The 56420-nt window shown below is 69.5% G+C and carries 56 protein-coding genes and 3 pseudogenes (1 of these 59 running past the window's edge); 28 read left to right on the forward strand and 31 right to left on the reverse strand.

What is annotated here, in order from left to right; translation table 11 throughout:
* Positions 1–1108 precede the first annotated feature (1108 nt).
* The 17 genes from B9S61_RS26545 (at position 1109) to B9S61_RS26625 (ending at position 16685) form a co-directional block, all read left to right on the forward strand.
* A complete protein-coding gene (locus B9S61_RS26545) occupies positions 1109–1423 on the forward strand; it encodes an SH3 domain-containing protein (protein ID WP_258039860.1) in 315 nt (104 codons plus the stop codon).
* A 251-nt stretch (positions 1424–1674) separates the two neighbouring features.
* Entirely contained in the window at positions 1675–2031 is a 357-nt protein-coding gene (locus tag B9S61_RS26550) for an SH3 domain-containing protein (RefSeq protein WP_103544507.1), read from the forward strand.
* 200 nt (positions 2032–2231) lie between these two features.
* On the forward strand, positions 2232–3512 hold the full coding sequence (locus tag B9S61_RS26555; RefSeq protein ID WP_103544508.1) for an MFS transporter: 1281 nt from the start codon (positions 2232–2234) through the stop codon (positions 3510–3512).
* Positions 3513–3633: 121 nt separating this feature from the next.
* Positions 3634–4803, forward strand: a complete 1170-nt coding sequence (locus tag B9S61_RS26560) for an MFS transporter (protein ID WP_103544549.1) — start codon at positions 3634–3636, stop codon at positions 4801–4803.
* Positions 4800–5492, forward strand: a complete 693-nt coding sequence (locus B9S61_RS26565; RefSeq protein WP_103544509.1) for an HAD family phosphatase — start codon at positions 4800–4802, stop codon at positions 5490–5492. Before B9S61_RS26560 ends, B9S61_RS26565 begins: the two co-directional genes overlap by 4 nt.
* A gap of 70 nt (positions 5493–5562) precedes the next feature.
* On the forward strand, positions 5563–6870 hold the full coding sequence (locus B9S61_RS26570; protein WP_103544510.1) for an ATP-grasp domain-containing protein: 1308 nt from the start codon (positions 5563–5565) through the stop codon (positions 6868–6870).
* A 36-nt stretch (positions 6871–6906) separates the two neighbouring features.
* Positions 6907–8133, forward strand: a complete 1227-nt coding sequence (locus tag B9S61_RS26575) for a glutathione synthetase (RefSeq protein ID WP_103544511.1) — start codon at positions 6907–6909, stop codon at positions 8131–8133.
* On the forward strand, positions 8130–8540 hold the full coding sequence (locus B9S61_RS41070) for a hypothetical protein (RefSeq protein WP_181007534.1): 411 nt from the start codon (positions 8130–8132) through the stop codon (positions 8538–8540). Before B9S61_RS26575 ends, B9S61_RS41070 begins: the two co-directional genes overlap by 4 nt.
* Positions 8537–9739, forward strand: a complete 1203-nt coding sequence (locus tag B9S61_RS26585; protein ID WP_103544513.1) for a histidine decarboxylase — start codon at positions 8537–8539, stop codon at positions 9737–9739. Before B9S61_RS41070 ends, B9S61_RS26585 begins: the two co-directional genes overlap by 4 nt.
* Positions 9740–9776: 37 nt before the next feature.
* Complete coding sequence (locus tag B9S61_RS26590; protein WP_103544514.1) at positions 9777–10412, forward strand: DUF6875 domain-containing protein; 636 nt, start codon at positions 9777–9779, stop codon at positions 10410–10412.
* A 74-nt stretch (positions 10413–10486) separates the two neighbouring features.
* Entirely contained in the window at positions 10487–10870 is a 384-nt protein-coding gene (locus B9S61_RS26595) for a hypothetical protein (protein WP_103544515.1), read from the forward strand.
* Between the two features lie 150 nt (positions 10871–11020).
* Positions 11021–12190: an MFS transporter gene (locus B9S61_RS26600; protein WP_258039861.1), complete on the forward strand. Its 1170-nt coding sequence runs from the start codon at positions 11021–11023 to the stop codon at positions 12188–12190.
* A gap of 47 nt (positions 12191–12237) precedes the next feature.
* Complete coding sequence (egtD, locus tag B9S61_RS26605) at positions 12238–13230, forward strand: L-histidine N(alpha)-methyltransferase (protein ID WP_103544517.1); 993 nt, start codon at positions 12238–12240, stop codon at positions 13228–13230.
* 263 nt (positions 13231–13493) lie between these two features.
* Positions 13494–14765, forward strand: a complete 1272-nt coding sequence (locus B9S61_RS26610; protein WP_103544518.1) for an MFS transporter — start codon at positions 13494–13496, stop codon at positions 14763–14765.
* A complete protein-coding gene (trpA, locus tag B9S61_RS26615) occupies positions 14762–15601 on the forward strand; it encodes a tryptophan synthase subunit alpha (RefSeq protein WP_103544519.1) in 840 nt (279 codons plus the stop codon). Before B9S61_RS26610 ends, trpA begins: the two co-directional genes overlap by 4 nt.
* A gap of 31 nt (positions 15602–15632) precedes the next feature.
* Positions 15633–16247, forward strand: a complete 615-nt coding sequence (locus tag B9S61_RS26620) for a hypothetical protein (protein WP_103544520.1) — start codon at positions 15633–15635, stop codon at positions 16245–16247.
* 135 nt (positions 16248–16382) lie between these two features.
* Positions 16383–16685, forward strand: a complete 303-nt coding sequence (locus B9S61_RS26625) for a hypothetical protein (protein ID WP_181007535.1) — start codon at positions 16383–16385, stop codon at positions 16683–16685.
* A 74-nt stretch (positions 16686–16759) separates the two neighbouring features.
* On the opposite strand, the gene B9S61_RS26630 is transcribed toward B9S61_RS26625, so the two are convergent.
* Positions 16760–17509 carry a transposase family protein gene (locus tag B9S61_RS26630; protein ID WP_103544521.1) on the reverse strand — a complete coding sequence of 250 codons (750 nt, stop codon included), beginning with the start codon at positions 17507–17509 and terminating at the stop codon, positions 16760–16762.
* 159 nt (positions 17510–17668) lie between these two features.
* Positions 17669–17871: pseudogene (locus B9S61_RS26640) on the reverse strand (transposase family protein); the annotation flags it as partial.
* Here B9S61_RS26640 and B9S61_RS26645 point away from each other — a divergent pair.
* A pseudogene (locus tag B9S61_RS26645) lies at positions 17824–18048 on the forward strand (VOC family protein); the annotation flags it as partial. The pseudogenes B9S61_RS26640 and B9S61_RS26645 overlap by 48 nt on opposite strands.
* Before the next feature lie 132 nt (positions 18049–18180).
* Complete coding sequence (locus B9S61_RS41075) at positions 18181–18450, forward strand: hypothetical protein (RefSeq protein ID WP_181007546.1); 270 nt, start codon at positions 18181–18183, stop codon at positions 18448–18450.
* Between the two features lie 218 nt (positions 18451–18668).
* On the opposite strand, the gene B9S61_RS26650 is transcribed toward B9S61_RS41075, so the two are convergent.
* The 6 genes from B9S61_RS26650 to amcB form a co-directional block, all read right to left on the reverse strand.
* Entirely contained in the window at positions 18669–19481 is an 813-nt protein-coding gene (locus B9S61_RS26650) for a phosphotransferase family protein (protein WP_103544522.1), read from the reverse strand.
* Positions 19482–20371: 890 nt separating this feature from the next.
* Positions 20372–20881 (reverse strand): hypothetical protein, encoded by a 510-nt coding sequence (locus B9S61_RS26655; RefSeq protein WP_103544523.1) that lies wholly within the window; start codon positions 20879–20881, stop codon positions 20372–20374.
* Positions 20882–20925: 44 nt separating this feature from the next.
* The gene (locus tag B9S61_RS26660; RefSeq protein ID WP_103544524.1) at positions 20926–21651 is read right to left on the reverse strand and encodes a hypothetical protein; all 726 of its coding nucleotides are present in this window, start codon (positions 21649–21651) and stop codon (positions 20926–20928) included.
* 29 nt (positions 21652–21680) lie between these two features.
* Positions 21681–22367 (reverse strand): pentapeptide repeat-containing protein, encoded by a 687-nt coding sequence (locus B9S61_RS26665; protein WP_103544525.1) that lies wholly within the window; start codon positions 22365–22367, stop codon positions 21681–21683.
* Between the two features lie 74 nt (positions 22368–22441).
* Entirely contained in the window at positions 22442–22633 is a 192-nt protein-coding gene (gene amcA / locus B9S61_RS26670; protein ID WP_030213706.1) for a multiple cyclophane-containing RiPP AmcA, read from the reverse strand.
* Positions 22630–23781: a cyclophane-forming radical SAM peptide maturase AmcB gene (gene amcB / locus B9S61_RS26675; protein WP_103544526.1), complete on the reverse strand. Its 1152-nt coding sequence runs from the start codon at positions 23779–23781 to the stop codon at positions 22630–22632. Before amcB ends, amcA begins: the two co-directional genes overlap by 4 nt.
* Before the next feature lie 214 nt (positions 23782–23995).
* Here amcB and B9S61_RS26680 point away from each other — a divergent pair, with 214 nt between their 5' ends.
* Entirely contained in the window at positions 23996–24517 is a 522-nt protein-coding gene (locus tag B9S61_RS26680) for an NUDIX hydrolase (RefSeq protein ID WP_181007538.1), read from the forward strand.
* 8 nt (positions 24518–24525) lie between these two features.
* On the opposite strand, the gene B9S61_RS26685 is transcribed toward B9S61_RS26680, so the two are convergent.
* Positions 24526–25980: a hypothetical protein gene (locus B9S61_RS26685; RefSeq protein WP_103544528.1), complete on the reverse strand. Its 1455-nt coding sequence runs from the start codon at positions 25978–25980 to the stop codon at positions 24526–24528.
* 194 nt (positions 25981–26174) lie between these two features.
* Here B9S61_RS26685 and B9S61_RS40425 point away from each other — a divergent pair, with 194 nt between their 5' ends.
* Entirely contained in the window at positions 26175–26414 is a 240-nt protein-coding gene (locus tag B9S61_RS40425; protein ID WP_146064949.1) for a hypothetical protein, read from the forward strand.
* Positions 26415–26546: 132 nt separating this feature from the next.
* Here B9S61_RS40425 and B9S61_RS42660 read toward each other — a convergent pair whose 3' ends face one another.
* Both B9S61_RS42660 and B9S61_RS26695 read right to left on the reverse strand, forming a co-directional pair.
* A complete protein-coding gene (locus B9S61_RS42660; RefSeq protein ID WP_258039862.1) occupies positions 26547–26726 on the reverse strand; it encodes a hypothetical protein in 180 nt (59 codons plus the stop codon).
* A 225-nt stretch (positions 26727–26951) separates the two neighbouring features.
* The gene (locus B9S61_RS26695) at positions 26952–28262 is read right to left on the reverse strand and encodes a HEPN domain-containing protein (protein WP_146064950.1); all 1311 of its coding nucleotides are present in this window, start codon (positions 28260–28262) and stop codon (positions 26952–26954) included.
* A 723-nt stretch (positions 28263–28985) separates the two neighbouring features.
* Here B9S61_RS26695 and B9S61_RS42665 point away from each other — a divergent pair.
* Entirely contained in the window at positions 28986–29135 is a 150-nt protein-coding gene (locus B9S61_RS42665; protein WP_258039866.1) for a DUF6245 family protein, read from the forward strand.
* 572 nt (positions 29136–29707) lie between these two features.
* Here B9S61_RS42665 and B9S61_RS26705 read toward each other — a convergent pair.
* From B9S61_RS26705 to B9S61_RS26750, 9 genes are all read right to left on the reverse strand, one after another.
* Complete coding sequence (locus B9S61_RS26705) at positions 29708–30238, reverse strand: CHAT domain-containing protein (protein ID WP_103544530.1); 531 nt, start codon at positions 30236–30238, stop codon at positions 29708–29710.
* Positions 30239–30471: 233 nt separating this feature from the next.
* Entirely contained in the window at positions 30472–31554 is a 1083-nt protein-coding gene (locus B9S61_RS26715) for a hypothetical protein (protein WP_146064951.1), read from the reverse strand.
* A 683-nt stretch (positions 31555–32237) separates the two neighbouring features.
* Entirely contained in the window at positions 32238–33050 is an 813-nt protein-coding gene (locus B9S61_RS26720; protein WP_258039864.1) for a shikimate dehydrogenase, read from the reverse strand.
* A complete protein-coding gene (locus B9S61_RS26725) occupies positions 33047–33787 on the reverse strand; it encodes a coenzyme F420-0:L-glutamate ligase (protein ID WP_103544532.1) in 741 nt (246 codons plus the stop codon). The genes B9S61_RS26720 and B9S61_RS26725 overlap by 4 nt, the downstream gene beginning before the upstream one ends.
* A complete protein-coding gene (locus B9S61_RS26730) occupies positions 33784–34839 on the reverse strand; it encodes a hypothetical protein (protein ID WP_103544533.1) in 1056 nt (351 codons plus the stop codon). The genes B9S61_RS26725 and B9S61_RS26730 overlap by 4 nt, the downstream gene beginning before the upstream one ends.
* Complete coding sequence (locus B9S61_RS26735) at positions 34836–35723, reverse strand: hypothetical protein (protein ID WP_103544534.1); 888 nt, start codon at positions 35721–35723, stop codon at positions 34836–34838. Before B9S61_RS26735 ends, B9S61_RS26730 begins: the two co-directional genes overlap by 4 nt.
* Entirely contained in the window at positions 35720–36943 is a 1224-nt protein-coding gene (locus B9S61_RS26740) for a methionine adenosyltransferase (RefSeq protein ID WP_103544535.1), read from the reverse strand. The genes B9S61_RS26735 and B9S61_RS26740 overlap by 4 nt, the downstream gene beginning before the upstream one ends.
* Positions 36894–37829 carry a Gfo/Idh/MocA family protein gene (locus B9S61_RS26745; protein WP_103544536.1) on the reverse strand — a complete coding sequence of 312 codons (936 nt, stop codon included), beginning with the start codon at positions 37827–37829 and terminating at the stop codon, positions 36894–36896. Before B9S61_RS26745 ends, B9S61_RS26740 begins: the two co-directional genes overlap by 50 nt.
* Positions 37826–38662 (reverse strand): sugar phosphate isomerase/epimerase, encoded by an 837-nt coding sequence (locus B9S61_RS26750; protein ID WP_103544537.1) that lies wholly within the window; start codon positions 38660–38662, stop codon positions 37826–37828. Before B9S61_RS26750 ends, B9S61_RS26745 begins: the two co-directional genes overlap by 4 nt.
* 411 nt (positions 38663–39073) lie before the next feature.
* Here B9S61_RS26750 and B9S61_RS26760 point away from each other — a divergent pair, with 411 nt between their 5' ends.
* The gene (locus B9S61_RS26760) at positions 39074–40492 is read left to right on the forward strand and encodes a helix-turn-helix domain-containing protein (protein WP_181007541.1); all 1419 of its coding nucleotides are present in this window, start codon (positions 39074–39076) and stop codon (positions 40490–40492) included.
* Between the two features lie 118 nt (positions 40493–40610).
* Here the strand turns inward: B9S61_RS26760 and B9S61_RS26765 are convergent, their stop codons facing one another.
* From B9S61_RS26765 to B9S61_RS26775, 3 genes are all read right to left on the reverse strand, one after another.
* On the reverse strand, positions 40611–41276 hold the full coding sequence (locus tag B9S61_RS26765) for a GNAT family N-acetyltransferase (protein ID WP_103544540.1): 666 nt from the start codon (positions 41274–41276) through the stop codon (positions 40611–40613).
* 138 nt (positions 41277–41414) lie between these two features.
* Positions 41415–41891, reverse strand: a complete 477-nt coding sequence (locus B9S61_RS26770) for an NUDIX domain-containing protein (protein ID WP_103544541.1) — start codon at positions 41889–41891, stop codon at positions 41415–41417.
* Positions 41892–41899: 8 nt separating this feature from the next.
* A complete protein-coding gene (locus tag B9S61_RS26775) occupies positions 41900–42511 on the reverse strand; it encodes a nucleotidyltransferase domain-containing protein (protein WP_103544552.1) in 612 nt (203 codons plus the stop codon).
* 137 nt (positions 42512–42648) lie between these two features.
* Between B9S61_RS26775 and B9S61_RS26780 the strand changes: the two genes are divergently transcribed.
* Positions 42649–43479, forward strand: coding sequence for a bifunctional 2-polyprenyl-6-hydroxyphenol methylase/3-demethylubiquinol 3-O-methyltransferase UbiG (locus tag B9S61_RS26780; RefSeq protein ID WP_103544553.1), 831 nt, complete (start codon positions 42649–42651; stop codon positions 43477–43479).
* On the opposite strand, the gene B9S61_RS26785 is transcribed toward B9S61_RS26780, so the two are convergent.
* The 3 genes from B9S61_RS26785 to B9S61_RS26795 form a co-directional block, all read right to left on the reverse strand.
* The gene (locus B9S61_RS26785) at positions 43457–43780 is read right to left on the reverse strand and encodes a hypothetical protein (protein WP_374936245.1); all 324 of its coding nucleotides are present in this window, start codon (positions 43778–43780) and stop codon (positions 43457–43459) included. The two genes, B9S61_RS26780 and B9S61_RS26785, sit on opposite strands and share 23 nt — an antisense overlap.
* A gap of 329 nt (positions 43781–44109) precedes the next feature.
* Positions 44110–44868, reverse strand: a complete 759-nt coding sequence (locus B9S61_RS26790) for a hypothetical protein (RefSeq protein ID WP_103544542.1) — start codon at positions 44866–44868, stop codon at positions 44110–44112.
* 68 nt (positions 44869–44936) lie between these two features.
* Positions 44937–45491: a hypothetical protein gene (locus B9S61_RS26795; RefSeq protein WP_103544543.1), complete on the reverse strand. Its 555-nt coding sequence runs from the start codon at positions 45489–45491 to the stop codon at positions 44937–44939.
* Positions 45492–46067: 576 nt separating this feature from the next.
* Here B9S61_RS26795 and B9S61_RS26805 point away from each other — a divergent pair.
* Positions 46068–46876 (forward strand): IS5 family transposase gene (locus B9S61_RS26805; protein ID WP_374936246.1). Its coding sequence is split into 2 segments (ribosomal slippage): positions 46068–46410 and positions 46410–46876, totalling 810 coding nucleotides; the frame shifts between segments, so codons are not numbered across the junction.
* 13 nt (positions 46877–46889) lie between these two features.
* Here B9S61_RS26805 and B9S61_RS26810 read toward each other — a convergent pair.
* From B9S61_RS26810 to B9S61_RS26825, 4 genes are all read right to left on the reverse strand, one after another.
* Positions 46890–49967: a type I restriction endonuclease subunit R gene (locus tag B9S61_RS26810; protein ID WP_103544546.1), complete on the reverse strand. Its 3078-nt coding sequence runs from the start codon at positions 49965–49967 to the stop codon at positions 46890–46892.
* A 3-nt stretch (positions 49968–49970) separates the two neighbouring features.
* Positions 49971–51167, reverse strand: coding sequence for a restriction endonuclease subunit S (locus B9S61_RS40430; RefSeq protein WP_146064953.1), 1197 nt, complete (start codon positions 51165–51167; stop codon positions 49971–49973).
* Positions 51167–52729 carry a type I restriction-modification system subunit M gene (locus B9S61_RS26820; protein ID WP_258039865.1) on the reverse strand — a complete coding sequence of 521 codons (1563 nt, stop codon included), beginning with the start codon at positions 52727–52729 and terminating at the stop codon, positions 51167–51169. Before B9S61_RS26820 ends, B9S61_RS40430 begins: the two co-directional genes overlap by 1 nt.
* A gap of 68 nt (positions 52730–52797) precedes the next feature.
* Positions 52798–54441: a serine hydrolase domain-containing protein gene (locus B9S61_RS26825; RefSeq protein ID WP_103544547.1), complete on the reverse strand. Its 1644-nt coding sequence runs from the start codon at positions 54439–54441 to the stop codon at positions 52798–52800.
* Positions 54442–54510: 69 nt separating this feature from the next.
* Between B9S61_RS26825 and B9S61_RS43550 the strand changes: the two are divergent.
* Both B9S61_RS43550 and B9S61_RS43555 read left to right on the forward strand, forming a co-directional pair.
* Positions 54511–54993 (forward strand): annotated as a pseudogene (locus B9S61_RS43550) (acetyl-CoA carboxylase biotin carboxylase subunit family protein); the annotation flags it as partial.
* A 98-nt stretch (positions 54994–55091) separates the two neighbouring features.
* On the forward strand, positions 55092–55454 hold the full coding sequence (locus B9S61_RS43555; RefSeq protein ID WP_181007543.1) for a hypothetical protein: 363 nt from the start codon (positions 55092–55094) through the stop codon (positions 55452–55454).
* Here the strand turns inward: B9S61_RS43555 and B9S61_RS41085 are convergent.
* Positions 55415–55714: a hypothetical protein gene (locus B9S61_RS41085; RefSeq protein ID WP_181007544.1), complete on the reverse strand. Its 300-nt coding sequence runs from the start codon at positions 55712–55714 to the stop codon at positions 55415–55417. The genes B9S61_RS43555 and B9S61_RS41085 overlap by 40 nt on opposite strands.
* Before the next feature lie 78 nt (positions 55715–55792).
* On the opposite strand from B9S61_RS41085, the gene B9S61_RS26835 reads away from it, so the two are divergent.
* Positions 55793–56420: part of an IS982 family transposase coding region (locus B9S61_RS26835; protein WP_103543553.1), annotated on the forward strand (this coding region is incomplete at its 3' end). Its footprint extends 121 nt past the window's final position; the window shows 628 of its 749 annotated nt.

The raw sequence follows: 56420 nt of genomic DNA on the forward strand, positions 1-56420 counted from the left end.
GCCCCCTCGGACTCCCGCTGTCCTCCGGACGACTTCACCATCGGCTTATATGTCCGGTCTCGTGCCTGATGCCAGGCGTGGTCAGAGCGGGTCTCTCCTGTTCCGGCCCAGACTGTGCACACGTGCCGCCCTCCCTACCCCGGAAGAACCCTGAAGGCTGACCCCGGAACAGGGCCTTCAGGACATGGCCTTCGCCCTGACATGAGGGGCTCGGCTTCTTCGCTGTAGATCTGACGAGGCTGCAAGGTTCGCTTCACGCTACGGCCCGCGCGCTTGCTCCCCCCAAAGGGGCTCTTGACATCCCGCTCAGCCCGCCGGATCTCTCCGACGGACCGGGACCTGCTACCGGGCACTCCGGTGTCTACCCGGACGGGACTTCCACCCGCGAGCCTGGACCAGCTTTCAGGACGCAACATGCACCGATCATAGGCACGCTCGGCGCGGTCCCCAGGTGGGTTGTCACATTACTCCCGGGCGTCGCCGCATAGACCCGTAACCGGTCCCGAGAGAGGTGTTATCCGCGCCCCCTCGGGCCGAGGGCAGGCGCCAGAAGAGGCGCACCTGGCGAAGAAGTTCAGGTCGGTCTTGTCGTCGCAGCCAGTACTGCAGATGTCCCGCGCAGTGGCGCTCATCGAGTCGCAGTCGATCGCCTATTGAATGGCATTCCAAGTCGTGTTTCAATAGAGCGCAATAGGCACTCGGTCCACTCTATACAAGGCGGGCAACATGTTCGGGCGCGACTCTTCCGCTGATTGCGGTGTGGTTGCGACCGTGCGTGCCTCCTCGGCGAGTCGAGTGCGAGTCTCCACTGCCGCGTCTCGCGCAGTCTCGCTTCGCCCGATTCCCATGGAGGCCATTCAGGTCGGAGCCACTGCCGCTGCATCCATTGCCTTGCGGCGCGATGCCATGACGACAACTCAGGCCTCGGTCGCACGCCGGAGGAAGGCCGCATAGAACCGCCGGCGCCTCGAACAGCCATGCCCACCGTCCATGCACTGACAGCGGCCCGTGCGGCCGGTGGGGCGTCTCGCCCCATCACCCATGTCACCCCATGAATTGAAGGGATCCCATGCGACTTCGTGCTCCCGCTCGAATTGCCGCCACGGCCATGCTTGCCCTGTCGGTGACCGCCGGCCTGGCCGCGACCACCGCCCCGGCCGCCACTGCGGCCGAGATGCCGTGCAAGCCGCGCGTCTACTACGAGATCAACACCAACGCGGTGAACTTCAGGACGGGGCCGTCGACCGCCTTCAAGTCCAAGGGCCTGCTCTACAAGGGCGACTGGGGCAAGAAGGTCGCCACCAAGGGCTCCTGGATCAAGCTCAAGCTCGGCCAGAAGTCCAGGACCGGGCTGGCCAAGAACACCACCGGCTGGGTCGCCAAGAAGTACGCCTACGACTGCGTCCCCATGCAGCTCGACTGAGCCGGCCGCGGCTCGCCGATCCACGCCGGGCAACTCAAGGCGTCATCAGGCAGACATACGCCCCGCATCACTCACCAACGCACCACTCCGCACCCCCACACAGCGCCCAGCACCGGACGCGCCTCTTCCCATGCCCGACAGGGCGGCCTCACGCCGCACTTCTGACGCAGGGGCCCCGACCAGTGGCTACGCCCTGGCCGGGGACGGGGCGACGCCGTGCCCCCTCCTCCCTTTCGGAAGGTTGTTTCCCGATGATCCGCAATCTCGCCCTCCGCTCGGTTGCGCCCGCCGCCCTCGCACTCGCGGCCGCTGCCACCCTGACCGTGGCCTCCGCTCCCGCCGCGCACGCCGTCGGTGAGAACAGCAAGTGCACCGTCAACTGGCCGAACTACGGCGCCACCGTGGCCAAGGCCGGCTGGAACTACCGCACAGGCCCATCCACCGCTTACGCCAGCCGCGGCCTCCTGTACCGGGGCGACAAGTTGACCGTGCTGTGCAGCCGCGGCAACTGGGACTACAGCCAGCTCACCCAGCGCTCCAAGTCCGGCATCCCCAAGGGGACCCGAGGCTGGGTGCGCGACGACGGCCTCTACCGGCTGGCCGGCTGACCGGCCCGGCCCGTCGCTTCCATCCCCTGGGGCGACATCCCCGCGTCCTTCCGGCGCGGGCGCTGGCCCGGCTGCTCAGTGGGGGCGTCGTCCGCCCACGGCGACGCCCCCACGCGCCGCCCTTCCCGTCCGGCGCCCGAACCAGCTGACGCCGGCCGCCCCACCAGGAACGTCTCGCCCCTGCTTTCCCCGGAGCGTCCGTGTCAGCCACCACCATGCCCGTCTCCACCGCCAAGGACGCCGAACCGTCCCGACCGCGGCCCTGGCCGCCAACGATCTGGGCACTGCTCGTCATCACCCTGGTGGCGCGCGGCTTCGGCTTCGCCTATCCCTTCCTCAGCTATCACCTCAAGGACCTGGGCTACACCACCGCCGCTGTCGGCCAGGCCCTCGCGGTCTTCGGCATCGGATGGCTCGTCGGCCAGCTGCTCACCGGCTGGGCCGCCGACCGGCTCGGCCGGCGCCGCACCCTCGTGGCCGCCATGCTCACAGCCGCCGTCTGCCTGCCCGTGATGTCCCAGGCACACGCGTTCGCCGCCGTGTGCACCGGAGCCCTGATCGCGGGCATCGTATACGACGCGCCGAGGCCGGTTGTCTCCGCGGCCATCGCCGACCTCATCGCCGACGACGGACAGCGCGCAGCCGTCAACGGCTGGCGCCACGGGGCCGTGAACATCGGCGCGGCGATCACCGGCGCGGTAGGCGGCCTGCTGGCCGGACAGCTTGGCTTCCCGGTGCTGTTCTGGTTCAACGCCGCCGCCTGCGCGGCCTGTGCCCTGTTCGCCCACCGCTACCTCGACGACGACACCCCGGCCGCCTCCGCCCGCCCCAGTGAGCCCGCCGCGCGCACCCCGCTGCGCTCGGCCGTGCGCGACGCCCGTCTGTGGCTGCTGTGGATGACCAGTGTGGCCGCCCTGACCTGCGCTGCCGGCATGTTCACCGTGCTGCCGCTGCTGATGGAGGACGACGGGCTCGCCGCCGACGCCTACGGATGGACACAGGTCGCCAACGCCGGCGCCGTCGTCGTGCTCACCCCGCTGCTCAACCCGTGGCTGCGGCGCCGCTGCGACGGGTCCCAGCCAGTCACCGGCCTGCTCGCCGTCGGATCGCTCCTGCTGGGCGCGGGCATGGGCAGCGCAGGCCTCGCCGACACCACGGCGGGCTACAGCCTCGCCGTGGCGGCGGCCGTCCCCGGGGAGATCGTCTTCTTCATCGCCGCCAACGACATCGTCACCAAGATCTCGCCCGTACACGCCCGTGGTCTGTACGCCGGGATCTGGGGTTCAACCCTCGCCGTCGCCGTGATCATCGCCCCGGTTCTCGCGGCCGTGTCCCTGACCTCGGGCGGTGGGGTTCTCGCCGCGCTTACCACCCTTGCCGCCGGTGCCATGGGCGCAGCCCTGTGCCTGCCGCTCGCGGGCCTCACCCAGCGCCGCACCGCCTCCCGTGTGACCGCCGTCCCTGTCCCCGCCGCTACCTGACCGCCGAACCGGAGAACCGGACCATGAGACACAGCACCACATGCCCGAACTCGTGGGCAGCACCGCACAGATGGCCTCCTGTTTCGACAGCCCGGCCCACGCCCGCGCCGGGGGCCGGCCGATGACTGCGATCGCTCCGGCCGAGCAGTCCGCACCGCCGACGGGCGACCGACGGCTGCTGCTCGGTGTCTTCGCCGTGATGGGCCTCGTCATGGCGGTCTGGGGCACGAGGATGCCCTCAGTGCAGAGGGTGGCCAACCTTGGGACGGGCCATCTGTCACTCGTTCTTCTCGGCGCCGCAGCCGGCATGGTCGCCGGGCTCCAGCTCGGCGGGCGCCTGGCCGACCGACACGGTCCCTCCCGACTGCTGGTCGTCCCCGCCGTCGTCTTCGGCCTCGCCCTGGCTCTCCTCGGCCAGTGCCGCACGCTGCCGACCCTGATCACGGCTGCCGTCGTCTTCGGCTTCGCACACGGGCTGCTTGACGTCGGCTGCAACGTATCTGCCGTTCACTGCGAGATCGCCTCCCAGCGGTCGATCATGTCCGGGCTGCACGCCGCCTACTCGATCGGTGCTCTGTGCGGGGCCGCGCTCGCAGCCGTGACCACCTGGATGTCCCACGAGGTGCTGTTCGCGATGGTCGGTGCCTTCACGGTGCTCGCCGCTGCCACCGCCGTTCCGGCCGTAGGAACGGCCACCTCCCTCGACCACGCACCCGAGCGTCCCGAAGCGGTTCCGGACGAGGCAAAGCCGGCGCAGACCTCCCACACCAAGGTGTGGCTGCTCGGTGCCCTGGCCGCTGCGTGCCTGCTAGCCGAGGGCGCCGCCGCCGACTGGTCGGCAGTGCACCTGCACTCCCTCAACAGCTCCGAGGCAACAGCGGCGGCCGCCTACGCCCTCTACAGCGCCGCCATGGCCGTAGGCCGGCTCGCGGGCGACCGGCTGACCGGCCGCTACGGAGCACCCGCCCTGGTACGCGCCGGCGCCACCCTCGCCGCCGCCGGACTCGGCGCTGCACTGATCGCCGGCAGCGCCCCGGCCGCCCTGCTCGGCTGGATGGCCCTCGGAGCCGGCCTGTCCACGGCCATGCCGGCCCTCATCACAGCCGCCGGACGGGGAGGACCACGCGCCGTGGGCACCGTCGCCACCATCGGCTACCTCGGCCTGCTCGCCGGACCGGCCGCCATCGGGGCGATCGCCTCGCTCACCAGCCTGACCACCGCGCTGGCCCTGCTCGTCGTTCTGACCGCGACCGTCGCTGTCGTCTCCCACCGAGCCCTGGAGTCCCGTTGACCTCTTCCCAGCCCACCACCCCCAGCGGCGCCGGCCTCGAGGCCGTGATCCTCGACTACAACGGGGTCATCGGCCGCCAGCCCGGCCCGCCCCAGTGGGCCCGGCTCGCCGAACTCGCGGGCTGGCACCCCCAGGAGACCCACGCCTTCCAACAGGCCTTCTGGCAGCGGCGGGAGCCCTACGACCAGGGCACCGCCACCACCCACACGTTCTGGAGCGGACTGCTGCGCAACGGGTGCACCGCGCCTGCGGGCAGCACCCTCCTGGCCGCCCTCGCAAGCGCCGACCTCGACATGTGGACCGCCACGGACCCCGCCGTGCTGGACCTCCTGCACACAGCCCACGCCACCGGGCTGCGCCTCGTACTCCTGTCCAACGCGCCCAAACCGCTGGCAAACGCCCTCGACGACGCCGAATGGTGCGCCACCTTGTTCAGCCGGACCGTCTACTCCGCCCGCATCGGAGTGAACAAGCCCCACAAACGGGCCTACGAGGCCGCGCTCGAGGCCGCCGGAATGCCCCACCCCGCAAAGACCCTGTTCGTCGACGACCGGCTGGACAACGTCGAAGCCGCCGAGCAGCTCGGCCTGCAGGGCCTGCACTACACCGGCGACCCGGCCGCACTCGCCCGCCGGCTTCCCCGGCCGCCCGCCGTCACACGCCCGGGCGTCCTCGCTACGAGCGCATGACCGCCCTCGCGACGCCGTCCCACCGGACCGGCACCCGCCGCATCCCGATCACCGAACCGGAGATCCGACCATGAGTCTGACCGCCCTGCGCCCCAACTCCCGTGCCGTGACAAGCACATGGCACTCCTCGGGATCACCGCTGCTCGTCCTCATCGGCGCTGGAAGCCGCATCTGGCGCGGATACGGACTGCAGCACATCGCCGCCCGCCACCGCGTCGCCCTCCTCGACGAGCAACCTCCCGCCTGGGCCAACGACCACGCGGCTGTCTCCATGGCCGTCGACCTGGCGGACACCGAGGCCGTCGCCCAGGCCGTTGCCGCGCTGGCCGCTGACCAGGGCGTTTCCGGGGTGCTCACCTATATGGAGCAGCACGTGGCCCTCACCGCCCGGATCGCGGAGCGGTTCATGCTGCCCGGCAACAACCCCAGCGCCGTCGAGGCCTGCCGGGACAAGTACCTCAGCCGCTCCCTGCTCGCCGCGGCCAACGTGCCCTCGGCCCGCTCCTACCTCGTCCCGGACGCCGAGACCGCCGTCGAGTACGCGGTTCTCCTCGGCGGTCCGGTCGTCCTCAAGCCGAGGTCGATGGGGGGCAGCGCCGGCGTCCGCCGGGCCGACACCCCCGACCAGGTCCGCGACGCCTTCCAAGCAGCCCGGAGTGCGTCCCTCTTCGGCCTGGAGCACACCGGGACGGCCGGCGTGCTGATCGAGGAGTACCTCGACGGCCCCGAGATCAGCGTCGAGTGCGTCGTCCTGGGACACGACACCGTCCACATCGCCGCCATCACCCGCAAGTACCTCGGTGACGAACCGGACTTCCAGGAGACCGGCCACCTCGTCGACTCATCCGACCCCCTGCTGGCCGACTCCCGGATCCGCCAAGTCGCCCTCGGTGCCCTGAGCACGGTCGGCATCACGAGCGGCGTCATGCACGTCGAGATGCGCCTGACCCACCAGGGCCCGCGCATCGTCGAGATCAACGCCCGGCTCGGCGGAGACCTCATCCCGCATCTGATCCACCTGGCCACCGGCCTCAACCTGCCGCAGATCGCGGCCGACCTCGCCGTCGGCGCCGACCCCGAACTGGCCCCCAGCCAGCACCAGAACGCCGCCGTCCGCTTCCTCTATCCGCCCGTCACCGGCCGCGTCACGGCAATGCACACCGGCATGTTCGCCGCCTGGCTCAACCGCTTCGAGTGGCTCGCCGCACCCGGCAGCCAGGTCAACGCCCCGCCCCGCGCCACGCTGCTGGACCGCCTGGCACTGGCCGTGGTCACCGGGCCCGACCCCGACACCTGCCACCGGCGACTGCAGCTGGTCGAAGAACGCAGCGGCATCCACATCCAGCCCGACACCGTCACCACCGCCTGCGTCGCCTGACACGGCCCGCCTCAACCCTCACAGGAGTCCCGCACCATGGCCCTCGCCGTACCCGTCCTCGCGGCGGCCTCGCCCGCCTACCGCACCGGCACCGCTGCCGTCGTCGCTCCCGCCGACGCCGGCGACCGCTACGTGCCCGCGCTGGCCCGGAACGGCTGGAACTCCGTCGCGGTCACCGAACCCGCTCACCATCCGGACGACAACACCGGCTACCTCCGGCACGTCACCCACCGCACGAGTCTGCGCCGCACCGCCGCCCACCTCGACCGCCTCGGAGTCCAAGCCGTCCTCGCCGGCTCACCAGCCGGTACCGAACTCGCCGACCTGCTCGCCGCCCGACTCCACCTGCCTGGCAACGCCCTCGACACCGCGGACATCCGCCGCGATGCCGGTCTCACCAGCGCCGCGCTACTCGACGCGGGTATCACCGCGCCCCGCAGCATCCGCACCGCACGCCTGGCCAACGCCCTGGAATGGGCCACCTACACACAGACAGCCGAACTCGTCCTTCAGCACCCCGACCCCACCCACCCTTCCTCCGTCTGCCGCACCGAAGACGACATCCGCTCCGCCTGGCACCGCCTCCACGACTCCAGCACCCAGCCGCTGGTCCTGCGCGAGCACCTCGCCGGCACCCACTACCGCATCCACACCCTCACCGGCCCCGGCCGCGACGGATCCACCGACCACAGCATCACCGCGATCTGGTCCGAGACCCGCACCGCCGACCAACAGGTATGCCGCGCCGACCTCCTGAGCCGCCGCGGGCTCCTGGCCCGCGCTCTCGCCCTGTACATGGTGCGCACGCTCACGGCCCTCGGCGTCCGCTACGGCCCCGCCCACACCACGGTCGCCTTCACCCCCGACCGCGGGCCCGCGCTGCTGTCCCTGCGCACTGCCCCTTACTCCGACTTCGCCGCCGACACGCCGCGTCAGGCCACCGGACACGACCCCATCCGTGACACCGCGCTGCTGCTCACTACCGGCCGCCGCCCCGAAGCCCGACGCCAAGTGCGCGCCCACGTCACGAAGATCGCCCTGCTGCCGTGGCGCAACGGCGTCCTGGACCAGGCGCTGCTGCGCACTATCACCACCCTCCCCACCGTCGCCGCCACCACCGCGCTCACCGCCCACACCCCGGTGCGCGCCCGCCAGATCACGGGATGGCTCCTCCTCGTCGCCGACGACAGCCGCGCCATCAACCAAGACCTCCAGGTCATCCGCTCCGCCGAGACCCTCGGCCTGTATGGGAGGCCGGCATGACACCACCGCCGTCGGCCTCACGGGTCCAGGCCGCTTGCCAGGGCCTCGGTTCCTTGTTCGCCCTGGTGGTCCTCGTCCCCCTGCCCGTCTGGAGCGCACCGCCGCCCGGGCGGACGCTGCCCGAACGCACCGACGAGGGACACAGCCTCCTCGCTGTGCGCTGGCACGGCCTCCAGGACATCGACGACGAGGTCCTCACTGCCCTGAACGAAGCCGCCGAACGGACACCCCACCCGCTCGTGACCCAGGCCAAACTCGCCCAGTACCAGGACTCGCTCCCCGACCACCTGCACCTGGTGGCCCTCCTGGCGAGCACCGTCCTCGGCCCCTGGGCACAGAACCCCGACACCCGCGCCCGGCAGGCCGCAACCAGCGCTCCGGCACAGCACACCGGAGGCCACCTGTGACCGACACCGCGACGACCAGCACGGCCCCGGACACCGTGCCGGAGATCCCGGAACTGCTCATCGAAGACGCTCCCGCCGACACGGCCGCGGACACCGCCAGGCTGCTGGACCTCACCAGCGCGCTGCGCAGCGAAGCCCCGCGCATCCTCGGCTTCCCCGGAAACCTCGCCTTCGACTTCAGCGACCTCGGCCCCGCTCTGGCCGTCCTGACCAACAACGTCGGCGATCCCACCAGCGGCGACGCAAGCGGCGTCCACACCAAGGCCTATGAACAAGCCGTAGTCCGCTTCCTGGCGCAGACCGCCGGCGCCCGGCCCGATGACGTCTACGGCTACGTCACCACCGGCGGCACCGAGGGCATCCTCTTCGGCCTGGCCACCGCGCGCCGGCACCTTCCGCACGCCCATGTATACGCCTCCGACCAAGCGCACTACAGCGTTGCCAAGGCCGCCGACCTCCTCGGGCTACGGCTCGTCACCCTGCCCAGCAACGACGACGGCACTCTGGACCCCGAGTCGTTGAAGCTTGCCTCCTTCTTCCACCGCCGCGTGAACCCGCACGGCGGCCGCGGCCCGGGCGCCATCGTCGTCGCCACGATCGGTACCACCATGTGCGGCGCCTACGACGACGTCACCGAGCTCCGCAAGTGGGCCACAGCCTCGGGCGACGTCTACATCCACGCTGACGCCGCCTCCGGTGGACCGATCGCGGCCCACGCCCCCTCCGCCCCGCGCTGGAACTTCACACATGGCGCCGACTCGATCTCCATCAGCGGCCACAAGATCATCGGCGCCCCCGTGCCCTGCGGCGTCGTCCTCGCCCGCAAGAACCTCATCGACGAGCCGGTCATCGCCAGCGAGTACACGAAGGCCTCCGCACGGACCCTGGGCTGCTCCCGCAGCGGACTGGCCGCGCTCCTGCTCTGGTCCGCGCTGCGCCGTCTGGGCCACTCCGGACTGCGCGCCCACATCCTGCGCTGCCTGGAAACCGCCCAGTACGCCGTCGACCAGCTCACGCGTGCCGGAGTCCGCCCCACCCGCACCGCCGACTCCCTCACCGTCTGCTTCGACCGCCCCGCCGACTGGGTCGTCCACAAGTGGCACCTCGCGTGCGAGGGCTCCACCGCCCACCTGATCACCGCTGGCCACGTCACGCGCACCGCCATCGACGATCTCTGCCGCGACCTGAGTACGCCCTGACCAGCTCACCCACGGTCGCCATACGGGAGACACGCTCATGCTGCTGACCACACCGACCATCGCCCAGCGCGCCATGATCAACACCTGGTTCGACACCTACATCACGCGCGCGCACCCCTTGCTCGGCCGTGACGGCGCCGTCTGCCCGTACGTCACCGCAGCCCGCCACCAAGGCGTCGTCCACGTCCGATCGGCCCCCGCACGCCCGGCCAGCGACTCGCTCCCCCGGGACCGTTTACTCACCACCACAGCCGCAGCCCGGACCTGGCTGCAATCCGTGCTCGGCTCCGCACTCGACGAGTTCGAGCACCACCCCTGGCCTCCCCGCGCCCGACAGCTGCACTCCCTCGTCGTTGTGCTCGAGGACCTCGCTCCAGAGCACTGGGGCGAACTCGACCGCGCCCACGAAGAGATGAAGACCGATGTGATGCGGCGCGGCCTGATGGCCGGCCAGTTCCACCCGAACTGCCCGGCCCCGGCGGCCCACAACCCGTCCTTCGCGGTCAACCGCGCCCCCGCACCGCTCATCGTGATCCGCCGCATGGCCCGCCATGACTACCTCTTCGCCGAGGACCCGCAGCACATCCGGGCCTACGAACGCCACTTCCGCTCGACAGACAGGTCCTCGCAACCCTCGAGGCCGCCGCCGACCGGGCACCCCGCCCACCCGTGACCGCAGCCGAACTCGCCCACCACCAGGACTCGCACCCCGACCGCTGACACCCTCCGCCCGAAAGGACTCGCTCCATGCGCATCGTCCGCACCCTCCAGCGCACCGCGCCCCTCGCCATAGGAGGCGCCCTCGCCGTCGTGCTCGCCACGACGCCGGCCTCCGCCAGTTCCGGCTGGGTCACCTCCAACGGCGGCGGCGCCGAAGGGATCTACAACTCCTACAACGGCTGGGTCTACGCCTGCGACATCAAGACCGACGGCTACAAGGCCGTGACCCAGGTCTTCGGCTTCGGCGACCGTCTGCTCGTCAGCGTCCAGGACACCCTGAACAACGGCCGGTGTTCCTGGAAGACGCCGACCCTCTTCGAAGGGACGCACAAGATCCGGGCCTGTGTGATGAAGACGAGCAAGGCCCGGACGAAGTGCGGCCCCAAGCGCGAGTTCTACGTGGGCACCTGACCCACCCGGCCCGGCCCCGAGCCCAGGCCACCAGCCCCCGGGGCCGGAGCATCCGCGGCCCCCGCGCCGATTCGTCCGTCCTCAGGAGCCCCTGTGCATACCGTCCCCGCAAAGGCCGACAGGCCACTGTCCGCTGCCACTTATCGCAGCGTGCTGCGGGTCCCCCATGCCTCCCGGCTGCTGATCGGCACCCTCATCGGCCGCCTGCCGTCGGGAATGGCCCCACTCGCCATCGTCCTGGTCGGCACGCACACCGTCGGCCTGCGGGCAGGGAGCGCACTGGCGGCCCTGTACTTGCTGGCCAACGCCGTGGGCGGGCCCCTGCTCGGCCGCCTGGTCGACCGGCAGGGGCAGACGCGCGTGCTGACAGCGAGCGCCGCCGCTGCGGCCGCCGGCCTCCTCCTGCTCACGGCGGGCGGCTCCTCATGGTGGGTCGCGCTTGCGGCGGTGACCCTGGCCGGACTGGCCAAGCCACCGCTGGACGCGTCACTGCGAGCCCTCTGGGGTCCGCTTATGCCGGATCGCGAGCACGAGCGGGTCGCGGTCGCGCTCGACGCTGCACTACAAGAGCTTATCTACATCACAGGCCCGCTGCTGGTCGCCAGCCTGGCCTACATGCTGTCGGCCCGCTGGGCCCTGCTGGCGACAGCGGCTCTTGGACTCACCGGCACTCTCCTGGTCGTCACCGCGCTCCCTTCGCGGTCGTGGACGGCCACGCCGCGCCGGGCGGACTGGCTCGGCCCGCTGCGATCTCACTCGCTGCGGGTCCTCTACCTGGCCATGCTGTTCGTCGGGATCCCGATGGGCGTCCTGACCCCGCTCGCCGTCACGTTCGCAGACCGGCTCCACCACGCCGGGCTGTCGGGCGCACTGCCCGCCTCGGTCTCGGCCGGTGCCCTGGTCGGCGGACTCCTGTACGGGGCACGCTCGCTGCCCGGCTCGACATCCGTGCACCTGGTGGTGCTCAGCGCCGGGTTCGCCACGGGCTGGATCCCCCTGCTGGCCGCCGCCAACGCTTCTCTCGCCGTCGCGGCCTGCCTGATCCCCGGACTCTTCATGGCCCCGTTGCTCAGCGCGGCCTACTTCCTCACCATCCGATTGGCGCCGGCCGGCACCGTCACCGAGGCCAGCGCGTTGCTGGTCGCCGCTTTGGACATCGGATGCGCGATGGGCAGTGCAGCCTCGGGCCTCTTCTTCGCTCAAGCTCTCCTGCCGGCGGGAGGCGCTGCCGCCCTCGTCGTGCTCTGCGCCCTCCGTGGACGGAGACGCCCTCGAGTCCTGCCCGCAGGCATGACCGAACCCCGGCAGGCGACCACATGAACACCGTCCCGTCCCGCGCCTTCCCTCCTGCTCGAAGGGCTTCCCCGATGACTGCTCCCGCTCGCCCGCTCACGACGTCGCCTGCACCCGATCACCTCGACGAACTGTGCGCGGCCGTCGTGCGAGGGTTCGGGACGTCCCCGAAACAGCTCTCGCCGAAGTGGTTGTATGACGCGGACGGATGCGCCCTGTTCGACGAGATCACCCGGCTCGACGAGTACTACCCGTTCCGGACGGAGCAGGCGATCCTCGCCGACTCCTGCACAACCATCGCATGGCTCACCTGTGCCAAGACCCTGATCGAACTGGGCTCCGGTTCCTGCTCGGACAAGACGCGTCTGATGCTCGACGCGCTGGCCGGACAGCTCACCACGTATGTACCGGTCGACGTGAGCTCCAGCGCACTGGAGCAGGCCTCCGCCTCCATCGCAGCGCAGTATCCACAACTGGCGGTGAAACCTCTCCTCGCCGACTTCACCGCCCCGTTGGACCTTCCGCCGACCGACGGGCCACGGCTGGTCGCCTTCCTCGGCGGGACCTTCGGCAACCTGCTCCCGCCCGATCAGGCGGTGTTCCTGAGCGCCCTCGGCTCCCGTCTGACCCCCGGCGACCGCCTGCTCCTCGGCGTCGATCTGGTCAAGGACCCGGCCGTCATCGTTGCCGCCTACAACGACGCGGCCGGTGTGACGGCCGCCTTCAATCTCGGTCTTCTGCGACGCCTCAACCGGGAGCTGGACGCCGACTTCGACCTCGACGCCTTCGAGCACGTGGCCGTCTGGGACGCGGACCACGAGTGGATCGAAATGCGGCTGCGCTCCCGTCGCGACCAGACCGTCACCCTGCGCGGCGCCGACCTGGTGGTGCCCTTCACGGCTGGTGAGGAGCTGCGCACTGAGATCTCGGCCAAGTTCCGCCCCCGTGGGCTGGCTGCCCAGCTCAACGCCGCGGGCCTGGAGCTGAGCCACTGGTGGACCGACCCCAGCCACCTCTACGGGCTGGCCATGATCGCACGCGCCGACGACGTCCCACAGGCGGCGTGATGCCCGTCCCCGCCGCTGTCTTGCAGGCCTCGGCCCGGTTTCAGGCCTCCCGTTCCAACCGAAGGACGATGATGCGCACCACCGACGGCTCAGCGCGCGATACACCCCGTTCGGCTCCTGGGCGCCGGCTCCCGCCCCTGTCGCGAGTTCCTGCTCGAGCGGGCCTCGGCCGCGCACCCGGTCCTGTTCACCAGCGCCGGGCCACAGGCTTCCGAGGCGGACTGCCGCGGGATGCGCGAGGGGCTGGAGCGGGGAGCGCGTGCATGAGCATGGTCGAGACGCCTCCCGCTCACATCGGACGCACCGCGCCCGCTCGCCGGCTCGAACAGCGGCAACCCGTGCACTGGGGCGCCGTGCTGCGGTTGCCGTACGCCGCCAGGCTACTGGCCGCCACACTCGTCAGCCGACTGCCGCTGGGCATGACGCCGGTCGCGCTGCTGATGGCCGCGCGGGCGAACGGCCACGGATACGGCGCCGGGGCAGCGCTCACCTCTCTGTACGGACTCGGGGTAGCCGTCGGGCAGCCGCTGCTTGGCCGTCTGGTCGACCGGAGGGGACAGACCCTCATGCTCCTGGGCGGCTCCATCCTGTCGGCCGCCGCGCTCTTCGTCCTTGCGGCCGCCGAAACGGCAAATCTGCTGATCGCGGCCATAGCCGTCGTCGTTGCCGGGGTAACGGCCCCGCCGAGTGAGGGGGCCCTGCGGGCCATGTGGCCCGCTCTCACTCCCACGCCGCAGCACCTGCGTGCGGCTCTGGCCCTCGACAGCGGATGTCAGGAACTCGTCTACGTCGCCGGCCCCCTCGCCGCCGCTGCTGCCGCGTCCGTGGCGCTGCCCGGGCTCGCCTTTGCCCTGGCCGCCTGCCTCGGCTTGGGAGGGGCCCTCATTGTCGCGGCGTCGGCTCCCTCACGCACATGGCGGCCCGCACCGGTTCGCTGCGGGCCGCTCGGTGCTCTGCACTCGAACGGCATGCGGTGGATGCTGCTCGTCCTCACCGCAGTCGGCGCGACACTCGGCGAGCTGTCGGTGGCCGCCCTGACGGCGAGCGAGCGTCATACCACTGAGTGGCTGGCGGGCGCTCTGCCGGCCGGAGTATCGGTCGGGGCCCTTTTGGGCACAGCCGCGTGGACCGCTCTGCCGCTGCCAGCTCCCCTCGGCCGACAACTCGCCCTGGGCAGCGCACTGTTCGCGGCCGCCTGGGTGCCGCTATGCCTCGACCCGCCCCCGTATGCCGCACTCGTCCTGGCAGTGCCGCCCGGCATGGCCTTCGGAGCGTTGCTGACCTGCGCTTATCAAGTGGTCACCGAGCTGGCCCCGCCCGGCACGCTCGTCGAGGCGTACGGCTGGCTCATCGCCGCCTTCGGGCTGGGCCAGGCCCTGGGCACGGCGGCCGCCGGATTGTTCGCGGGCCCATGGATCCTTCCGGTCGCCACGGCCACGCTCGCCCTCCTTCTCTGCGTCCCGGTCTGTCAGCGCCTCGCGCTCCGCACGGAAACCGGCCGGTCCCTCCACCCGTCGCCCGAGAGGCCGTCATGACCAACTCCACGTCGCCGTCCTGGCCGCCCGCCGACCGCCTCGACCGGGCCCTTGCCGTCAGCCACGCGAAGGGGCGGGCCGCGCTCGGCCTCTACCTGCCACTCGGCTACCCCACCCGCACAGCCAGCCTGGACGCGCTGCATTCGATGGCCCAGTCCGCCGACGTGCTGGAGATCGGCGTCCCGCACGCCGACCCGGTCATGGACGGCCCCCTGATCCGGGAAGCCTCCGCCCAGGCACTGGCCGCTGGCTTCCAGATGCACGATGTCTTCACGGCCACATCCGAACTGACTGCGTCCACACCTGCCGCGCTGCTGGTCATGTCGTACTGGGCCCCGATCGCGCAGTACGGCATCGAGCCCTTTGCGCGTCGGCTGGCCGCTGCGGGCGGCGCGGGGGTACTCATCCCTGACCTTCCCCCGCCAGCGGCGGAGGCATGGAGAGCAGCAGCAGCCTCGGCCGGCCTGCACACCATCCCCCTCATCCAGTCCCGCGCCTCCACGGCGCAACTGGCGGCGATCGGCGCTTCCCACAGCGGCATGGTCTACGCCCCCGCGACCCCCGGCCTCACGGGCTCCCAACACCCGCTCAGCCCCGACCTGCCGAGGCTGGTCCACCGCCTGCGCACCACAACCCACCTGCCGGTCGCGGTCGGCATCGGCATCAGCACACCGGGCCAGGCCGCACAGGCGGCGGCGTACGCGGACGCCGTCGTGGTCGGCTCGGCTGTCATCCGGCGCATGCGAGACGAGCCCAACACGCCCGCCACCGCCGCCGACGAGATCGCTCGCGACTTCGCCGCCGGAGTCCGCCGCGCCCGGTGCTCCGCAGCCTGACCCGTCCCCAGTTCCTGAAGGAGGAACCACCATGCCCCATTCCTCGACCTCGAGCCCGCGCCACCTGACCGTGCTCGCCGTCGGCGTCACCACAGCCATCACCCTCACCGCCTGCGGCGCACACTCGGACACCGGCGCGACCAGGGAGAAATCTGCCTCGACGACCAGCGCGGGCAAAGAGAAGACGACGTTCAAGCTGGGTGAGGCCAGCCCGGTCCAAGAGAGCCAGATGCAGCGCTCCCGAGGGGCCACCTACACGGTCACGCCCACCAAGGTGGTCGTCGGCAGCAAGGCCGACATGGACAACTCCGGGCTTGAGCAGGAAAAGGAAGACGGCCCCCAGGTGCCCGTGTACGTCTGGTCGACGCTCACCCACAAGAGCGGCAAGCCGATGGCGCTGGGCGACATGGATGACGATCTGGTTGTCAAAACGGATACAGGCCAGCGCACCCGCGCCCTCATCGTGCTGCTCGGCCAGGCGCAGTGGCCCAACTGCCCGGCGTTCGACTCCGACAAGAAGCTCGCCGCAGGCCAGTCGCAGCGCATTTGCACCGCCTTCCTCATCCCACAGGGCCAGAAGGCCGCCGCAGTCCAGCTCAGCCAGGGCTTCTACAGCAAGCCCCTGGAGTGGCCCGTGAAGAGCTGACCGGACGCCGCTCCAACCGCCCTCACCGCGAGAGCGGACGCGGGGACCGTCCGACCGCCGCCCCCACAGCACTGATACCCGCCCGCCGGAGCGGAGCACACCTTCCCCCGCTCGATTCCACCAGGAGTGATCCAGATGCCCTCCCCCCAACAGCACCCGTTCCCACCCCGTATGCGTGCCGGTGCCGCAGCCCTGGGCGCAGCGGCGGCGCTGTGTCTCACCGCCTGTGGACCAGGCTCGGACACCGGCTCGGCCCCCACCGCGAGCGCGAGCCCCGCTCCGAAGGGGGTCGTCGACCATAAGACTGCCGGGTCCATCCTCGACCACTACCAGGAGATCAACAACAAGGCGAACAAGACGCGCGACGCGAGCCTCCTCGCCACCGTGGAAACCGGCCAGCTCTACGCCCGCAGCAAGGCCGACTATGAGCAGTTGTAGGTTCGCATTTCCGATGTCCCGTTCTCGTTGACGGTGGCCTTTTTCTGGCCCAAGGGACAGGGCAGTGAGCGTTTTCAGCGTTGCTTCTCCAGGGTGAGGACGGCCTTGGTGATGACGCTCATGCGGTTGGGGCTGATGCGGGATCTGCGGAAGATCTGCCAGGACTTCAGCCGTGCCATGCCGCGTTCGACAGGTGCCCGGGCCGCGGACAGGGCCCGGTTCTCGGTCCGCTCGGTGAGGGTGAGTCCACCGCCTGGGGGGCGGCGTTTGGCGGTGGTGACCCAGTCGCCCGCACCGATGTAGGCCATGTCGGCGAGGATCGGGACGCCTTGGCGCGCGCAGATCCGGAGGATCTGGTGGATGCGGGCGGCCGTCAGATCGTGGGTGCGGCCAGGCAACGCCGGCGACAGCCACAGAATCTCGCCGGCCGGGTCCGTGACGACCTGCACGTTCACCCCGTGCCGCTTGTGTTTCGAGGAGTAGTCGGCCCTGCCGTCGCCAACGCGGTCGCACTCTGCGAGCGTGCCGTCCAGGAGAACGAAGTCCGGGTCGTGCGCGCGCAGCGTCTTGAGTAGGCCCGGGGCCTGCTCGGCGAGCAGACCGATGACCGCGGTGACGTAGGCGTGGGCGGTACCGATGGATATCCCGAAGGCTCTGGCGATACGGGCGAGGGTGTCGTGGCGACGCAGGTACACGAGTGCGACCAGCGCACGGCGGTGCGGCGGGAGTTTGCACCGCCGGTCACCCTCACGGGTGACGATGAGCATCGTGACCCACTCGACCAAGGCGTGAGGCAGGTCGAGTGCGGCAGGATAGGGAACCAACAGGGCTCCTGTGCTGCTGAGTTGAGACGTCGAATACCTCCCTCAACGGCACGGGAGCCCTGTCCGTTGCGCGCCCCGACCTCACACTGCCCCGTCACTCGATCAGTGGCCACACTGAAAACGCTCAGTGAGACGAACTCCTGTCTGGTCGTTCGCCGGGGAGACCCAGATCGGCCAGCCGTCGGGGGCGGAGATGACCTGGACGTTGCCGCCGTAGTGCTTGTGCTTCCCGGACCACCAGAGGTCGGCGCCGTTGGGGCCGGGGCGGCGACGCGGTCGGTACGGATGACGGTGCCGTCCAGGTTGAGATAGGTATGGCCAGCGGCCGTCGCCCGTTCCAGCGCGGTGGACAGATCCGGGGCGTGGACCGGCTTCACCTCGACGTCAGCCCGATCGACGGAAGCACCGAGGACGAGGTGACCAGACTGCTCGGCCTCGGCGCCACCAGGACGGATGTGGGCCAGGGCTCAGACCGAAACTGGGTGGTCGTGGCAGATCCCGAGGTCAACGAGTTCGACGTCCTACGCACCCTGGCACCACAACTAGGCCGCGAGCGGGCACCCGCACCCCGTCACACACCGCAACCGTCACATTGCCGAGAAGACCTCATTGATGCGGACTGCCCGCGGCATAGCTTTAGCCCTGCTGCACCGACTGACCAGGGATCGCGCATGACAGCCCTCTCCCCGCCGCGCCCCGCCACCCACCCGCACTACCGCAATCTCACCGGCCGCGGACGGGCGTACCGGGCATGGCCCGTCCGCCAGGCCCCGCGCACACCGCCGGACGCCCTGAAGCCGCGTTTCTCCCACGCCGCCGCGCTGCCGCCCCGCCTCGTGCTGCGGGCTCCGCGGCCCAGTTCCACCCCGTTCACGGAGCCCGCCCGCCCACGAGCCGGTCACGGCTCCTGTCACCGCCGCTGCGAGGCCGGCGGGCAGTGACTGGCTCAGCAGCTCCTTCAGCACAGCGCGGCGGCGATCTTCTTGAACGTCAGCAGGGGCTTGCCGCTGCGGGTGCTGGTGGAGCGGGCGGCCAGCAGCAGGGCGGCCTCCGGGGTTCCTAGCTGCTTCGGTTTTCGTCATCGGGCTTCATTGTTTCTCAACTACCCTCCCTTGCAACTGCGTTGTCGGTGATGGCTGCCGAATCGCGTGTTGGCTGCTCAGTGGGTCATGCGGAAGGGAGTCCACGGGGCCTCGGCGCCTTCGCGAAGGCCGTGCAGACGGAGGCGGACCTGTTCTGCGAGACCGGGGCTGCTGTCGAGGACCGGCAGGACAGCAGTGAGGACCTTGAGTTCCCGCAGCCGGCGGAGAACGGGCCAGCCAGACCAGGTCCGTATGTCGGCGCCGTAGAGCTGGCACAGGAGGTCGTAGTCGGCTATGGGGCGTCGGTACCGGATGCAGGCCACCAGCTCCGGGATGAGATCCCACTCGGCGGGGCCGCGGCACAAGGAGTCCAGGTCGCACAACACGGGGTCGCCATGGGGGCCGCGGAGCAGGTTTCCGATGTAGGCGTCTCCGTGGATGACACCACCCCGGTGTGGGAGTGGGTAGGTGAGATCCCGGAGCTGCTCGTCGAGTTCGTGGACGCTGTCGCCGAGCCACGCCTGGTCCCCGGGAGGGAGGATCGACGAGTCGGCCAGGCGTTCGCGCATCTCCCGGATGGGCTCCCACTGGGGAAGGCCGAACTCCGGCGTGGGCAGGGCGTGCAACTGGAGCAGTGGGCCAGCGAGTTCGTAGGCACGCGGCGTCGGGCGGCCGTCTTGCGGCAGGTAGAGCCAGAACGTGGCGATGTGGTCGGTTTCGTTGATGAGTAGCGGCTGAGGGATCTCGGGCAGCAGACGGACGGCGGGGAAGTCGACGGCTTCGAGCCAGCGCGCGACCTGAACGAGACGTTCGGTGTCCGCCAGGAGAGTGGCAGACGGGGCGATACGGACGATGACCGGATCGCCGGGGATCTTGAAGAGCGCGTTCATCGTGACATGGATCAACTCCGGTTTATTTGTCTGCGGCAATCCGGCGTGCTGGCACGCGAGTTGGACCGTGCGGTTGAGTCGGTGTTGGGCGAAGGGGCCACGAGACGTCGCCAAGGGAGCCACCCGCCCATTTCACCGGCCGGTCGCGCGGGGCAGCAAGATGCTCTCTCTGTAAGCGGTCACCTCATCGATGGCCGCCCGCCCGATGGGGGCGTCGCCGAACCGCCCGCGCAAAAGGTTAAGGACCCGAGCGCAGCGGACGTTGACGCTTGCGACGCGCAGGTGAGGTGGCAGCCCATCATTGCCGCTGGCACTGACAGCGCCTATTTCCGGTCGGGATCTATCCCGGTGGCCGGTTTGTGGTGCATGGTGTGCGGACGGCCCCTCACCCCCAGGTGGAGGCCCCTCGGGCCCTGCCGCTCCCCCCCGTGGCGGCGGGGCCCGCCGCGCCTCCCGGCTCCCCACGGGAGGCCTCGCGGCTGCCCGCGCGCGCCGGCCTCTCGCGGGTACGGGGCCACGGCGTCACAGGTCGCCGGTATCCAGCCCGAGGTCGGTCATGGGCTGGGTGGTGGTGACGACGTCGACAGGGTGGGTGCGGGAGTAGGCAGTGAGCGCCAGGGACAGCTTCGGTTCACTCGCGGAACGCGCGCGAACGACGACGCGATCCCGACGGGGCCCGGGTCAGGACGATGGCCGGCGACCGAGGCAGGAGCCCGGGCACCGTGTCGGCCGCGAAGAACAGGTTCGTCTCCTTCACCAGGTGCCGGTCGGGTCCGTGCAGGTCGCACAGCGCACACACCAGCTGGTGCCAGCCCAGCCCGCTCAGCCCGGCCTCGTGCAGGCTCGGCGGGAACTGCTGCCGGAAGGGCTCGCATGGTTCGTCCCCTCATTCATCCGTGCTTGCCGAGAGTGGGCAGTCCACCCGAGATCGTTCGGACGCTGCGTCCGCGCCGGGAGGATCGTTTGGCCAGCAGCAGTTGGCGGGCCATCGTGCTCCACTGTGCGGCGTCGTCTTGGTTCCCCGCGGCTCTCTGCTCGCGGCCGGCCGCGAGCATGGCGGCTCGGGTCTTCCCGTACAGCGGCTCCGCGATCGAGGACACGGCTCCGCTGATTCGGACCGCACCTTCCCAACCCCGCTGGCAGAGCACCAGACGGTGGTCCGCGCCGTCCTCCGCCAGGCGCACGGCGTACAGGCCGGCACGACTGTTGCCGAGCGAGATCTTCCCGAGCTGTATCAGGAGTTCCGGAGAGCACGGCAGCAGGACTTGATCCGTTGTGGTGCCGCGTGCGGGCGCTAGCGACACGAGGTCGAGACGCTCGCCTTCCCATCGAACCCACATGCCGAGCGTGGGCCAGGCGATGGCAGGGTCGAGCGCGGGGTGTTGCGCCCTCGCGTCCATGCGAGGGTCTCCCGGTCCTTGAGCTCTGTCTCGCGACTGATCGGTCATGACGCGTTCGGTCGCTGGCCGAGCCAGAAGGCGGCGACGGAGGGCTGGTCGATACCGGCGGTCGAGCCGTCGTGAGCAAGGAACTCGGTCGGAGCGATGTAGCCGTCGCCCGGATCGAGGCGGATGCGCAGGCAGCGCAGCGGGTGTCCTGCGGTGACGTACCGGCGGATGTCCTCGGTGTGGGGGTGGTGCCGGTCCGGGTCGGCGTGGAGCGTGCGGCAGATCTGCTGAATGTCGTGGTCGCCGATGAGCAGGTAGCGCGGGCCAGGGCCGAGATTGAGGCAGAGCCGTCGGCGACCCTGGTGGCGTCGGGCGTACGGCAGTCGGTCGAAGTTGTCGACGTGCAGTCCGATCCGGCGACCGGTGGTGGAGTCCTCTGTGGTGGTGGTCCAGTGGCCGGGGCTGGCGGCGCAGCCCAGGAGGGTGGTGGGCCAGTGGCCGTTGAGGGGGTCGAGGCGGGCGGCGGTTTCGAGGCGGCCGGCCAAGTCGTCGGAATCGAGGTCCGGCAGCGGTCGGTGTACGAGTTCGATCCGGATGCTGTCCGGCACCGAGTCATCGGCACGATGCTGCTCGGCGTCGGCCGCGGTGATCGATTTCCAGTTCTCGTCGGGAACGATAGCGCCGTCGTCGTAATCGGACTCGCTGGTGGTCTGCCGGACCGGTGCGGTGTCGCACCGGCCGCGTAGGTCGTCGAAGGAGTGGAATACGAGCTGTGGGCCCATGGCCGTGCCTCCCCAGGGCAGGTGCGGGGCTACTTGTCGTCGAGGTCTTCACCGAAGGTGACGTCCAGCTCGGCGGCGAGGGCCTCGGCGAGCTGGAGTGTCTGGGCGTGGTCGATGACGATCTGCTTGAGCGAGGCCAGGCCGCGGAGCTGGGAGAGGTCGTTACCCCGGAGGTCCAGGCCGCGGTTCTTCCCGCCGTCGAACTCGGTCAGCCGTAGATCGCAGTCATCGATCAGGGCGGCGCCGAGGTCAGCGGCGGCGAAGGTGGTCTCGCGTAGAGAGCACTTGGCGAAGATCACCGGGCCGGTGGCCCGGACGCGGGTGAGGGTGCTGTAGTCGAACTTGCAGTTCTCGAACAGGACGTTGTCGAGCGTCACGTCTTCGAGTGCGGCGCCCATGAGCTTGGAGTCGCGGAAGACGGTTCGGGAGATCTTGCTGTCGGTCCACTGCAGGGAGGACAGGTCGCATCCGGTGAACTCCACGGAGTCGACGCGGAGCTTCTCCAGGCGGGTGCGCTGGGCCTTGAGGCCGGTGATCCGCCCGTCCATCAGGTGGGTGTCGGCCAGGTCGAGGTCCCGCAGGTCGGCGTCGGCGTAGTGGAACTCCGCCACCCGGCCACGGCCGCCCTCCAGCGAGGTGACGTTGGAGAGGTAGAGGCCCGGCTCGTTCAGGGCAGGGAGCGTGACGCTCGTACGGCGGATCGTGCGGGTGTCCATCAACAGCCTTTCAGCGCGGTGGCTCGGTCGCCGGTGCTGCTGGCACGCCCCAGGCGTGCCAGCAGCGGCGCGGCCTACTTCTTCTTGTTCCAGTTGTCCCAGGTCGGGCGGTTGTCGAAGGGGGCCGGGTTCTTCGCCCAGTTGTCCCACGTGGGCCGGTTGTCCCACGCTGCTTCAACGATCACCGGGGGCGGGACGTCGTGCGTGGCTATCAACTCCATCACGACGGGGGTGTCGGATGTGGTGAGTCGGTCCAGGATCTTCATGCAACAGCCTCCTTGGTTGCGAGCGTGGACAGGGCCGTGACCAGGGCCTGCCGGGAGACCCGGCAGTAGTTGGTCTCGGTGGTCGTGAGGTCACCGTTCTCGAAGTAGCGGTTGGCGGCCTGGGCGCCGCGGCAGAAGTCGAAGAACTCGCATTCGGCCTGGCAGCGGTCCAGGCCGGTGAGAAAGTCGCGTACGTAGCGCAGCCGGTGGGCATCACGGAGGATCTCGGGCAGGGGGCGGTCGAGGATGTTGCCGGCCACGAAGTCGCCGTACTCGGGCGCCGCCGTGTCCGCGAGTTCCGGGGAGAGCAGGACCATGTCGCCCTTCCAGGAAATGGTGGGGATCGGGTCGAGGCGGCGCCCGTCCCACTCAGCTCTCCGGCCGGAACGGATCAGCTGGAGGTACTCGGCGAGGCGTTCGACTTCCCGGAGCGCCGGGGCGCCAGGATGCCGGCGGGTCCAGGTGAGGATGCGGCGCCAGAACTCCTCGGCCTGGCCAGCGGTGGGCGGCTGGCGGTCGGCGTTGACCCCTTCGATCTCCTCGATGTTGAATCCCACCGAATGGCCGCCCAGAGAGGTCAGGAACTCCAGCAGCTCCTCCGGCATCGCGATGCCCAGGGTGCCGACCACCGAGATGACGGAGAACGGGATGCTGTGCTCGCGCAGCTGCGCGATTCCGCGCAGGATCCGGTCGAAGGCGGGTTTGCCTCGCAGGTCGACGCGCTCGGCGTTCAAGGCGGCCGGGCCGTCGATGCTCACCCCGACGCGGACGTCGTACGCGGCCAGCAGGTCGCACCACGTCTCGGTGATCAGTGTTGCGTTGGTCTGCACATAGTGGTGGACTCGGCCCGCCTGCCGCAGGGCCTCGAACGGCGCGAGCAGGGCTGCGAACTTCTGCTGGCCCACGGCGAGCGGCTCCCCGCCGTGCCAGACGATGCCAATCGGATGGCCGCTGTCGTCGAACTGGGCCACCGCCTGCGCCAGGGCCTCGGCCACCTCCAGGGGCATCTGGTGCTTGAGCTTGCGAAACGGCAGGTAGCAGTACCGGCAGTCCAGATTGCACCAGGTCGTGGGCTGCACCACCACGGTCTGCGGGGCCGCAAACCGCTGCTGGTACCGGGCACGCCACGGGGACGGGCGAGAGCGCATCGGGGTCCTCTCCTCGACGGACAGGGGCATCGCCGACCGCGAGCGGGAGCCGCGGGCCGGGGATACGACCACAATCCGTCCCGCAGTGACGTGTACGCGATGACATCGCGCTGTCATTGCCGATGACATGTCATCGGCGCGGCGCTGACACCGCGCTGAAGTCGCTTCACCTGCACGGGAGTTCGAGTGGTTACCTGTGGGCTATCGTGGCGGGGTGCCTCGCTCGATTCTGATCCACGACGGCCAGACCGCCCGCGACATCGGTCTGGTGTACTGCTGCTCGGGCTACCTCGTCGAGCGTGGCAAAGTGCTGCTCGTGCACCACAACCGCTTCGACAAATGGGTTCCGCCGGGCGGTCATATCGAGCCCGGGGAGTCCTTCGCGGGCACGGCGGTGCGCGAGTTCAAGGAGGAGACGGGGCTGCTGGTGGAGGCGATCTCCAGCCAGCCGGCCGTCCACCCGGCCGACCACAACGCCACACCTGAACCCGTGCCGTTCTACGTGGACATCGAGCGCGAAGGCTTCCCGACGCCGGCGCTGGTCCAGTTCTTCTACGTCCAGCGGCAGCCGGGCACCCGGGAACAGGCCGTGGAGGCGCAGCTCGAAGAGGTGCACGGGGCCGCCTGGTTCGGCCTGGAGGACCTCGACACCCTCAAGACCTTCGACCAGGTCCGTTCCCTGGCGCGGTTCGCCCTGCTGAACTACCCGGTGGCCGGGGAGCGCGCCACGTCGTAGGCGGTGGCCTACCGCCCCGCGAGGCGATACCCGCTGGCCCCGTCCACCGTACTGGCCAGCAGTAGCCGGGCCGGGGCGCCGCCGAAGACCGCAGAGACGGCCCGGTTGAGGCGCTGAACGTACTTGGGCACCGAGGACGGGGCGACGTAGAGCTTCGCCGCGATCCGCTCGGTCGACATTCCGGCCTCAGGAGCGTCGTACACGACCTTCACCACGTCGAACAGGCGCTCCGACAGCTCACACGCCACCCTTCCTTCGCTGTCGCGCGCCCCGAGGAGGACGGTCCGGCCAGGACCGAGGGCGACATGGACGATGACCATCTCGGCCGACGCCTCGCTCGCGTCCTCGGAGGCGGGGTCGGCAAGGTTCAACCGGGCCAGACGCTGCATCGCTTCCTCGTAGGCCGACACCGTGTAGTACGCGGCCCGGATGGTGGCGCGCTTACCCGAGGCACCCGGCTCGTTCCACAGTCCGGCCTCCGGGTCCCACAGGCCGTTCATCAGCTTCCACGCCTTGGCGAGGCGGGGATCACGCGGGCTCGCACCGGCCCGGATGGCAGCCTGGGTGCACAGCGCGTACGCCATGTGCTCCCAGGCCGTGCCCTGCACATCCTTGTCGTCCTCGACGAACTCCTCCCACCGGTGGTGGTTGTGCAGCAGCCACTGTCCGGCCTCGACGACCACTTCGGACAGCCGCTTCCGCTGCACCGGGCCGTGCACCCCACCCGCCTCCCGCGGGCCGTCCCGAAAGGCAGGCTCGCCGCCGGGCCCGGTGCCCGAGCAGACGGCCGACAGCGCGAGCAGGCACAGCGCGGTCTTGCTCGGGCTCGGCTCGGTGTCGATATAGGTACGCCACCCCCATGCCCCGCTGGGGCGCCGGTGGTAGAGCAGACCATGCACTCCGTGGCCGATCAGCGGCTCGACGCGCTCCAACAGGCTGCTGGTCTCCACCCCGCCAGGTAAGAGGAGCCCGGGGCCGAAATCATGGAGGGTATCTCGGAGCTCGGCGAGCCGGTGCACCACCAAGGCGGTCTGGTGCAGCGAGGTGTCGTCGAGTCCGAGGACTTCGGGCCAGCCGTGGTCGACCTGGTGGTCCTCCAGCCAGCCGACGCACCAGGCCGCGGTCTCCGCGACGCCGTTGTGGTGGAAGAAGCGGGGGTGGGACAGCAGTCCGGCCAGGCCGAAGGCGATGAACCGGGTGTGCTCACCACGGCCGCCTTTGGGCCGGGGCCGCGAGTGCTCCGGGATGGCGCCGGTGATGAAGTCGAGCCCCTGTCGAACCGGCTGTCCGGCGATACCGGCGGCCCGCAGAATCGGCAGGACCTCGCTGGTGTTGACGATGGACGAGACCGAGGTCAGGGTGAGGCCCCACCCGCCGTCGTACCCCTGGTTGTGCAGCAGGGTCCGGGCAGCCTCGCTCACTCTGGTCTCGAACGCCGCGAGCCCCACGTGCGCACTCTTCATGATTCGCCTCCGCCGCCGAACGACCCGGACCGCCGGTCGGACCGTACCCAACTCGCCTACTGCTAACGCGCGTTCAGGGTCGAGACGCTACGGTGCATGGTCATGAAGCCGTTCGCGGCCGGCCCGCGTCCCGGCCCGCAGTTCGAAGCGCTAACGGAGGCGCTGCGCGAAATCGGGCGAGTGCCCTACTACCCGTGGATGCCCGAGGGGGACGAGACCACCGTCGCCCGCTGGGTGCGGCAGGCCCTGTCAGCGGTCCTGCACTCGCCCAGCACTCGCCCTTCGAGGGCCCGCGCGGCGCCGCCGACCGCGAGACGCTGTCCAACGTGCTGCGATACGCCGAGGGCTGGGAGAGCCTCCGGGTGAACCAGAACGAGGAGGAGGCGGCCGAGCACGCGTTGGTGAGCATGATGCGCGCGGCAGAGTGGACCTGACTGGGCGCCCGAGCCGGAGCAGCCGTGAGATCTTCCCACAGAAGACTGCTCAGCATCGCTGAGCTGCGGCTACGCCGGGCTCCGCCCGCTCGGCGTGATCCGGGAGCTGGGCCGGGCCCTGCCAGGCGGGTCCTACTGCGCAACGTGCCGGGCGACCGCGTCGACACCGAGGCGGGCGTAGCCCTCCAGGGAGGGGACGGAGGTGTGGCGGGAGCGGGCCAGGTGCCCGACGTCGACGGCCGGCGCCTGCTCGCTGAGATCGTGCTGGGCGAGGCCGACAACCGACTGCCGCTGAGGTCCCGGAACCTGCACCGAGTTAAGAACAAGGCCCGCATGCTGCGCGCGCTCTACGAACGGCTGGACCGGCTCCAGGACGCCGCACCCGCCGCGGAGACGACCGTAGTGGTCTCCCCCCTGATCGTCGCCCGGGGCCGCCTCCCCCGTCGGCTCCGGCCGACCCGCATGAGGCCCCCGGCGGCCCACTCTGCGCCAGCGGCCGCCGGGGGCTTCCCTTGCGACGGGCTGCTTCCCCAGGGGTCAGGTGGGGGTGATGTCGGCGGGCCGGTTGTGTGGTGGGGTGGTGGTGAAGAAGGCGCGCAGGGGCTGGCTGATGTGGTTTTCGCGGCCTGGGTTTTGGACGGCGGCATCGAGCAGGGGCGCGAGGTCCTCGGTGTCGGAAGGGGTCAGGATGAGCCAGCGCAGGATGACCTGCAGTGTGAGGAGCCGGAGATTTCGCAGCTCTTTCAGTTTCTCCTCTTCTGTTTGGTCTTTGATCACGTCGCCGTGGACGTAAATGGATCGGGCTTTGTAAGCACGTCGGACGATGCCCTTGGCCTCTTCTTGGTGGTCACGGGTAAGAAAGAGTGCAGCCGCGCGGGAGAGGATGTTGGCGGTGATGCGCCCGCCTGGGTCGTTGGGGCTGATCAGCAGGGCTTCCAGGGCGATGACGTAGTCAAGGCGGAGTTCGTCGGCCTCCACCTCCCAGACGCCGTCGTCGTTGTAGGTGCGCTGGTAAGCGGCCAGGAGGTGCCGGGCTGCGCGTTCCAGTCGCCGGGCACGCCGGTTGAGGATGCGCCGCTCGTGGGTCGCGCCTGCCATGACCGCGTCGATCTTCGCCGAGATCGCGGTGCAGAAGTCAGCCAGGGCCGGAAGGTATTCGGCCGGGACATGGAAGGCTCCGGTGTCGCGGACCTCAGCCTCCTCCTCTTTCCCGTACTGGCCTTCATAGACCTGGATGGTCGTCGGCACGTCTCTGGGGTTCAGATCGAAGCGGCGTCCGCGCGCGACGGTGAAGACCGAGTCCACCCGGAGAAGTTCGCTGTCCCACAGCATCAGAGGAAGGAGCGCTTGCCAGTGCTGGGCTTCCGCGCGCGGGCCGGTGAAGTCGAACCAGGTCGGACGGCGTGTGACGGTGCGGCTGGGGTCAGGAGCATGGAGAAACGGTGCGCCGGTGATCAGGTCGAGATCATGGCTCCGGCGCTGCAGGACGTTCAGCGCAGGCATCGGGATCGTCTGATTGAGTTCGTCCGCAGTGAAGGTCTGCAAGGTGTGCCGCCCCAGCGGAATCCGTGTTCCCTGGGGGAAGGTGCCGTTGAGGAGCAGCCATCGCTCGGAGACCGGTGCCGGGCCAGTACAGAAGGTGACGAAGCTGTCCGCGACCTCGGAGACGGGAACCGGCACGCCCCGGGCAATGAGACGTGCCGCCTCACCCAGTCCCGACTCCTCCAACAGCGTTCGGGAGTTCGGGACCCAGTCTTCATCGAGCTTGGCGTAGAGGTCGGGGTGCTCTTCCCTAGGCGCTGCGGCGGCCACCTCTCTCACCACGTCCTCCCAGTGGGGCTGGAGCATCAGTACCACGATGGACTGGGGTGTTGGGGACAGACCACCCGCGTACTCTAGCCACGACAACACAGCCTCGCGCAGGGAGAGGTGCTTACTCATACGGCCTGAAAGTAGCGGCCCTAGTTGCATCTGGGCAGCAGATTTCCAGCGGCGGAACCAGTAGCGACCGACCATCGTTCGAGCAGCAGCTGACTACCACGTGACTCGTACCTCGCAGCGTTGTTGAACAGCGAAGATCCCGCGCCAGGCTCCAAGGGGGTCTTCTCCCCCTAGGGGCCTGTGACGCATCTCGCTTGAGCTCGTTGTGGCAATTTCGACACGCACGGCAACACCGGGCGACAGTTCATCCACCACCGGGCTTCCCGGCACTTTGCGGTTCACGGGAATTGAGCAGTCGCCACTCCAGGAGCGGCACCACCCGGCCGCCGGCTCGCTGCTCGCTGAGGTAGGCAACTCGGCGGAGGAGTTGATTGACTCGCTCTCCGGTATGCGGGCCGTGACGATGCGGAACAGGTCCGGTGGTACGCGGCACTGCCCAATCAGCTGCGCCACGTCGATTCCCCCCTGGGTCAGCAGCTCCACCGCTCGCGGGAGGAGCGATGGCTGCTCAATAGCGCTGATCAGGCCTGGTTCATTTCTGCGCCAGCCTCGGGCCGAGATGGTCGCCATGGCGTTGCGGTAGGACACGTCACTGAGGCGCCCGAGCCAGCGGGCGCGATACAGCAGCGCCTGGATGCTGACGCCCGAGCCGTCGCCCAGGGCGACGTGGACGCCTTGGCCGCGCAGGCCGAACCGCTGGAGGCGGCCCGGGAGGCGCAGGAGACCGCGATCGGCAACACCGACATCCTGCTGAACATGCTCACGTCGGTCGGCCTGTAGGAGGCGCTGGTGGCGGGGATGCCGAGTCCCGGGAACGTGCAGCGGGTGCGGGCGAAGCAGATGGAGGAGGCCGCGGCGAGGAAGGCGCTGAAGGCCCAGCGGCGTGAGGAGAACGAGCGGAACCGGCTGGCCAAGGAAGCGCGCCGAGGTGACTCATCGGTACACGAACGAGACTCGACGGGGACACCGACAAGACGCCGGCTGATGCAGGTGTACCTCTTGGAGTTCTGCGTACGTCCTCACGGTGTCTCGTGCGCGCCCCGGCAGTGCCGCACTGGCGTTGCCCACAGAGCCTTCGGAGGACTCACCTGTGCAGCGGGTGCCGGGTGGCGCCTCTCAGGAGACACGACTGGGGCACCACAGGGACGCCGTTCGTACTTCGCTGCGCCTCTTCTGGAAGGGCCCGGCTGGCGCTTCCGCCGGAGGAGCGGCTGGTGGCGCGGGCCGCGAGTATCGAGGCGAAGTGGGTCATGCACCCCGCGGAGGTTTCGGCCGAGGAGGTCAAGGCCGCGCAGCGGGCCGCGATGACTCGCATCGAGGTGGTGGAGGCCGTCCGGGCGGGGCGCGGCGACTCACGGCCCCACGTGCAGGTAGGCCGCCCACCGCGACGGGCGGTCCGGTTCACGGTCGCGGTGGGTACGGGCGGCGGCGTGCAGTGCCGCCGCCGCGGACATCCGGGCCGGGGGCAGGAGGTTGGTGTAGAAGGCCTCCGCCATGCGCGTGGTGGCGTGGTCATCGACCGGCCAGTGGCTGCCGATCAGCTGGCTGAAGCCAGCCGCCTGGAAGCCGCTGAGGAGGCTCAGCGACTCGTCGGGAAGGTCCAGCCGGCTCAGCGCGGTGCCGCAGGCCGACAGGAACGCCAGCCCGCCGCGGCGGGTGCCGGTCAGCGGGAGGTCGGGCTGGTGGAGTTTGCCGTCGTGGAGCAAGAGGTGGGACTCGTAGTCGCGGTCCCGGTCCTGGCCCGTGTGGCAGGCCAGGTGCACCATTTCGTGGTCCGGCAGCGCCGCCGTGACGTTCCCGCGGCTCGCGGCCGGCCCGCGCAGGAGCCGGCAGCCGGGTAAGAGCTTGGTCAGCAACGCTGCTTCCAGGTCGGCCGCCGGCAGCGCGACCGTGCTCCCGGGCGAACTCCTCGAAGATCTTGAATCCCCGGGCGTTCGCGCGCTGCGTGTTCACGCTGCGCTGGTGGGCGTTCCAGGAAGCCGCAAGGGTCGGCAGCACGTCGTCCTCGCCGTACAGGCCGACGAGGTGGCCGCGCAGCTTCCGCGCGTGCTGCGGCCACAGGTCACGCGCCGAAGCGTGGCCAGCGTGGTTCGGGGTGAGCGCTCCAGTGCCGTGGTCATGCGACGTCCTCCGGCGCACCCTGCGCTCGGCAGTCCGGGCACAGAGTGAAGCCCAAACGGTCGGCGTCGGCCGGGGTGGGCCACGGGCGGCTGCAGCCGGCACAGGTTGCGAGGTCCCGCGCTTCGTGGCGGTTGCTGCAGCCGAAGCAGTACAGGGTGTCGGACAGCCGGGTGCCGTCGGCGAAGTTGACGCCCTCGACAAAGGCGGCGGTGTCGCATTGGGGGCAGGGGAACGCCAGGGCCAACTGGCCGTCGGAGCAGCCGAGATAGTCGAAGGCCAGCAGCTCGGCCGAGTCCCAGGACGCGCCGCAGAAGCGGCAGTCTCCGCTGTGGGGGGCGACGACGAGGGTCATCTGCTCGCAGTCGGGGCACATGATGGTCCGGCTCTCCAGCCCGGCCAGCTCGCCGCGCAGCCGATTGAGGCGCCGTTTGACGTATGAGCTGATGTTCTTCACACCCTCGGCCACCGGGATCATGTCCCGCTCTGCCCTGTCACGTTCCCGCCCTTCGAGCAGCGGCAGGAGCTGGGTGTCCAAGAAGCGCATGAGGAAGTCGAGCACCCGGCCGGCACGGGCCTCGACCGCGTGGGCGTTGTGCGTCAGGCCGTAGTGTTGCAGGGCATTGCGGTCTTTCGCCAGGTCCTTCAGCGCCTCGGCCTCCTTCCGGTCGATGGCGACCCCCGCTATGTCGCGCAGGCGCTCGACCGCCGCCTCGGTCCCGCAGCTCTCGAAGTCCCCACTCTCGAAGTCTTTCCTGGTCGCCCTGCCGGGGTCCTTGAAGATGAGGGTCCAGTGCTCGCGCAGCAGACGGGCCTTGAGGAGCACCTCGACCGCGGCCTGCAGGTGCAGGACTGCGTACTTGAGGTTCCGGGGTCCGACGTCCGATGCGTTCTCGTCCAGATGCTCGACAACACTGGCGAGGTAGTCGATGCCGTTGCGGATCGGAGGAAAGTCCAACTGCGGCGGTCCGGCCGGACGCTCCGGCGGCACGAACCAGGGCCCGTCCGTTGCCGCCACCTTCCACTGCGGTGTGTCGCCTGACTCACCCGTTCGGGCGCGGTCCTGATCTTTCGTCAACACGCTGACAGGATAACTGTCGCCCCTGCGACGCCTGCCGAGCGCTTGAGCAACTCACAGACTGCAGCTGCGGCCGCTGTCGCCCTCCGTCCGATCCCCGCACTGGCCATCCACGCCGGGGGCGCCGTTGCCGCTTCGATCGCCGCACACCGCGCAGGGCTGACAGCCCTGGCAGGCCGGGCTCGCAAGACGGCAGCCGGTGCCGGGCAGGCACCGCGCTCAACCCACTGCGGCTGCGAACCGACGCCCCAGACTGCAGGTGCACAGCGCACGGATGCCGATGCCCTGACCAGAGGGTGCTTCGGTCCTCGGGGAGCCGGACGGCGGGCCGGCACCGTCGGAGCCCTCGGAGCTGCCTCACTCCCCTGCCGGCCGATCCAGCCGGAATGCATACCGCGAACTACCCGGCCCTGTGACGCCGCGGTCCAGCATCATGGCCGTCGTCGTCGAGGATGTACGCCTTGGCGAGGAGATCACTGAAGGCGTCGGCGGCGCGAGGGCCCGTCATCCATGAACACGTGCAGCGTCAAGGTCGCCGCTCAACGCTCGCACGTATCCCAGCGCGAGCTCAGGCGTGCTTGAAGACCAAGGGCTTCATGACGCGCCACGGTATCGACTGAACGCGAACTTGACCTGTGTATCCGGGAGCTCGGCTTCTGGGGATGGCTTGGTCAGCGTCACTCGAACTATTGGATCTCGCGTTGACTGGCCAGCAGCATCTCGGTGACCGGCGCTGGGGAGTGTCCCGTCTGGAGGACGACTTGTCGTGCGGCTTGGTGTACGAGCATCGGCAGCCCTCCCACTACGTTCCGCCCGGCGTCTTGGGCGGCGTGCGCAAAACCGCTGGGCCAGGGACGGTAGACGACGTCCATGAGGGTGCCGGTGCCTCGTGTCCACAGCGGGGCGAAAGCATCCGCGGCATGGGGTGGCAGAGCGGATACAACGAGGTCGACGGCCAGGTGATGGACGGCGGCTGTCCACGGCTTGATGCTGATCTTGATGCCGATTCGTTCGGCCGTCGGGCCGAGCAGGGAACTGGCCCTGCCTGTGTCGCGGGCGATCACGACTGCCTGATCGCAGCCCAGTTCACGACCGGCGGCGAGCGCTGTGCAGGCCGTCGCCCCCGCACCGAGCACGGTGACGGTAGTGGCAGTGGTCACGTCTGCCTCGCGCAACGCCTGCACCATCCCGTACAGGTCGGTGTTTTCCCCGAGGAGTCGGCCGCTGGGTGTCACGACGATGGTGTTCGCAGCGCCGATCCGCGAGGCCGTCTCCGACACTTCGTCCAGAAGGGGGACAACGGTGCGCTTGAGCGGCATGGTCAGCGAGAAGCCGCCCCAGCTGTCGTCGAGGGAGGCCAGGAAGCGCGGCAGGTCCTGGGAGCGGCATTCGATGGCGTGATACGTCCAGGGCAGGCCCATCGCGGCGTAGGCCGCCCGGTGCAGAACGGGCGACAGCGCGGCGTCGACAGGCGACCCGAGCAGAGCCAGCCGTGTCACGGCGCATGGTGGAGCATCGCGGCCACTCCTTCATCGCTGGCCTCGTAGGCGATGCCCCGTAGCACGGCGACGGGGGCGCCGCGGCCTCGCTGTCCGAGGATCAGACCGGCTGCTGCTGCCACCAGGTCGGTCAGGGTTTCCTCCTGCCGCTTGGTCTTCCCGCCGGGCTCGGCGTGCTCGGTGACGCGCAGCGGTGCGATGCCGGCGGCGCCGATGCTGATGACGGTGGCGCCGCGCCGGTCCGCGCGTCCGTCGGAGTCGGCGATCACCACGGCGACGGTGACGCCGCTGAACGCCGTGATCGCGTCGCGCAGCGCGCGGGCGGACGCGTCGGGGTCCTTAGGCAGCAGCCACGCCCCGTCGGCCCCGGCGCGGTCGATGCCGGCCGACGTCAGCTGGTACCCGAGGTGATGTCGGGCGATGATCGGCCCGCGCTCCCCGGCCACGAAGTGCTCGCTGGATTCACCGAGAATCATCTCCACGATCTCGGCCGGTTTGCCGGTGCGCGCGGACAGGTCGAGGGCGGCCGGGCTGGGGGTCACGCCCGCGAGATCGACGAACCGCCCCTCGGCGATCGAGACGACCTTCGAGGCGACAACGATCACGTCACCGTCCTGCAGTTCCGTGGCCTGGGCTGACAGGACATCCGTGATCACGCCAGAGAGGTCATCGCCGCGCGCGATGGTGGGGAAGGGTTCCAGGGCGAACGCGCAGAAGGCGCCGGTCGTGGTGCTCATGAGATGCGGCTCCGAGTGGGGTGGGCGGTCAGGACACCGAACAGCCGGGTGTGGGCGGCGGCGAGCTGCGCCGCCCTTTCGTTCGGCGGTGTCGCGGCGGTGAGCCAGGTGCGGACGCGGTGGACGTAGTGCGGCCACAGTCCGTGGGCTGCCTCGTGAGGGACGGCACCGTTCCTGACGGAGTGCCAGGCATCGGCTACAGCCACCGGCCACGGACAGGCATCGTATCGGGGGTCTGGGGGTGCGAATGCGTCGAGCGTGGCCAGCACGGCGGCGCGGCGGCCGGGGTCGAGGGTGCGGTGCGCGGGGCGGTAGGGCGGAGCGCTCGCTCTCGGTACGGGCCGGTGGGGCCAGTCGGCGGTGAGAGCCAGGAGGACCGGCACGGCCTGGTCGTAGATCTGTCGCAGGTGCGGGAACGACGCCGCGTGCGTCTTCGGGGCCTGCACGGTGACGGAGGTGAGGCGGCCGGTGGGGGCGGCCGTCAACAGGAGGAACGCGTCGATGCCGTATCCGTTGACAGCCGGGCGGAGTTGGGCGTCCACCGTGTTGACGGCGGTCCGTACAGTGCGGATGGCGAGGGCGGAGAGTGCGAGGTCGCCGGCGAGCGGCTGGGGGACGTCGTGGCCGGTGGTGGCGGCTATCAGCGGGCGGGCCAGGTGCGAGGTCAAGTTGGCCTCGTCCCAGTAGCGCGGGTAGTCGGCGATGGCGCATCCGCGTTCTGCGTGTACGAGGAGTTCGCGGTACACGTCGGGGTTGGGGTTGCGGGTGTCGGTGTCAGCGATGAGGACGGGGCCGTCCGGGTCCGGCAGGTGTGCGAGTGCCGCCAGGATCTGCGCGCCTTTGCCCCGGGGGAGGTTGGTAAGGCTGATCTTGCGGGCTCGGGTGGGGGTGGCGGTGAAGTGGTTGCTGGTCGTGGGGTGGTCGGAGGAGTCGGCGTGGATGATGACCGCGCTCGGGTCGTTCAGCGCCGTGTCGACGGCCGCGGTGACGGCGGCGATGGTGGCGGGTTCGTCGCGGCTGGGCAGGATCGCGGCGGCGGGCTTCGACGTCACACGTGCTCCTCGGTGATGAGGTCGGCGGCTGACTGCGGGTCGGGCGCGTACAGGTAGGTGTACGGGTGCTGTTCGAGTCGTGCGATCAGGTGGGCTCGCCAGCGGGCGAGCGGGAGGTCGTCCAGCGGCCATACGGGTCCGTACGGTGCCCCGGTGGGGCCGGTCAACGGAGTCGGGAGTCCGCTGATGTACCGGGCGAGGGCCTCGTGGAGACGGAGTTGCTCGTTTGCCGAGAACGGTGTGGCCGGCACCAGCACGGGGCGGGGGGCGGCGGGGTGGACGGTAAGGCGGATGACCGCCGCCAGGGGGACGGGGACACGGAGGAAGGGGGCGAGGTCGACGACGGGCTTCGGGGCCTGCCACAGCTCCGGGTCCTGCGGGCGGACGGCGGCTGTCGCCTTGCCCGGCAGGATCAGCAGTTCCGCGTCGTGCTCGGCCAGGACGGTCAGATCGTCGCCTGCGTGGATCCAGCCGCGTGCGCCGAGGGCCAGCGTCACGCTGGTCTTGCCCGCGCCCTTGTTGCCCAGCAGCAGGATGCCCCGTCCGCTCGGCGTAACGGCGGCGTTGGCGTGGAGGGTGAGCATCTGCCGCTGCTGGCGGGCCCGTTCCAGTGCGGTGTATGTCGTGTAGGCGAGCGTCGAGGACCGGGCGGCGCCGCGGGTGAGGCTCATGCGCACCGTCTGCCCGTCCACGGTGACGGTGGGCTCTGCGTCGGCGTAGGTCACCGTCACGCTCGGGCAGTCCCGGTGCTTGGGGTCCGGGGTGGACAGGTGCCAGCCGCCGGGGAGCCGGCTCGCCGCCGTGACGGCCGGGCCCGTGTCCAGCCCCGGAGGAAGCTCCAGGGCAGCAGTGAGGTGGCCGGTCGCCACGGCGGCCGGGTTCACGACAGCGTGGGCGGGTCGAGTTCGGCCAGCAATTCGGGCACCGGCAGAACGCGGGGCAGGTAATGCTGGTTGTCCACGAGATCGGGCACCCAGTCGGTGCGGCACAGCACGTCGCGCACCAGCTCGTCGCCCGCCGGGACGAGGTGGGTGGCTGTGATGTCGAGCGAGGCGGGCTCGGGGTAGGGGCTCCCGTTGCGCCACATCACCGCGATGCGGCACGGTCCGAACTGCTCGGCGAGCGAGCGGCTCGCCTTGTCGACGAGCCACCCGCCGACCTTGCCCACGTGGTAGGCGGGGTTCTTCCCGAACAGCGCTTCGTTGCCGGCCTGCTGGCCGGGGGTGATCAGCCCGGAGCGGGCGTTGCCCCTGCCGACCAGACCGTCTTCGCCGTAGTCGATCGCCGATCCGGAGAGGGTGAAGTATTGGCTCGACAGCGGGCCCGTGCGGTTGTTGCGGGTGTTGCACACGACCGTGACCGGGCCGGGCAGGCGCTTGAGGAGCTGGGTGGTGAGTTCCCGGGCGGCGTCGCTGACGGCGTCCTCGAACTCCGCGTTGCTGGCCAGGTGTCCGGCCACGGCCGGGACGCACACAGTGACGGTCAGTGCGTGCTCGTCGCGGATGACCAGGGCCTTGATGTCGCTTCCGGCCCACGGCTGCTGACGGAACCAGGCTTCGGTGAGCAGCGCGACGGTCTCGGCCGTGGTGCGCGGTGCGGTGCCGACGAGGAACGCGGTGTCGTTCGAAAAGGCGGTGGGGCGCTCCGGCAGGTCCTGGAGGCCGTGAGGGGCGAACCAACTCTCGAACTTGGAGGAGTCGGTCGTCTCGTGCTGGGCCTGCCACGTGATGTGCTCGAACCCCGGCAGAGCAGTGCGTAGTTGCTCGGCGGCGGCGTCTTCGAGGATCTCGCGCACGGGGATCGTACGGCCGGCGAATGAGGTGGAGATCCGGCCGCCGAAGATCACGCGGACGGGGCGGTCGTACGTGCCGTCGGTGTCACCGAATCGGGCGCGGCCCCCGAGGACGGCAACCTTGTCGAGGTTGTGGTGCAGGATGGCGCCGAACTCGCGCAGGCAGTATTCGCTGTAGCGGATCGAGGCCAGCTCGGCGATGGAGTCGGCGAGGGTGTCGGGGTGTCCGACGCCTTTGCGCTCGACGACCTCGATACCGAGGTCATGCGGCAGTACCGGCCTCAGAAACGTTGCGTGCGGTGCGGTAGGCATGGCCGATGACCTCCAGGGTGCGGCGCAGCTGAGGGAGTGGGAACAGGGACGGGTGGCGCGGACCGGCGTCACCGGCGGGCAGGGCCCGGTACATGGCCTGGCGCAGCGCCAAGTCGCCGGGCGCGGACAGCGGATCGCCGAGGCCGGCTTCGAGGTTCCGGCCGCGCACATGCACCTGCTGTCCGTCGTCCAGGTGCAGCGTCACCTCGTGGCACCGCGGTTGGTCGACGCTGTCGACTCGGGCGTCCACCGTCAGGAGCGCGCCGTCTTCGAACGCCACCGCCGCGGTGATGCGGTCCTCGGATTCGGCCCACTGCCGGACGCGGTGCACCTCGGCGGTGCAGGAAGCGATGGGCGAGGGGGACAGGAGGCGTAGGGCGAGGGCCAGGCCGTGAATGGCCTGCTGGTGCAGGACGCCCCCGGCGGTGGCGTACCGGGTGCGCCAGGTTCGGTAGTAGGCGCGGTCCCGGCGGCACACCAGCGTCACGGCGGCCCGGCGAACCGTCGGTGCCTGGTCGAGCAGCCCGGCGAGTCCGGGGGCGAAGTGCGGCTGGAAGGCGACGAAGATCCGTTCATCTTCCGGCGCTGCCGCCAGATCGGCCGGGTCGAGCGTGACCGGCTTCTCCACCAGGACGGCCGCGCCGCCCTGCGCGGCGGCGCGGGCTGCCACCAGGGCGGTTCCGGGCGGTGTGGCCACTACGACCACGTCCGGTGCGAGGGTCTCCAGTGCCGTTTCCCACCGGGTGAACAGCGGCACCCCGGTGGGCGGGGCAACGACCGGAGAGGGGTCGGCGAGGCCCACCAGGTCCATTGCGTCGGTGTGGGTCAGGGCCTCGGCGTGTTTGGCTCCGACCTCCCCCGAGCCGATGAGCAGGACCCGCCTCACGTCAGACCGCCCGGTACGGCACCACGCAGGAACGCCGCGCCGCTCGTCAGTGCGTCGCCCGGACTCTCGCGCACGTGCGTCTCCAGTGCGTACGGCAGCACCGGCCGCAACCGGTGCAGCGCGGGGAGCAGATCGCTGTACGGCACGTCGCCGGCGCCCGCCGCCACGAACTGCTTCATGCCGTCGTCGCGCGGCACGTAGTCCTTGATGTGGACGTACTCGACGTACGGGGCGAGGGCCTCGACGGCTTCCGCCGTGCCGTGGCCGACCTCGTACAGGTTCCCCAGGTCGAGCCACAGCCCCAGGCCGGTGTGCTCGCGGAGTACGTCCAGAAGGGGCGCCGGTTCGGCGACCGTGCACACCGGCTCGTTCTCCAGCAGCAGCCGCACCCCGGCCCGCTCCGCGGTCTTGAGGGCGTACGTCAGCAGCGGGTCGCCCAGGAACGTCTCCGTCTGTTCGCCCACGGACAGGTGGGAGAAGACGCGGACGCGGTCGGTGTCCAGGATGTCGGCGACGGTGAGCGCGCGGTCCACCCAGCGTTCCCGGTCCTCGGCCGGCACCTGCGTGGGGAAGCCGAAGCTGTCGACCTTGCCGGGAACGGCCTCGGGGCGGCACCACTTCCACAGCGGGGACGCCAGCGCCGCCACGCGCAGGCCCCGTTCGTCGGCCAGCCGCCGGACCTCGCGAAGCTGCGCGTCGTCCAGGACGAGGGCGTTCGAGCCGTAGGCCGTACGGATCTCCAGGTGGCCCACGCCCAGCGCGAGGGCCAAATCCATGCCGACAGCGGGGTCCTGCCCCAGCTCGTCGGGGTTGAGCACGGTGATTCCCTGCACGGGGTTCTCCTTGTCGATGCCTGCGCTTGAGACAGCAGCGGCCGTGCGCCCCGCCGGAGACGGGACGCACGGCCTGGTGCCGGGGACTTACGAACCGCCACCCGGCGGGGGCGGCGTCGGGATCGGCCCCGGCGGGGGCGGCGGAGGGGGCGGAGGGGGCGGCTGCGGCATGTCGGAACACTCCTTCGACCAGGGGATGAGCCCAGCGCAGAGCTGCAGGAACCGGACGGTTACCGGCCGCTGCGCGGGAGGTTCGCTGTGCACTCACAGACTGGGAAGAAACGAGGGGGAAACCCATCCGACGGCGCTATAGGACGGTCCTCTGGCGTCCCGGCCAATGCCATGACAGGGGGTCACGGTGCCTCTACGCTGAGGCAAGGTCATGCCGCTGCCCCGGAGGGGGAAATCACCGTGCGCAGCCATTCCCCGTTAGCCGTTCCCGTCGATCTGTGGGACCACGAGAAGGCGCGACGCGCCCTCGCAGCACGCGATCTTGCCGCCGTGATCAAACACTTCCGGCAGTACACGGGCGCCAGTCAGACCACCGTGGGCTCGCTCGCCGGGCTCGCCCAGTCCGACGTCAGCGCGATCGAACGAGGCGTACGCCAGGTCCAGAGCGTCGATGTCCTGACGCGGATCGCCGAGGGACTCGCCATCCCGCTCTCCCTGCTGGGCCTTGCCGACGAGAACGGCAGCGCTGATCACCCGGCTCGCCGCAAAGCGCCCGTCCCGCAGATGACGGCCGCTATGGTGACCGAAGCCGAGCTGGAGGACGATGTGCGACGTCGGGAACTGATGACTGGAGCGCTGGGACTCGGCGCCAGTCTGATCGCCGGGACCGGCTCCGATGCTGCTGCGGCAGAACCGGCTGACCAGAACCCGGCCGCCGCCATGGAACGGGCCCTGTTCGAGCCGGTAGCCGGAAGACCGACGAGCCTGAGCGATCTCGCGGACGGGCTCGCGACAGCCCACGGGCTGTTCTCGGGCGCCCGCTACGCCGCCCTCGGCGGTGCCCTTCCCCTGCTGATCGCCACGGCGGAGGCGACCCGGGACGCCTCCACCGGCCGCACGCGGGAGCGCGCCCAGGCGGCCGTTGCCCGCGCCTACGTCCTGGCCACCGAACTCGCCGTCAAACAGCACTCCGAGGCTGCGTGGGCCACCGCGGACCGTGCACTCATCGCCGCACGGGCCAGCGGTGACCCGCGGCCTCTCAGTGACGCCGCGCGGGTCCTGGCCATCACCATGCGCCGTGCCGGCCGCAGCTCGGCCGCCGTGGACTTTCTGGCCCGTACCGCGACCTCGCTGGTCGTGGAGAAGGGCGGCCCGCAGGCTGACACCCTTGCCGCCCGCGTCTGCCTGCTCATGACGGCGGCCTACACCGCCGCGTCCGGGGGCCGCCGCAGCACCGCGCTCGACCTGCTCCAGGAGGCAGAGGAAACAGCCGGCCGCATCCCCGTCGATCAGAGCGGAAAGCCCGCGGGTCTCTTCACGGTCACGGCGAGTCCTGCCGAGGTCTCGATGTACCGGATCAGCAGCTTCACGGTCCTCGGCACCCCCGACGACGCCGTGCCGTACGTCCGCCGTGTCGACCCCACGCAGTTGGCCAACACCGAAAGGGTCGCGCGCTACCTCACCGACACGGCCCGCATGTGGCACCAACTCGGCGACGGACGCCGCACCTTCAGCGCGCTGCGAGCCATCGAGCACACCGCGCCCGAAGAAGTCCAACGCCCCGCAATCCGCACGCTCACCGCCGATCTCCTCTACACCCCGGGAAGCCTGCCCGGCCTGCGGGAGTTCGCGGTGCGCACCGGCGCCGTCGCCTCCTGACGAACACCGCGTGGGCGACAGCGATTCGCCGCCTAGGAGGGCCAGACCCGGCACACCGACGGGCAGCGGCGCTACCCCCGAACCCCGGGCATCGGAGCGCCGCCATAAAGCGGTGGTGTCAGATGCCGCGCTCCAGCACCGGCCGGGGACGGCGGTCCGTCGGGGGCGGCCGGTAGCCGGGCGGCGAGGCGAGATGCTCGCACACCCCGCCGTACTGGAGGAACGCCGTACCCATCTCCTTCTCCAACACGGGGAAGAAGCGCTTCGCCTCCGGGGACTGGCCAGTGGTCTGCCAGGTGTAGCCGGAGCCGTCGGCGAGCGCCCGGCGGATCAGGCGGCGGCCGATGCCCTGGCGCTGGTACTCAGTGGTGATGGAGATTTTATTGATGCTCCCGACGCGGCAGGCGTCGCAGACCTTCCAGACCAGTGTTCCGATGTCGTACCCGTCCCGGTCGAACATCCGGATGCGGCGGTGCCCGGCCGGATGCCGGGGCGACCAGTAGAGGAATCGCACCTCTTGGCGCCGCGTAACGAACAAAATCCACCGCCACCGCAGGGGCGAGAGGTACTCCGGCACGGGCGGCGTCACCAGCTTCTCCTCCTCGGACACGTCCACGATGTCGCCCTTGGTGCGGATTGGCCGGTCGTACACCATGGAGATCCATTCGGCTTCCCGGGCGCGATCCAGCTGGTCCTTCATCGCGCTCAGGTAGCTGGGGTACTGCGGATCGGGCTCGATCACGCTGTAGAGGTGGCGGACCACCCACGGCTGCCACTGCGGCATCGTCGTCTCCCCACCCCGTGTCACAGCCCGGCTGACTGCCTGATCATCCTGGCACCGCGGCGCAGCTGGCATGGCCCGTGGCAGTGAGGGTGGCCGGATCGTGCAGACTTCTGCTGCCATCGAAAGTGGTTGCCGGTTCTACGTCGCGGGCCAGGCGTACTCGCTGTAGGGGATACCGGTGGCGATGTGCCGCAGCGCGACCGCGAGGTACGGCGGCATTGGCTCGGGCAGCACCGCTGTCTTGTGCCACTCCCAGCCCTCACACTTGTCTGGCTCGGGGTTGCCGATCTCGCCGTGCCACCGCTCTGTCTCGAAGAAGAATGCGATCCGCTGGTCACCCGCGTGCGTCGATACGTGGTGCATCAAGTGCACGAACCGGACGTCGGCCGGGTCGACGGCGGCGCCGGTCTCCTCGGCGAACTCGCGGGCGGCCGCCACGGCGGCGGGCTCCCCCTCCTCCAAGAGCCCGGCGGGCACCTGGAACATGCCCGGGAAGACGCGCTGTGTCTCCACGCGGCGACTCATGAGGATCTCGTCCCCGCGGCGGACGATCAGGTGCACGTCCGCGTAGTGCGCGGCGTAGGAGTAGCCGGACGGGGCGGTCTTCTGCGGCATCAACTTCCCTACCTGTTCTGCAGGATCTCGACCCACGGGTGCGGCCCGTACACGACAGAAAGCGCCTCGGCCAGCCACGCCCGCGCCTCCCGGCCGAGGTGAGGCAGTACCTCGGCGAAATCCTGCGCGTCCTTCGGCCGAGGAGCCTTCGCCTTGTAGAACAGTTGGACCTCCGGCGCCAGGAACGGCGTACCGTCAGCGGCTGTTGCCCCGAGCCGCTCCACAGGCCGCCGGACCCGGCCGTCGCGGCGGGACACCCAGGTCTCGCCTTCGGCCTCGTCGAGCATCACCTGAATCCGCCACGGCGCACCCGGACCGGGCCGGCACCACACGTCGTGCACGCCGACCGGCAGCAGCTCTCCGGACAGCCACCGGCGCAACGAGCCCGGCGGGTACGCAGCCCACCACTCCCACTCGGTGAGGACCTCTTGAACCGCAAGCTGGTCTTGGCGCAGCAGCAGGACGTCGATGTCGTCGTGCTCCCGAAACGGCCGGCCCACAGCGAGTTCCACGGCGTAGCCGCCCGCAACCCACCAAGGGCAGGGCGTCTTCGAGAACAAGGCGACGACTTCGGCTAAGCCGGCGGGCTCCCAGTCCAGCCCGGGCTGTCCCTCCCGCATCACCGTGCCCTTCCCGTGCAACCTCGCCCCGCGTGGATGCAAAACCCTACTGCTCGGCCGCCAATGACACGCCGAACTCCGCACAACGCCCGGGAAACCGGATGCCCCGCCTCGCCTCCGGCTCTTACCCTCCGGTCATGTCGACACCGAACCCTGTTCAGACAGCGTCCGAGATCGTCACCTACTACGCCGCCGAGTACGACGAAGCCGACCGGCTCCACACCACCGCCACCGGCCGCCTCGAACTCCTCCGCACCCGCGAACTCCTCCGCCGCCACCTCCCGACCGCTCCCGCGCGGGTGCTCGACGTCGGCGGCGGTCCCGGCACCCACGCCCGATGGCTCATCAAGGACGGCCACACCGTCCACCTGATCGCCCCTGTCCCCCGCCACCTCGACCAGGCCGCCATCCACGCCCCCGGATGCACCACCGAACTCGGCGACGCCCGACACCTCACCGCCACCACCGACTCCTACGGCGCCGTCCTGCTGCTCGGGCCGCTCTACCACCTCACCACCCGCGCCGACCGCGTCCGCGCCCTCGAAGAAGCCGCCAGAGCGGCGAAGCCCGGAGCCCTGGTCGCAGCCGCTGGCATCAGCCGCTACAGCCTCCTGCAGGACTACACCGTGCACGCCGAGCTCACCCCCGAACTCCTCCACGGCGAAGTCGCCACCGTCCTGCGCAGCGGCTCATACGACGGCAGCCGCGGCTTCACCACCGCCCACTTCCACACCGCCGCCGAACTCGCGGCCGAGGCTGCCGACGCCGGCCTGACCAACATCACCGTGACCGGCATCGAAGGCCCCGGCTGGGCCTACCTCCGCGCCGCCGAACGCACCGCCGGCACAGCCCTCCACGACTCGCCGCTGTTGCACGGCGCACTCGAGACGGCGCGGCTTGCCGACGAGCATCCCGAGTTCGCTGACGCATCCGCGCACCTGTTCGTCACCGGACGGGCCGCAGAATGAACCACCCACGGAGTGACCAGGGCTGCCGCCCCGGAAGGGCTGGCGCGTGCTCGATGGCGGCCTGGGCGGAGGTGAGCAGCTTGACGGCGGTGGTGTGGTCGCCGTCGGCGGCTGTCGCGCGGGCGTAAGTGTTGCGGTAGTACGCGAGCGCCTTGGGGTTGGTCAGCTTCCTGCCTCGCTGCTCGCAGGCTTCGGCGAGCCGTACGGCGGTGGGGATGTGACCGAGGTCGATGGCCTGGTCCGCGCAGCCCGCGCAGGGCGGTGGCGGCGAGCCAGTAACTGTGCAGGTGTACGGGTTCAAACCGGGTCCGGCAAAGATGTCAAGAGCGAGGCTGGTAGCCATCGTGGTCCGGTCGGCTCGCTGACCACGTCGGTCGGGCGCCGAGGGGACTATCCGCCACGGCCCTCGGCCGTGGCCTGCCGAACCGGTTCCGTGCTCCGCGGGCTGCCGTGGTGGCAGCGGTCACACAGCGTGCGGACCCCGGCGCCCCTGGGTGCCCACTCCGCTGCCGCCCGTGCGGCCGGTGCCCCGGCCGGCGAGCGGGGAGCCGGTCTGCGAGGTCTGCCATCGCCCGCTCGCCGAGCCCCTGGTGCGCTACGGGCGGCACATCCTGTGCTGATGAAAGCCGGTCAGCTCTGCTCGCGCTCCTCATTCACCAGCTCGTCGCACAGCTTCGTCAGCTCCCACGCGTGCTTCTGGAGCGCCTCCATGACCTTGACCAGCTTCTTCTCCCGCTTCGCACCGGACGCCGTGCCGTCCCGGTCGACGACGATCTCGCCAATGAAGTGCGAGAGGTGGTTCAGCACAGGGGCGGTCAGGCGGAGCTGGCTGATCGCATCGAGGTCCCGCCCGGCCACCGGCCCGGATTTCGTCGGGTAGCCGTTGGGCCGCCGCTCCGTCGTCCGGGTCTGGGTCAGCCGCAGCGAGGCGGCCACCAGCCGGGCCATCTGGACACTCTGCGGCCCCACCACCGAGGCCTCGGCATCGACCGGTCCGGGCGGGGCGTCCCCGGGGAAGCCCACGACACTCGCCCCGAGCAGCTTCAGGATCTCCTCGGTGCACCGCTTGGGCCGGGCGATGCCCTTCTCATCCAGCGGCAGCATGTCGAAGGTGTCGCGCTCGAATGCGCTCATCGTGTACGGCGTGAAGTGGCGTACGACGGTCACAGGGGGGCCGAACTCCCGCACACAGGCCCGCACCAGGCTCTCCGCCACGTTGATCAGACCCGCACCCAGCTGAAGGTCGGTGGCGATCACCAGATGCCCGCCGTCGTTCGTCGGCCACACCCGCAGCCGCACGTGGGTACGGTGGCCGTTGATGTCCGGGAAGTGCCAGGAGTGATCATCACGGATGGGGGACAGCCGCGTCGGGGTGGGCAGGTCGGGCACCAGCGGTCCTCTCGTCGTAGAGCAGGCAGACGCCCCCACCAGGCAACGTTCGCCCTGTTGTGAGGCGCTCAGTCGATCGGCAGTCCCAAGGCCCTGAGCGTCCCCGGGGAGACGTCCGCGCCGTCGAGGGCGTTGACGAGGCGGAGTGCCAGTTCCGCGATCACCAGGTCCTGCGGAACGTCGGGGACCGGTTCGCCGATGTCCCGCAAGAATGCAGCGACCCGGTCCCAGGAGTAGAGCACCGTCCCTTCACCGGATTCGGGTTCGGGGAAGCCCTGGTCCTGGGACAGCTGAGCCAGCGGCTGCGCGCCGTGTCCGCTGCGCTGAGCGGCTTCGTCGAGTGTCACGGTGTCGGGCAGGGTGACGCCGACGGCGTGGAGCCCATCGATGAGCCGGATGCGCTGTACGGCTTGGGCAACAGCGTCCAGGAGGGTCGGAGCCTCGATATCGCAGGCCAGCTCCCGCAGCATGGCTGAGTCCGCGCACTGCGGGTGAGCGTCAGGATCTTCTGGGGCGAGCGTGTAAGAGATCGCCCCGTCCGCGAGGGCATCGCAGTGATCGAACGCGTCAGCCTGCTCACGGGTGAGCGGCTGCTTGAGAAGAATGCTGAAACTCCACTCCATTTCGTACCTCCCTAGTGCGTGTGGGCTTTGACGAAGCGGTCGATTTTCTTCGCCTCGTTACCGGGGTTCTTGGGCGTGCCGGAGACAGCAAGGCGCGCTCCGCACGAGCAGCAGACGACCCATCCCCATCGGTGGCCATTCTTGTCTGGCACGACTGTGCAGCCGGCCCGCTTGGCGCGGTCAAGCGCACTTGCAACATCCGCGTTTTGGTGCCGTCCTTTGGAAACCACGCGCTGACCGTACCGGTGATCCTGCTCATGCCAGCGGGATCAGGTCACAGTCACGCCAGAGAAGAGAAGTTGCCCGCTGCAGTCCTGCAGACCGGGCGGGTGGTCGCTATCCGGACGGCGCGTTGGGCCTCGGGGTGCCGCGGTCGGGTCACGTGACAGTGATGCCGGTGCTGGTGCCACCTCCTGCCCTGCTGTAGGTCCCCCTCATTCGTGTGTTACTGCTGGCGGCCCGCGCCTGGCTGCTGCCTTCCAGCCGCCGCGACGAGGCCCGGCAACCGCCACAGGTTGCCGAGCTTCCGTGCCTTAGACGCCGTTTCTGATGGCGTGATCGTTCGTTGAGCAGTGCATGACGGATCTGGTTAAGCGGTTGGTGCCGGATGAGTTGTGGGCGCTGTTCCGGCGGGTGGTCCCGCCGACGGAGGTCATACGTCCGCAGGGTGGCGGCAAACGGAGGGCCGGTGACCGCGAATGCCTGGCAGCGATCATCTTCGTGGCCACCTCGGGCTGCACCTGGCGGCAGCTGCCGCCGGTGTTCGGGCCGGCCTGGCCCACCGTTTACCGGCGCTTCGCCCAGTGGAGCCAGGCCAGGGTGTGGGCCAGGCTCCACCGGGTCGTCCTCGACGAACTCGGTGCGCGGGGCGAGCTGGACTGGTCGCGGTGCGCGATCGATTCGGTCAGCGTCCGGGCGGCAAAAGGGGGCCTCTGGCCGGACCGAATCCGACCGACCGTGGCAAGAGCGGATCGAAAATCCACCTCATCACCGACCGGAACGGCGTGCCGCTGTCGCTGGGCATCTCCGGCGCGAACATGCACGACAGCCTTGGCCTGCAGCCGCTCGTGCGCGGGATTCCGCCCATCCGCTCCCGCCGCGGACCGCGCCGCCGGCGTCCTGCCAAGCTCCACGCCGACAAGGGCTACGACTACGACCACCTGCGGAAATGGCTTCGCGAGCGTCGCATCCGCCACCGCATCGCCCGCAAGGGCATCGAGTCTTCCACCCGACTGGGCCGACACCGCTGGGTCGTCGAAAGAACGGTCTCCTGGCTGGCCGGCTGCCGAAGGCTGCACCGCCGCTACGAGAGAAAGGCCGAACACTTCCTCGCCTTCGTCGGCATCGCCGCAGCCCTCATCGCCCACCGCCGACTCACCAAGTGAAACAACGTCTTAGTCAGTCAACGAGGTAGTGGGCTTCGATGTAGGCGACGGTGGAGTCATACGGCTCCCCCACCGGCTTCAGCATGTACCGGCGGAAGACCGCGGCGGTGGCACGACGGGCGCCTCGGTTGCGGGCGTCGGCGTTGTCCCATGACCGGGCGAGTGTGCGGGTGACCACCTGGTCGATCTCCTCGGCCAGGTTCCGCTCCGTGACGGTAAGGCCGGACGGTGCGTGGTCGTGGATGATCCGCGACAGGACGCCCACGTGGTCGTTGTCCAGCACAACGACAGCTTCATCGGGGTGCTTCTCGGCGTCCACGATGGCGCGGGCGACACGGAGAGCCTCAGACAGGAAGTCCAGTGCATCTTGGGAGTTCTGGATGATCCGGTCCCGCAGCTGCCTGATCCGCTCCGCCAGAGCGGTGTACTTCGCCGACCCCGGTTCGACGCCCCTTTCGAGGGCGGCCTTGATCTGGTCCAGGATCTCTGCCGCGGACGGGGGCGCCTCGTCCGAGCCGTCGTCCTTGTCGGGCTTGGGGCGGACGAGGGCCAGCAGCTCCTTGAGGATGGAGATGCCCTGGGCGTCCAGGACGAGGGCTTCCTCCTGGGAGGCGGCCACAGAGAAGGAGTGCACGTGAGCGTTGATTATCTCCAGGACCATGGGCCCTAGTTCGCCTAGCCGTTCCTTCCTTTCCTCGTCGGAGGACTTCTTGAACAGGGTCGTGTACACGGATCCGAACAGCCCGAAGCCATCTCGGTACTTGGCGACCCGCTTGTCGGTGTTGATGAGCGGGTACAGGCGGGCCAGGAGCCGGTAGTCCTTGGTGAACACCTCGGCCGCGCCGGGGCTGGCGTCCAGGAAGATGTTGATGGCTCGCACAGACTCGTATCCGTGGACGGTGAGGTCCAGACCGTCCACGTCGGCGAGGAGGTCTTCGATGCGGGCGAAGGTGGTGCGGAACTCGGCGACCAGCTCGGTCAGGTCGGTGACAAACCCGCCGCCCTTGGCGGCTCCCTTTGCGGTGGGGTCGACGACGGCTCGCTGGACCTCTTCGGCCAGGCCGATGTAGTCCACGACCACGCCATCGGTCTTCACGAACCCGGTCGGGGACACCCAGGTGCGGTTCGGGCGGGTGATCGTCTGGAACAGGTTGTGGGCCTTCAGTGGCTTGTCCAGGTAGAGGACGCCTTCGTTGGGGGCGTCGAACCCGGTCATCAGCTTCGCGGTCACCACCAGGAAGCACAGCGGATCGTCCGGGGTGAGAAACCGCCGCTTCTGCTTCTCCTCGTCGACCTCCGAGAGCTGGTACGGCCGCATGGCGGTGTCTTCGTCCTTGGAATCCTTGACGTGGATGTTCACCTCGGCGGTGATCCGCTCGTGCTTCCCGACCTCGGCGAGCACCTGTGACGCCTCGAACCCGGCCAGCAGCTCGTTGATCTTGTCCGTGTACGCCACGGCCAGCTCACGGTTGTAGGCGACGACCTGGGCCTTGAGGCCGTTGCGGTAGGCGCTGGCCAGGTAGTGGTCCACGATGTCCTGGCAGACCGTGTGGATGCGGTTGGGGTTGGCGAACACCGAGGTGAGACGCCCGAACTTGCGGGACAGGGCCTCGCGGTCGGGGTCGTCGAGGTCGAATTCATCGGCGAACTGGTCGAACTCGGCCTGCAGCGCCTGGTCGTTTATCTCGAAGGTGACCGGGTGCGGGTCCAATATGACCGGGACGGTCGCCTCGTCCAGCAGAGACCGGGACACCGAGTACCGGTGCAGCACCCTGTCCGGGTCTCTCTCCTCGCCGAAGAGTGCGAAGGTGTCGGTGGCGAGGTTCCTGACGGGGGTGCCGGTCATGCCGAAGAACTTCGCGTGCGGCAACGCTGCGCGCATCTGCCCGGCCAGGGACTTCGACTTGGCGGACTGAGTGCGGTGCGCCTCGTCAACCAGCACGATGATGTTGCCCCGGGGCGACAGGTTCTTGCCGGCGTCGGCGAATTTATGGACGGTCGTGGAGATGACGCCGCGCACGTCATCGGCCAGCAGGGAGCGCAGTTGCTGGCTGGTGGCGGGCTTGCGGAAGTAGGCGTCCCCCATCGCGGAGGTGAACACCCCTGAGGTCTGTCGGACGAGGTCGGTCCGGTCCGAGAGCAGGATGATGGTGGGCGACTCGGTGCGGGTGTCGGTCAGCAGCAGCGCGGCGGCGAACACCATCAGCAGTGTCTTCCCGGACCCCTGGTGATGCCAGATCAGGCCCTTCGACCCGCCCTCCAGGACCCGCTCGTGGATCAGGTGCGCGGCCTCCATCTGCGGGTAGCGGGGCAGGTACTTCATGTCCGCCCCATCCCCGGAGGTGTCGAAGAGGGCGAAGTTGGCGAGCATGTCCAGGATCGTGGCCGGGTTTAGCAGCAGCTCGACGGAGCGCCGCACGTCGGCCTGCCCGGACAGGTTCTCGTCGTCGGCGGTGGACCGGAACGGCTGCCACAGGTTCACGGGCGCGCCAGCGGCACCGAAGCGCAGCTTCAGCCCGTCGGAGGCGACGGCGAAGACGTTGGGGGTGAAGAACCACGGGTATTCGGTGGCGTACACGTCGTTGATCTCGCGCGCCGCGTCCGCCCAACCGGACTTCGCGGTCGGCGACTTCACCTCCACCACGACCAGGGGCAGGCCGTTAACCCAGTACACGAGGTCGAACCGGCGGGAGGTCTTGCCAGGGACGGTGATGGTCACCTCGTCCGACACAACCAGCGTGTTGGCGGCCGGGCGCTCGAAGTCGATGACCTTCAGGGCGTGCCACACGCCGTCGGCGTCCCGGAACTCCTTGTGCCCGCGCAGCAGGTTCACCACCAGCTCGTTGGCCCGCACCAGCCCGCCTTCGACGGCATTGACCGTGGCGACGATCTCCTCGACAACCGCGTCCACGTCGAACCCGGCGATCACCCCGGGGTTTAACCGGACCATGGCGTCCCGCAGCTGGCTGGCGATCACCGTCTGCGTCATCTCACGCCGCAACGATCTGCCCGCGGTGAAGCCCCAGCCCATCGGGAGAGACCACTGGATCATCAGGTTCTGGAACTCCCGCTCGCGAATGCCCTTCGCCACGGCTCAGACCTCCAACTCGGCGGACTCAATATCGATAGTGCGGTCCAGCAGACCCGACAGCAGCCTCGCCCGGACTTTACGGAGACGGGCGGCCTCTGCGCGGATCGCAGCGACCTGCCCCTCGATTGCGTCTAGGGCGTCCGCTGCCTGCTCCTGCTCAGGCCGGGACGGGATGGGAAGCATCAACGACAGAAGCTGGTCGGGGTTGAGGCGCTTACGGCGCTGCACGGTCCCGACGACCCGACTCTGCATTTCAGCCCACAATCGAGGTGTCCGGCAGACGTGCTTCATCCACGCTGGGGCAACGTCAGCGGAGAGAGTGAAGGTCGGGAACTCGTTGCTCGCCACGAAGCCTTCGAACTCGGCAGGGACCACCGTAATCGGCCCCTCCCAAGCAGTCAGCTTCCGCATTACCACCTGGTTCTCCCGAAGGACGTTCATCGCGGTGTACTCGGTATCAGCCCCGTCGAACGCGTCTTTGTCAACAAGCCCCTTGCCAGCATTGAGCACTCCAGCAAGGTGGTAAGTCGTCCCTGATTCCATTGGGGTCCGCACAACGTCGAGGTGCATCACGTCTCCGAGGGACCGGGACACTGCCTCGTCGCCCTCAGCGGTGCACCAGAGCAGAGGCGCAGCCGCCCGGTACACACCCTCCAGGGCCTCTGCTTCGTCGTCGAGTGCGGCGATCTGGTCGTCGACCGCACTGACAACTTCGACGATCCGCTCTTGCACCCGCTGAGGGGGCACTGGAATCTCGATCAGGCTGAGGCTCGCACCCGAGATCCGCACGACCTTCGTTTCGGATACGTACTTGACCTTCTGTGAATGGAACAGGGATGACGCGAAGAAGTACGAGACGTACGCAGGATCGAATCCGTGACGGAAGATATAGCAGTCATCGTGAACTGCAACGTCGTCGTCGCCCAGCCATGCAACCGCCTTTCCGACGTCATCAACGTTCTCGCTGGTCGCGGCGATGACCAGATCTCCGGGGTGAGCAAGGCGCATTCGCGCACGAGAATCTTCGGCCAGGAACGTGAGTGGATCCCTCGCGATAGCCCCAAAGTTAGTGTGAATCTGCGCGTAGTGAATACAGCCGAGCCCAGATTCCACGTAGTCGTTCTTCGTGAAACGACGACCGCGGACCAGTTCTCCAACTTCGGCGAGCGCCTTCTGGGCCCACTCCGACTGCTCACTCATCAAAGCCCTCGATTCCGGCGGACGCGAGGACCGTGAGCATCCGCTGCTCGACCTTCTGGCGTTCGGCGCGAGCAATGTTGTAGGCGTCGATGAGGGTGCCCAGGTCTTCCTGCTCGGCAGCGACATGTTTGATGTACCTGCCGATGTTGAGGTCGTACCCGTTCGCCACGATCTCCGACAGTGGAGCAAATCGTGCGGCCCAGGCCGCCGGGGTCGACCGGATGGCCGTCGGCATCGAAGGTGGAGTGGTAGGCGGTCACCACGTTGGCGATGTCAGCGTCGGTGAGGATATTTCGGTTGGTGGCCTTAGCGAAGCGCGTGGAGGCGTCGATGAACAGCACGCCACCCTGCCGCTCTGGGGCCTTGGTGCCGGGAGCGCGGAAAACCAGGACGCAGGTCGGGATAGTGGTGCTGTAGAAGAGGTTGGGCGGCAGCCCGATGACGGCTTCGAGGAGGTCGTCATCCAGGACACTGCGTCGGATGGCTCCTTCTTCGCCGCCGCGGAAGAGTACCCCGTGGGGTAGAACGACGCCGGCTCGGCCCTTCTTCGGGGCCATGCTGGCGATCATGTGCTGCACGAACGCCCAGTCGGCTGACTTCGCCGGCGCGGTGCCGCCGATGGCGCGGGGGTCGCTGGTCCAGGGCTTCCACTTCAGGCTGTAGGGCGGGTTGGCGAGAATCACATCGAACTGCGCGATGGACCCGTCAGGCTTCTTGAAGCGCGGGTCCTTCAGGGTGTCGCCGACCTCGACTTTGAACTGGGTGAGGTTGTGCATGAAGAGGTTCATGCGGGCCACACCAGCGGTGTCCTGTACGGCCTCCTGTCCATAGAGTTTGAGCGTGTAGCCACGACCGCCGTGGGCCTTCAGGAGGTTCGCGGAGGCGATGAGCATGCCGCCCGATCCGCAGGTTGGGTCGTACACCGACTCGAAGCCCTTGGGGTCCAGGACCTCGACGATCAGCTCGACGACCTCGCGCGGAGTGAAGAACTGGCCGGCGCGGGTGCCGGATCCGTCGGAGAACCGCTTCAGCAGGTACTCGTACGCCCCACCGAGCACGTCGTGGGACATGTTGCCCTCGTGCATCTTCGGGGTGCGATCCATCGTCTGCATGACCGCCGCCAACACCTCGCCCGACAGCACCTCTTCGGAGGTCCAGGTCATGGACCCGAACAGGCGGGAGAACTTGTCAGGGTTGGCCGTCTCGATCGCCTGCAGAGAGGCGCGGACCCGCTGGCCGAGGCCGGGCTGGGTGATGGTGCCGAGGATGGACGACCAGGATGCGCGACGCTCTTGGACGGTTCCGGGGTGGATGAACGGAATCTCGAACGACTGGTAGTCGCGGTACTCGATCTCGCGGGCTTCCTCGGCAGCGAGCCCGTCCAGAAGGTCCTTGTTCTCGGTGAGGAACTCCTGGTGGTGGTGCTCCCAGGTGTCCGACAGGTACTTCCAGAACATCAGCGGGAAGACGACCGAGGAGTACTGCGCTTCGGGCATCGCCACGCGCAGCTCGTCGGCGGCGTCCCACAACCGGTTCTCGATCTCCTGCTGGGTCACTGCCATCAGTCGGGGGTGTCCTTGCTCGTCAAAGGGTGGCGACCCGAAGGGCCGTGGTGTTCCTGCTGGTCACCCTATTTCGGGCGCGCCCCGCATGTACACGCTGGGCGTGTCCTGCCGGCTTGAACACACGCGGGGCGTTCGACACCCGCCTCGATCAGACTGGTCGAAACCAGCCGCACCAGCTCGCCGCCGACAAGCAACTCCTTGGTGCGGTTGCTGGCTTCATGGTGACCTCCAGGCGCGGGCATACCCAATCCCTCACTATAGAAAGCGACTTCCGCGAACAACCTGCAGGTCGCCAACCTACGCGCCGCCACTGACATTGACAGGCCCACACAAACGGGTGAAACAGCTGAGCGGCGCCTGGAGCGCGGCTGCCGTGGTGCTGCGGCCGAGCCGGGACCAGGCTGGGTGACCGGTCGGGTAACGGGGCGCAGGCCGCGTGCGGCGAGCACCTGGTCCGCGTCGGCCAGCTCATCCCGGCTCTGCTGGACCCTGGAGAGCAGGCTTCGTTGGTTGTCGCTGGTAGTGGAGTCCGGGTGCGCGGTCGAGGTCGAGGACGAAGCCGTCTGCTGCTGGCTCTTCGCCGTCTGCTGGGGTGGTGGGGAGTGTGAGGGTGCAGGCGAGTGCGGTGTACGTCGTGGGTCCAGTGCGGGTGAGGCGGTCGCGGGTGCCCCGGTGCCCAGGTAGAGGGAGCCCGCGCTGTACGTAAGGCGGACGGTGCCGGGTACGTCCTGGCAGACGTACGTGCCCAGTGGGGTGTGCGGCGTGTCGCTGTCGGGGCGGTCCACGGGGATGGATTGTGGTGCGGGGCGGTGCTGCAGGGCTCGGGACAGGGTCTCACGTGGGTCGGCTTCGGGGTGACGGCCGAGTTCGGCGAGTGCGGTGGCCGTGACGTGGTCGGCCGCGATGCCGGTGTGGTTGGACAGGCAGATGACGCGGAGTCCTGAGCTTGTGAGGTGGGTGGCGGCGGAGAACCCATGTTCGTGGCCGTAGTGGAAGACGGCGGTGCGGTCGGTGCGCGGGTCGGCGTACAGGCCGGCGCCGTACGTGAACGGATGGTGATCGCTGGGGCGGTAGCTGAGGTGCTGCTCGAACGGGAGGGTGGCGATGGCGGGTTGCCATGCGTGCCAGAGGTGGTCGAGCCAGCGGTCGAGGTCGGAGGCGGTGCACCAGAGGGAGCCGGGGCCGGGCAGCGTGACCGGGCGCTGCTGGTGGAGCAGCCAGCCGGACATGGTCGGCTGGTAGCTGGCGGCGGCACCAGGGATGACCTCGCGCGGATCGGTCTTGAAGCGGGTGGAGGCCATGCCGAGCGGGGTGAAGACCTGCTGGTCGGCGATCTCGTGGAGACCGGTTCCGTGGACGTGCTTGAGGATTTCGCTGAGCAGGAGGTAGCCGGTGTTGCTGTAGAGGAAGCGGCCGGGTTCGACGGCGCGGTGCTGTTGGCGGCAGGCCAGTTGCAGCAGGTCGTCGGCGGTGTAGTGGTCGAGGTCGCGGAAGCCGGCGAGGGAGAGCAGGGATTCGGCGTCGCGGATGCCGCCGCGATGCTGGATCAGTTCGCTGACGGTCACGCCGGGGATGCGGAAGCGCGGCAGGATGTCGCTGACCGGCCGATTCAGGTCGAGGAGGTGGTCGCGAGCGCCGCGTACGCCCGCCGCCATCGTGTCGGCGCGGTGCTGACCGTCAACGAGTACCTGACCGAGCTCGCCGCGCATCTCTGCGCCGAGCTGGGGGTGCCCGGCAACGAGCCGGGCCGGGCACGGGCGACCCGGGACAAGGCCGTCATGAGCGAGGCGTTCGTGGCGGCCGGGGTGCGCACCCCGTACACCGTTCTCGTCCGCGACTATGCCGGTCTGCGGGCCGCCCTGGCGGACCCGAGGCTCGGTTTCCCATGCGTGCTCAAGCCTCTGTCCGGGGCAGGCTCCGCAGGCGTCACGGTGGTGAGCGGCCCAGCCGGTGCGGCCGAGGCCACCCGCGTCGCCCGCGAGGCGGTCGGCATGTACGGAAGCGGCGGCGACCCGGGCGTCCTGGTCCAGGCGTTCGCCGTCGGGGCGGAGTACAGCGTCGAGTCCCTCACCCAGGACGGCACCACGACGCATCTTGCCGTGCCCCGGAAGCAGGTGACCGGCGGCGCTAAGAGGGTCGAGACGGGGCACAGCCTGCCTGTCTCCCTGCCCCCGGCCGTAGTGGCGGCCGTGTACCGGGAGGGGGAGGCGGCCATCCGGGCGGCCGGTATCCGGCACGGGGCCTCGCACACCGAGGTCATCGTCGGCGGGGACGGGCGGTGCACGGTCATCGAGGTCGGCGCCCGCCTCGCCGCCGGACACATCGGAGTCCTGATCCAACACGCCCTGGGCATCGACGTGTGGGCGGCGCTGCTCGATGTCGCCCTCGGCCGGCCTGCCGCGCTCGCCCCCGCCGCCTGCGGATACGCGACCGTGCGGTTCGTGATCAGCCCGCGCGCCGGGCGGCTGGCCTCCGTCACGGGTTTCCGAAGACGGGGCCGGGTGTCCCGTTCGTCCGCTGGCGGGCAGCGATCGGCGGCCTCGTCCACGAGCCGGGCGCCAACGGCCACCGGCTGGGGGCGTTCGTGGTCACCGGCCCAGAGGCCGCCGAGGTCGAGGAGCGGGCCGACGCACTCCTGCGGCGGGTCCGCATCCACGTCGAACCAGCCCCAGAGAACCCCGGTCAGGTCAGGCCGGAGAGCACCTCGGCCATTGCGCCGTAGCTCTCGCGGACCGCGTCCGCCTTGCCCAGCCGGTGGCGTTCGAGTCGGATCGCGCCCAAGTGCCGGGCCTCGTAGACCCGCGCCCGCCACACCGCTGCGGGCGAGCGGTCCAGCGCACCGTAGGGCTCCCAGAACACCATCCGCTCATCGTCCTTGGCCGTAGCCATGCGGATGGTCCAGTCAGCGGCCGGGTCACCAAATGAGGTGCGGTCGAAGTCCATGACGCCGGTGATCACCGGCTCGGGCGCTGCCGAGCCCAACAGGGCGTTGATCGTCCTTCACTAGACGAGTCTTTCCAAATGCCTGCGGGCACGAAGAGAGGGTGCTCATGATCGTTTGTGACGACGAACTTGAACACCCTCGTGACCGCACTGTACGTGAAGATCGACGACGACTTGGCGGGTATCGTGCGGCTGCCGGGCCGGCCACCGAAACTCAGTCACTCGGAGTTGCTGTGCCTGGCGGTCATGCAGGCGATGCTCGGCTTCCACTGCGAGGCCCGCTGGCTGCGGTACGTCCGCGCACACCTCCAGGACATGTTTCCCTTCGTCCCGCAGGATGCCGGCTACAACAAGCGGCTGCGTGCCGCGCTGCCGCAGATCAAACGCGTGATACGGGTGCTCGCCAAGGACACCGACTTCTGGCACGACACGGTGTGGATCACGGACTCGACCCCGGTGCCGTGCGGGATGTCCCGCCCCACGGTCAAGCGCTCGGAGCTGGCGGGCTGGGCCAACTACGGCTACTGCGCGTCGCATTCGCGGTTCTTCTGGGGGCTGCGGCTGTACCTGGTGTGCACCCCGGCCGGGATGCCGATCCTGTGGGCGCTGGCCGATCCGAAGCTCGGCGAGCGCGAGGTGCTGGCCGCGATGCTGGAGGTCGATGCCGAGCTGGTGCGCGTGCGGCCGGGCCTGCTGCTGATCAGCGACAAGGGCTTCGCGTCGAAGACCTTCGAGCGGTCACTGT

This window comes from Streptomyces sp. SM1, from assembly GCF_002910825.1.
Taxonomy (GTDB): Bacteria; Actinomycetota; Actinomycetes; order Streptomycetales; family Streptomycetaceae; genus Streptomyces; species Streptomyces okerensis.

What these genes read in the sequence shown, in the direction of transcription:
- B9S61_RS26545 (WP_258039860.1), top strand. Translation starts at nt 1,109, where the DNA reads ATGCTTGCCCTGTCGGTGACCGCCGGCCTGGCCGCGACCACCGCCCCG.
- B9S61_RS26550 (WP_103544507.1), top strand. Translation starts at nt 1,675, where the DNA reads ATGATCCGCAATCTCGCCCTCCGCTCGGTTGCGCCCGCCGCCCTCGCA.
- B9S61_RS26560 (WP_103544549.1), top strand. Translation starts at nt 3,634, where the DNA reads ATGACTGCGATCGCTCCGGCCGAGCAGTCCGCACCGCCGACGGGCGAC.
- B9S61_RS26570 (WP_103544510.1), top strand. Translation starts at nt 5,563, where the DNA reads ATGAGTCTGACCGCCCTGCGCCCCAACTCCCGTGCCGTGACAAGCACA.
- B9S61_RS26575 (WP_103544511.1), top strand. Translation starts at nt 6,907, where the DNA reads ATGGCCCTCGCCGTACCCGTCCTCGCGGCGGCCTCGCCCGCCTACCGC.
- B9S61_RS41070 (WP_181007534.1), top strand. Translation starts at nt 8,130, where the DNA reads ATGACACCACCGCCGTCGGCCTCACGGGTCCAGGCCGCTTGCCAGGGC.
- B9S61_RS26590 (WP_103544514.1), top strand. Translation starts at nt 9,777, where the DNA reads ATGCTGCTGACCACACCGACCATCGCCCAGCGCGCCATGATCAACACC.
- B9S61_RS26595 (WP_103544515.1), top strand. Translation starts at nt 10,487, where the DNA reads ATGCGCATCGTCCGCACCCTCCAGCGCACCGCGCCCCTCGCCATAGGA.
- egtD (WP_103544517.1), top strand. Translation starts at nt 12,238, where the DNA reads ATGACTGCTCCCGCTCGCCCGCTCACGACGTCGCCTGCACCCGATCAC.
- B9S61_RS26610 (WP_103544518.1), top strand. Translation starts at nt 13,494, where the DNA reads ATGAGCATGGTCGAGACGCCTCCCGCTCACATCGGACGCACCGCGCCC.
- trpA (WP_103544519.1), top strand. Translation starts at nt 14,762, where the DNA reads ATGACCAACTCCACGTCGCCGTCCTGGCCGCCCGCCGACCGCCTCGAC.
- B9S61_RS26620 (WP_103544520.1), top strand. Translation starts at nt 15,633, where the DNA reads ATGCCCCATTCCTCGACCTCGAGCCCGCGCCACCTGACCGTGCTCGCC.
- B9S61_RS26625 (WP_181007535.1), top strand. Translation starts at nt 16,383, where the DNA reads ATGCCCTCCCCCCAACAGCACCCGTTCCCACCCCGTATGCGTGCCGGT.
- B9S61_RS41075 (WP_181007546.1), top strand. Translation starts at nt 18,181, where the DNA reads ATGACAGCCCTCTCCCCGCCGCGCCCCGCCACCCACCCGCACTACCGC.
- B9S61_RS26650 (WP_103544522.1), bottom strand. Translation starts at nt 19,481, where the DNA reads ATGAACGCGCTCTTCAAGATCCCCGGCGATCCGGTCATCGTCCGTATC.
- B9S61_RS26655 (WP_103544523.1), bottom strand. Translation starts at nt 20,881, where the DNA reads ATGGACGCGAGGGCGCAACACCCCGCGCTCGACCCTGCCATCGCCTGG.
- B9S61_RS26660 (WP_103544524.1), bottom strand. Translation starts at nt 21,651, where the DNA reads ATGGGCCCACAGCTCGTATTCCACTCCTTCGACGACCTACGCGGCCGG.
- B9S61_RS26665 (WP_103544525.1), bottom strand. Translation starts at nt 22,367, where the DNA reads ATGGACACCCGCACGATCCGCCGTACGAGCGTCACGCTCCCTGCCCTG.
- amcA (WP_030213706.1), bottom strand. Translation starts at nt 22,633, where the DNA reads ATGAAGATCCTGGACCGACTCACCACATCCGACACCCCCGTCGTGATG.
- amcB (WP_103544526.1), bottom strand. Translation starts at nt 23,781, where the DNA reads ATGCGCTCTCGCCCGTCCCCGTGGCGTGCCCGGTACCAGCAGCGGTTT.
- B9S61_RS26685 (WP_103544528.1), bottom strand. Translation starts at nt 25,980, where the DNA reads ATGAAGAGTGCGCACGTGGGGCTCGCGGCGTTCGAGACCAGAGTGAGC.
- B9S61_RS26695 (WP_146064950.1), bottom strand. Translation starts at nt 28,262, where the DNA reads ATGCTCCAGCCCCACTGGGAGGACGTGGTGAGAGAGGTGGCCGCCGCA.
- B9S61_RS26725 (WP_103544532.1), bottom strand. Translation starts at nt 33,787, where the DNA reads ATGAGCACCACGACCGGCGCCTTCTGCGCGTTCGCCCTGGAACCCTTC.
- B9S61_RS26740 (WP_103544535.1), bottom strand. Translation starts at nt 36,943, where the DNA reads ATGCCTACCGCACCGCACGCAACGTTTCTGAGGCCGGTACTGCCGCAT.
- B9S61_RS26765 (WP_103544540.1), bottom strand. Translation starts at nt 41,276, where the DNA reads ATGCCGCAGTGGCAGCCGTGGGTGGTCCGCCACCTCTACAGCGTGATC.
- B9S61_RS26770 (WP_103544541.1), bottom strand. Translation starts at nt 41,891, where the DNA reads ATGCCGCAGAAGACCGCCCCGTCCGGCTACTCCTACGCCGCGCACTAC.
- B9S61_RS26775 (WP_103544552.1), bottom strand. Translation starts at nt 42,511, where the DNA reads ATGCGGGAGGGACAGCCCGGGCTGGACTGGGAGCCCGCCGGCTTAGCC.
- B9S61_RS26780 (WP_103544553.1), top strand. Translation starts at nt 42,649, where the DNA reads ATGTCGACACCGAACCCTGTTCAGACAGCGTCCGAGATCGTCACCTAC.
- B9S61_RS26795 (WP_103544543.1), bottom strand. Translation starts at nt 45,491, where the DNA reads ATGGAGTGGAGTTTCAGCATTCTTCTCAAGCAGCCGCTCACCCGTGAG.
- B9S61_RS40430 (WP_146064953.1), bottom strand. Translation starts at nt 51,167, where the DNA reads ATGAGTGAGCAGTCGGAGTGGGCCCAGAAGGCGCTCGCCGAAGTTGGA.
- B9S61_RS26820 (WP_258039865.1), bottom strand. Translation starts at nt 52,729, where the DNA reads ATGGCAGTGACCCAGCAGGAGATCGAGAACCGGTTGTGGGACGCCGCC.
- B9S61_RS26825 (WP_103544547.1), bottom strand. Translation starts at nt 54,441, where the DNA reads ATGCGCGGCGAGCTCGGTCAGGTACTCGTTGACGGTCAGCACCGCGCC.